The sequence below is a fragment of the Glaciimonas sp. GNP009 genome, from assembly GCF_054343755.1.
Genome location: NZ_JBTGUV010000004.1, coordinates 4,437,610 through 4,495,280, shown reverse-complemented (window position 1 = coordinate 4,495,280; position 57,671 = coordinate 4,437,610). Strand labels below are relative to the sequence as shown.

Below are 57,671 nucleotides of genomic sequence, written 5' to 3'. Positions count from 1 at the left end.
TCAGACCACCAGCTGCCGGGATGTTCGGTTGCGCCGCCCAGCCACTTTTCTGCGGCTATACCCGCTGTTGAATTGGTCCAATAACTACGCTTATTCTTAGACGGCGGATTAATCACTCCGGCGATATGCCCGGAAGCACCTAATACAAATCGGTTACGGCTACCGTGCTTAGGATTAAGGAGTGTGGTTGATGCATACGCAGAAGTCCAGGGAACAATATGATCTTCACGGGAGGCATAAATAAAGGTTGGTGCAGCAATCTTTCCCAAATCGAGCTTCTCACCCGCCACCGTAAGCTTACCCGGCTCTTTTAGCGAGTTATTCAAATACATATTACGAAGGTAATAGCAGAACATTGGACCCGGCAAATTCGTGCTATCCGCATTCCAATACAATAGATCAAAAGCCGTTGGCTCTTCACCTTTCAAATAATTCGATTCGACATAATTCCAGACTAAGTCATTTGGACGCAAGCTCGAAAATGCTGATGCAAAATCGCGCCCCGGCATTAAACCCCCAGCGCCAATTTCCTGCTCGCGCTTAGCAATTTGTCCTTCATCGATATAGACATCAAGAATGCCCGTATCAGTGAAGTCAAGCAATGACGTTAGCAAAGTCAGACTTGATACTGGCTTTTCACCCCGCGCATACATGACTGCTAATGCAGAAGACAAAATCGTACCGCCGACGCAAAAACCTAGCGCGTTGACCTGATCCTGACCAGAAATTTCTTGCGCCACATGTACGGCCTGAATGCCGCCATCTTCGACGTATTGATCCCACGTGGTTTTTGCAGTAGACGCATCGGCGTTACACCATGAAATCAAAAAAACAGTATGACCTTGTTCAACCGCATAACGCACAAGCGAATTTTGCGGCTGCAAATCCATGATGTAAAACTTGTTGATACAAGGCGGCATGATCAACAATGGACGCTCATGCACAGTCTTGGTCAACGGCTTATATTGTATTAACTGAAATAAAGCATTTTCAAAAACTACCGAACCTTCTGTGGTGGCAACATCTTTGCCGATTTCAAAAGCCCCCTCATCGGTCTGCGATATTTTGCCTTTTTGCATATCGGCGAGTAAGTGCGCCATTCCGCGGGTCAGACTCTCCCCTTTGGTCTCGACCAACAATTGCTGTGCTACCGGATTGGTTGCCAGAAAATTGCTGGGCGACATGGCATCAATCATCTGCTGAACAGCAAATCCAATTTTCCGCTTGGTTTTCAACGGCGCATCGACAGCGTCGACTAAAGCGGTCAAATAATGCGCATTCAGCAAGTAGACCGCAGCGTTGTACGCATGCAGCGGATTACTCTGCCACGCAGCACCATTAAAACGCTTGTCCGGGAGGGACGGTGTACGCGCCGCAACCGCATCCTGCCACAATGCAGTGAGTTGCTCCGTGTACGATTTTTGTAGTTTTTCGAGAGATTCTGGTGCTAGTTTGATCCCTAGGTCGCCAAGCGCCGTATCGGAAATCAGCGGTGGTGCCAACGAATGACCAGGCGCAGAACTGAACCACGATAGCCATTTGTTCGGATCTGCAATTTGCGAAATGCCTTCTGACATATTCGGCGACACATTTTTAGAGAATTGTTCCAGCATTTGTTGTGACGCTTGCGACAAAAATGCAGGATCGAAGGGAGGAAATTTTGGATTAGTCATGCGGGTACCGTTGATTTCGCGTATTGTGCGGGATTGTCCGTTAGCCTAATTTCATTCTATGTATATCGTCGCTATTGCTTGGATTTACGTTGTCTTCATGATGTCAATTACAGAACAAACTGCTACCGCCGCAGTAATGACTTTTCTGCTATACGGCGTAATTCCTTTGTCAATAGTTTTATACCTGATGGGCACACCCCAACGCAAGCGAAATCGACAAAGAGCCGAACAACGCAAGAGAATGCTTGTCGAGAAGGATGCTGCCTTGCAAGTAAACGCTGAATCAGACGAACCAAAGGCCGATTCAACACAACTAGCAACACCAAAATCCAGAGAAAATCCGACACAAAAACTATAGTAAAAAAGAAGATTGAAGCAATTATTACCGTTGTGGATATATAACCAAACGAAGGATCAACAAGAGAATTGCGTCTAGGTTGCTTAAATAGGTTATGACCTTCCCCTGAAATTTAGTTCTCCATAGGTGACGTAAAATAACGTTACATTTGGAAGAAATAGAAATGACTAAAATACCAAAACAGGCATATACAACCGAGTTCAAGGAACTTGCTGTTAAACGGGTGGCTGATGGACAAGCGGTTTCGGCGGTCGTCAAAGAATTAGGTTTGAGCGACCAGACGTTGCGTAACTGGATCAAAGCTTCTGCGACGGGTAAGCTGAAAGGTGCCGGTAGCAAAGTGATCACGCCAGAAGCCATGGAGTTGTCCCGTCTACGCGCAGAAGTCGCTCGTCTGAAGCGAGAGAACGAAATAATAAAAAAGGCAGCGGCGTACTTCGCGAGGGATGTTCTGTGAAGTATGCCTGGGTTAAGGCGCAAGGCAAAACGTTTGCGTTGGCTGAAATGTGCACGGCACTTGAGATCAGCATTAGTGGATTTCGGGCATGGCAGCGCGGTGGTAGTCCTGCTCGCAAACGTCTGTCGGATAGTCAGACACTGGCGGTGGTACGCGGCATCCATTCTGAACATAGGGGGGCATACGGCAGTCCTCGTATGGTCCGTGAATTGCGGCTGCGCGGTTTTACTGGAGGCAAAGAGCGTATTGAGCGGCTCATGCGCGAGAACGGTATCCGTGCTCGGCATAAACGGCGCTACAGAGTGACTACCGACTCGCAGCATGGTTTGCCAATAGCGGAGAACCTGCTGGCCCGCAAATTCATGCCGGATGCGCCAAACCAAGTGTGGACTTCGGACATTACCTATCTGTGGACCGATGAAGGCTGGTTGTATCTGGCTATTGTTCTTGATCTGTTCAATAGAGAGGTGATTGGCTGGTCGCTCAAGCCTCGGATGACGACCGATATCGTGATGGACGCATTGAAGATGGCATGGTTTCGCAAAAGACAGCCACCAGGCGTGATGCATCATTCGGATCGGGGCAGTCAGTACGCCAGTTATGCATTTCAAGCACAACTCAAGGTATTTGGCATGACGTGTTCGATGAGTCGCAAAGGAAATTGCTGGGACAACGCCCCTACGGAGAGCTGGTTTAACAGTTTCAAGAACGAACGGTATCATGGCCTGCGCTACCTGACTCACGCGGACATGAAGGCTGCAAGCTTTGAATACATTGAAGTTTTTTATAATCGTCAGCGGCTACATTCGACGCTCGGCTACCGATCACCAATTCAGTATTTGAAATGTTGGGCAAGTGAGCAGGAGAAGCAAAAAATAGCAGCATAAAATTCACCTCATGGCAGACGAAATATCGAGGGAAGCTCATTAAGCCACGCAAGTAGTACTGTAATTACTGTCCGAGCCGCGCTCAATCGGAGCGCCGCCATACGCCAGCATACGTTGATACGTTACGAAGGATGAGGGAGTCAGTCTTAATAGTCCCCGTAAAGCTTCTCCTGAGCCATAACTACAGCTAGAGCGCAATGCGCTTAGTAAAGTTTCGAGACAATCCTAAAAACACTATTTCAGCCAGATCAGCGAAGCGATGCGACCAGTAACTTGATCCCGGCGATAAGAATAAAACTGTCGGTCAGTAACGGTACAAGCACTGCCACCAGAAACACCGTGCACATCAACCTCACTCAATATAATGCGAGCAAGACTATAAATATTCGCCAGATATTTTCCTGGAGATTCAAAAATGGGTATGAAGGCGGAAGAAATCTGCTGCAAAGTTTCTGCCGATACTTTTCGCGCCTGAGCACTGTCTATAAATGCCGCGAGCACGTCCGCTCCAACCTCAAATTTTTGCGGCCCAATTGCGGGGCCAAGCCATGCGATGATTTCACCTGCGCCAGCATCCCGCATATGCGCTACGGTAAGTTCAAGGACGCCACCGACCAAGCCGCGCCACCCTGCATGTGCAGCGCCAACAACCCGACCTTCGACGTCACAGAATAATACAGGCAGACAATCAGCAGTCAGGATGGCGCATACTCTCCCCGACTTTGTCGCAATGACAGAATCCGCCTCCACACCGGCAACGGCCCTATTTGCATCAGCCACTTGAACGCCATGAACTTGGGTCATCCAAAGAGGTGAAGAAGGCAAAAATGGCATCAACAAAGCCCGATTCGCCTCAACATCGGCCAACAGATCACCGACATGCGAGCCTAAATTAAGCCCACCGCCACCACTTCCGTCATCGTAAGGGGCACGACTTACGCCGCCGTCACGGGACGTCACCAAAGCGCCAACATTCGGTGGCGCACCGATCCAATCGGGAATAATCACGTTCATAAAGTGCGTCTATAAAGTGTTAATACGGGGCTTGGTTGAAGGACGCAATGACCATTGCGCCATTGCGCCCTTCAACTATGACGATAAGCTTTTCTCAAAGACTTATTTGCACAGTGTCAATCAGGTGCCGCAATACTAGAGCGCTTGATTAAATCAGCAAAATCATCCGGCAGCGGCGTGAACCATTCACACTCTTCACCAGTCGAGGGATGATTCAAGCCAAGCCGCGTTGCCTGCAAAGCCTGTCGTGGAAACGCGGGCATTAAATGCTGCTTGCCATATAACGTATCGCCAACCAACGCAAAACCGATTGACAACATGTGCACGCGAATTTGATGAGTGCGGCCGGTTTCAAGCTGGCAGCGCATCAAACTGACTGGGCGCCCATCCAAAAGCCCACTTTGCAGCCTTTCGTAATGCGTCACTGCGGTTTTGGCGCTGAGGCTTTCAGACACCGCCATTTTGATACGGTCCCGAGGATGACGCGCCATTGCGGCATCAATGGTTCCGTTAAGTTGAGGCGTGCCCCATACCAACGCCAGGTATTGGCGTTTTACCGTCCGCGCGGCCAACTGGCGAACCAGATCGGTCTGCGACTCTAACGTCTTCGCCACCACCATCAATCCACTGGTATCTTTATCCAGCCGATGCACAATCCCGGCACGCGGCACGCCAGCTAATTCTGGCCAGCGATACAGCAAACCGTTCAATAGCGTTCCCGACCAATTGCCAGCGGCAGGATGCACCACTAGTCCCGCCGGTTTGTCGATCACGATAATATCGTCGTCTTCGTATATCACCGAAAGCGCCATTTCTTCTGGCGTATAAGCATGCTCATCCGGTGCCGGTTGCGGCTGCACGATTACGGTCTCGTCGCCGAAAGCAATCATTTTGGTCGTGGCAACCTTGCCATCGACACTAACATGACCTGCTTCCATCCATTGTTGGATCCGGCTACGGGAAAATTGGGGAATCTGACTTGAAATAACCTTATCAAGTCGGGTTCCACACACCTGAGGCGTCAATATCAAGACGATTGGCGCAGCGGTATTTACCGCTACCTCAATTTCTTCGCTATCATCGATATCGGCTTCAAATTCTATTTCCGTAGGGTTTTCAGCCAAATTTGGCTTTGTAAATGACGTCACTGCAAGTCCCATCGGCTATAATCTATCAATTGTTTACACGCATTCTTGCGAACCACCATGCAAAAAAAACTCTCCACACTAGCTGCTGTCGCATTCGCTCTCTCATTATCGGCATGTGGCCTATTGCCCGACAAGGTCGATGAAACCGCAAACTGGTCTGCTCCCAGATTATACTCGGAGGCAAAGGATGAAATGAGTAGTGGTGGTTACGATAAAGCAATTTCATACTTTGAAAAGCTGGAATCGCGCTACCCATTCGGCACCTACGCCCAACAAGCACAGATGGATATCGCTTATGCGCACTACCGGCAGGGTGAACAGCCAGAGGCGCTTGCGGCCATTGACCGCTTCATTAAATTGCATCCAAATCATCCAAACGTAGACTATATGTACTATTTACGTGGCCTGGTTAACTTTAATGACAAGGTCAGTATCTTTGATTTCTTGTCAAAAGAAGATGCCACCGAACGCGATCCTAAAGCAGCCCGCGACGCTTTTGATGCTTTTAAGCAAGTTGTCGAGCGCTTTCCAGATAGTACTTATGCGCCGGATTCGCTAACGCGCATGAAGTACCTGGTTAATGCGATGGCCCAATACGATGTCCACGTAGCAAACTATTACTTACGCCGCGGTGCTTATGTCGCAGCAGCGAACCGTGCCCAAAGTGCAGTACAAGAATATCGCGATGCCCCCGCCGTTCAGGAAGCCCTTTACATTATGGTACGGTCCTACGATGCGCTGGGAATGAAAGAATTGCGTGACGATGCTGCGCGCGTTCTGCAAAAAAACTACCCTGATAGCGTTTATTACAAGGGTGGCCCAGTCGCCGAGAAGAAACCTTGGTGGAAAATCTGGTAAGCGAATCGCTCATCGAGCCATAATTGACGATCAAATCAAAAAACCTCGCAATGCGAGGTTTTTTGTTGTGTAATCGTCTCTATCCTGTTTTGATCCCGAGAAAATTTGGCGCATTAAACTTCGAATCTTGCGTATTTTGCGTATTTTGCCATACTGACGGACGGTGCCAGATAAGAAAAAGTATTGATACACGTTATAAAATAAGTATAGCGATCAGGATATTATGGACATTTGCGCCCATTCCATCGTTTTAATAGCATCAACTCGATACAAACTTTGCAAAAACTGTTGTGTCGCCAATTCCCACGAATAGGTCAGCGCATGCTCGCGTACCTGATGTCGATCCAGCCGAAGCGCCTGAATACACGCACGCCTTAAGTCAAACTCCAGACTCCCCGATACACCGTCCCTCACCACATCGATCGGTCCACACACTGGATATGCTGCAATAGGGACACCGCAAGCCATTGCTTCCAGCATGACCAATCCAAACGTATCTGTTTCGCTTGGAAACACCAATACGTCGGCACAGTTGTAATAGGCGCTTAATTCCTGATGTAATTTACTACCCAAAAAGTGCGTATCCGGGTAGCGTAGCTGCAACTCTTCACGCATTGGACCATCGCCAATAATCCACTTACTGCCAGGTAAATCAGCATCTAAAAATGCTGCTATATTTTTTTCGATCGCCACTCTTCCAACATATAAATATAAAGGCCGTTGAATACACGATCGATCCTGCTCGATGCATTGGAATCGCTCTGTGTCAACTCCGCGTCCCCACAGCACCAAACGCCTAAATCCGCGCTTTTGCAGTGCGGCTATCATATGCGGGGTCGGTACCATCACCGCCTTGGACGGCCAGTGAAACCAGCGCAACCATCGATAGGTCACCGCCTTTGGCATCATCGCGCGCGCACTCAGATATTCAGGAAAGCGCGTGTGATATGCCGTGGTAAATCCTATTTTGTGACGCAAACAAAAACGTCTGGCCGCCAACCCCATCGGGCCTTCGGTCGAGATGTGTAGGCAATCGGGCTGAAAATCGCGCAACGAAGCAGCCACTCGCCGATAAGGCTTATAGGCTAATCGGATTTCTGGATAAGTAGGACAAGCGAACGTGGCAGCATCGTCGGGAGTGAGCAATAAGACCTCATGACCGATATTGCGCAAGCATCGACAGGTTTCTTGCAACGTATTGACGACACCATTAATTTGCGTAAGAGAAGCGTCCGCTATGATGGCAATTCGCATAGCTCTCCAACATTGGCGCTGGCTATTGCACTCTTCTGTCCCACGATTTCTTGCCACGACACTAAACGCAACGTACCGCTGGCGTCCTCTACCAATGCGGTTAAACTCTCCACCCAATCGCCGTCGTTGCAATAAGTGATCCCATTGATCTCACGCATTTCAGGCTTATGAATATGTCCACAAATGACGCCATCAAGGCCCTTTTTGGCTGCTTCTGCTGCTAAAGCATTTTCAAAAGAAGAAATATAATTCACTGCATTTTTTACTTTAAGCTTTAAATATTGGGATAGCGACCAATAAGGTAATCCCGCTCGAGCACGCCAGCCATTGAACCACTGGTTAAACTTGAGAATCACTGTGTACAAACTATCACCGACATACGCCAACCATTTAGCGCAGGAAATAACGCCATCAAAGCGATCTCCATGCAGCACCAGAAACCGCTTTCCTTTGGCGGTGGTATGTATCAACTCATCGCGTATTTTGATACCGCCAAAATCAAGATCGATGAATTGACGGATCGCTTCGTCGTGATTGCCAGGAACAAAAATAACTTCAGTCCCCTTTCGTGCTTTTTTTAATACCGTTTGAACGACGTTATTATGCGCTTGATCCCAATACCAGCGCCGCTTCAATTGCCAACCATCTATGATATCGCCAACCAGATAGAGCGTCTCCGATTCAGTCGCCCGTAAAAATTCCAGTAAGCGCTTCGCCTGACATCCGGTTGTCCCAAGATGCACATCAGAAATCCAGATCGCCCTGAAGCGAATTGGTTCGCGTTTGATATCCGTACCTGAACCAGAAAATCCGCTGCTCAGAAAGCGTTCGCTTGGTTTCATCCTGGACTCATTTCTTTGCGATAATGACGTGCATAACGACTATCAAGTCTGGCTAACGGCAATAACAGGAAAAAATCGGCAGAATGAAAGTCAGGGTCCCAGGCCGGTTCACCACAAACCCATGCACCACTGCGTAAATATCCCTTTAAAAGCGGTGGCATAATCGGCACATGCCCGGGTTCGCGTTCATAAACCGAGAACGGCGTAATTGGCGTAACCCGATACTCTGGAGGAGAGAAATTCTCGTCGGTCATAGAGTGATACAAAGCCACAGCATTATGGCCCCCGTCAGCAAGGCTAACGCTGACGCATCCCATCAAATAGTCGCAACGTTCACGCCGCATATACGCCGCTAATCCCGCCCACAAAAGCATGATGACACTGCCACTACGATAGTCGGGATGTATGCAAGCGCGCCCTGCTTCGGCAAGGTGATTGCGTAAATGGTCGAGCCGACCCAGATCGAATTCCTTTTCAGAGTAGTAAGAACCCATGCGACGCGACGCATGCGGACTCATCACGCGATAGGTGCCAACTACGCGCAAGGTTTTGTTGTCACGGACAATCAGGTGATCGCAGTAAGCGTCAAATTCATCGACATCAAGGCCGTCTACATTCACCAGCGCAGACAAACTAAATGCCTCAACAAAAACTTTATACCGCAAGCGTTGCACTTCCCGTATTTCTTCCTGTGTGGTGGCAATACTCACCGTTAGCTTGGGAAAAATCGGGTTTGCATCGCGGGGTATGGTCAATAAACGCATGCATTGTCCTTTTTAGATGTTGACAATGCCAGAGTAACGAGCGATTACTTCAGGAAAATGACACATTTATGTCTGTTTGATGACTTGGCAACAGTATTTAAAATGCTCCGTGAAGACGTGCTAAACGACTTTCTTTCGTCTTCAATATTCAATAATTCAGCCCCACAGATCACCAATTTACGGACGTCGGTCGATTTACCCGCTCCAGCCAGCAGCTCTTGTATTGATAGCCGACCTGACGTAAGCCATAACGACAAGATACTTCTTATCGCCACTGGTCAATTGATGGGTTAAGGCCCGACCGCCGCGACCGATGTAACCCCTTTAACGTAGAAAAAATTTGTTCATAATCTGCGTCAACGGATAAGTCACCATGGATTCAATCATCGGGGGCAAGTCCAATGGCCGGATAACCATCTTAATCGTCATATCGGCAGATAAATGGCGGCGGACCATCTCATTCATTTTTTTACTGATGTTTTTGATATATGCCGCATCGTTGGCGTGTGAGGGAGACTTGATTTGAACGACGTGCCTTAACGCGCAACTAGTATCCTGATTTTTTATTTCTAGCATCCGGTGACACAATGTCCACAATATCCGATGCCGACGCAATCCCTCCTCTTTCCGGAATCGGCGGAAATAGCGATAAAAATACTTATAGTGACTAACCTCGTCGCGCCCAATCAACGATGCCATTTCTTTTAATATCGGTTCAGTAGTGCAACGCGACAGAGCCCGATATAGCGCCGCGGTACTCGCCTCCACTGCACAATGCGCCACCATCTCCAGACCCTTGGTAGGTGCTAAAAGCTCTACCTTGCAATGATCAGAATACTCTTTAAAAAAATGTCGATAACCAGTTTCCCAGTCAAACTCTGGCCATACATAATTCACATATGCCCGCAAAGCTTGCCCGTGTTGAAGCTCTTCAACTTCCCATTGATTGCGCAACCAATCTTCAATTTCTGGTTCATCCCGGTAATATTCAACCAGATTCTGCGTATATAAACTTGATCCACTCTCGATAAATGATGCGCTAGTCACTAAATAGAAAAGGTTTTCATCTAGCGCTACCTGCGCAAGGTCAATCGTAGAAAAATCAAGATCAGCTATTTTCCAATGTGTACTTTCTATTCCACCATTATAATTTTTATTCAATCTTTTCAATTCCTTAATAATATAAATGGGAAGTATCTCCACGTGACTTTCAAATCACGACCGTAATGAAGCCTGCAACCGTTGTGCCATCAAATAATTTACCTGCGACGAAGTTAATCACCTGCTTGATTACAGGAGAAATGAGTGGTTGAATTACACCGGTGGACGATTATTTTTGTTGATCAAGACATGCTTGTTGTTCAGTTTCGATCCTCGTTTTATCTGCGTAAATATCAGAGATTAATATGTTGCACGATATTTTTTACCAGTTGAAAAAGTTTCAGCTCGTTAAAAAATGGCGTCGCCAAACGCAAGCATCGTAAGTAGCGATGAGGCGATAACAGTTTGTTTGAATTACAAATTTTGGCCTTCCATTACCTATGAGACGAAGTTACCTCAATGCCAAAAAGCAGTTATCGTCCCATCCAAAGATCATAGTTCTTAAGCAGATCCGTGGCAGGTAATTCGATTATTTTCATGAGTCATATTGCTAGCCACTTAGCCTAAAACAGAGCTTTGAATAGTGGCCCATGTGTCTTCCACATCTGGCAAGCCGAGAATCCAATTGTCTGCGCCTTTTTGGCATGCAACTATCTGTTCATCGGTCATTTTTTCGATCGAATTACCTAATCTTTTACGTATCTCATGGGCGTATTTTTTATCCGACTCGCCACTCTCATCGGGATAATTGGCGGCACGCATTAGCCAGACACATGCCGGAATCGGATCACGTTTTTTAGTCCACATTAGAAATGAATTTTTATTCAAAAAACCATTCTCTGTATATTCAGCAATCCTTAATAAGCTAACTCGTATACTGATTATTTTCATTAATCCATTGATCTCAGGCGTGATCTCGACACGCCTGTTAAGGGAGCGTCCCTGGAATATGACAGCACCCGCAGCGGCAAGCATTTTGATTGCCTTGCGCTCTCCTCTCTCGGCCCGCTCCAGCAATTGACCCACCGTTACATCCTGCATTACCGCAGCAGCTGAAGCGAAAGAAACAGGCATGAAAAGAACGAACATTAATAAGAAGTTATACAATTTATACCTGTAAAAAAAATGCCAAAATGCGGAAATGGCGCGAGGGCTTGAATGTAGTTTCACGCTTGCTAATCGATGGGTAATAAAATACCAATCGCATGTTGTGTTGCTGAACTAAAAGTCATTGGCAAGGAGAATATAGGTTTTTTGCGGAAATGTATCTAGGATCATTCTTATAATTCGCGTTTATTTTTTTTAGAAATTGGGAGAAATATAAACCAGCCAGACGTTGCATCTGGCGTTGCGTCGAACCGTTACACTGGCAATAGTTTCTTCGAAGGGGTCAAAGACTTAGCAATAAAACGCGCCTTCAAAAATATGGCTCACGTCCCATCAGGGCACCGACAAAAAAAGTTATTAATTTTCCGGAAAGTAAAATCAACTAAATTAGCAAAGATTCAAACGACGCATCACCACGCGCTGCAAACCATTACAAACCCATCAAGGCGCATCCGTGCCATTTTCGAACAAATCACCTTGTGCTCGCTGTGACGCTGTGCTCGCCACCCCTTTTCTCTCCAACGCACTGACGCGTACGCCAAGTAACCGCAGCTTTTGATGGAAAGAGACACGGCGGAGACATTCTCCTGCAGCACGCCGAATAGCGACCGCATCGTCGGTGCTTGAAGGAAGAGTGACGTCACGTGTCACCGCACTGAAATCAGTAAAGCGTAACTTGATACCTACCGTGCGCCCAACGTAGCCTTTGCGCTGTAGATCGCCAGCGAGGCGCTCACATAAACGTGTAAATATTTCTGTGAGTGTTGTGCGATCTGCCGTTGCATGAAGGTCGCGCTCGAAAGTAGTTTCGCGACTGATCGACTTGGGTTCGGAATGCGTCACAACGGACCGATCATCAATACCGTGTGCAACGCAATGCAGCCATGCGCCATAACTGCTACCGAAATTTTCCTGAAGCATGCCAGTGTCTGCGTGGGCCAGCTCCGCAATTGTACGAATACCTAACAAGGTTAATTTCTCGGCTGATTTTGGTCCGATACCATTAACCTTGCTTACCGAAAGCGGCCAGATACGGGTTGCTAAATCGGCTTGCGTCAGAATGGTCAATCCATTCGGTTTTTCCAGATCAGAACAGATTTTTGCGAGTAGTTTATTAGACGCAACGCCAATCGAGCAAGAAAGCCCGGTGGCATCATTTACCGCCTTTTTTATACGCGCTGCAAGAATAGCAATCGGTTCTGTTTGTTCGCTAAGATCAATGTAAATTTCATCTATACCACGGTCTTCAATGAGTGGCGTAATGCTCGCCACGGCAGCTTTAAATAATCTTGAATAATGTCGATACGCTTCAAAGTCGGTGGGCAATAAGACTGTATCCGGGGCCAGTTTTGCAGCCTTCATGATTCCCATTGCCGAAAAAATACCCAGCGCACGTGCTTCATAAGTAGATGTCGTGATTACACCGCGACCGACATAATGTCGGAGAGTTGCATAGCTGCGCGTCCCGTCCGCGTTTACGACCGGTTGATGGTCCGATCCACCACCAATGGCAACAGGGCGACCACGCAATTCCGGATAGCGTAATAGCTCTACCGAAGCATAGAAGGCATCCATATCGAGATGCGCAACATAGCGCGTTGGCAGTGACATATCGTTGGGAGTTTCGGACATTATCGACGTTGAATACTCTTAGTTGTTTTTAATAGTTCTGCGCCGCCAGACTAACACTCGGCGTGGCACTCTCATATTGCAGCAACTCACGACGCCAATTGCGCAAGCCAACAATCGCCAGAATAATAAACATTGCGTACAAGCCCGCAGTCAACTGTAAATCTTTGTAGACATACACGCCAATGTAAATGACGTCGACGGCTATCCATAGCCACCAGTTTGCAATGTATTTACGCGCCATCCAATATTGCGCCACCAGACTAAAACTGGTCAGAGCAGAATCAAGCCAGGGAATATGCGCATCCGTAAAGCGCGCCATCACGTAGCCCAGCAAGAGACTTCCCGCAGCGCCGATCATCAAACCAACCCAACAACCGGCGACTGACAATCGTCGGGGCATGATGTGTACTTTATCTTCATCTCGCGATGCATCCGGCAAGGTTTGGGAATGCGTGCGGTTGCGCGTCCAATGCCACCAGCCGTACAATTGCATGACAAAAAAAATCAGTTGCAGCAGCAAGTCAGAATACAATTTGGCATCAAAAAAGATCTGCGAATAAAACATCACCGATACACAACCAACCGGCCAGCACCATATGTTACGGCGTGCCGTGAGCCAGACCGCCAGCGCGCTGACAATGACCGCCACTATTTCCAAACCGGACATTTTTTTCTTTCAATTATGGACTGAGGAAGTTTATCTCTTCCAGGATTGTTCTCTTTTGAGATTGTCACTTCTTCGTACTGCGATCCCGCATATACGCTAACAATCGCCGTCCCGCATCGCTATTAAACCATTCTGCATGACCCAATAAATACGTATCATAAGCCACTGTTGCATTCTCCGCGGAGCCTTGAACGCCATAAAAATATGCCAGCTCGGAAAGCGCAAACTCCACGTGTGCAAGCGGCAGCAGAGCGGTCACGGCAGCCATATCGAACGCCGACAAAGGAACCACGGCTTCATAGCCATCCAGCAAAAGCGCCAATTGATCAAAGTGTACTAATTGATCGTCCTGTAACTGATTATCAGCGTCTAGCTGCGGAAGTTTCAGCCATTCGACAATATTCGTAACAATGGCGATAGCCAAATCGTAGACCGCGCAGGTTTGATCGCATAGGCCAAAGTCCAGTATTGTCGCTACTTTTGCCCCGCCAGCATCGTTCTGATCGTCTGATGCGCACCATAACAAATTGGAAGCATGCCAGTCGTTATGCGTCCATAAGGGCACCAGATTTTTTAGCAACGGTTGCAAGCATGCGTAAAAAGGCATCAATACACGCTCTACATCCTGACGCCAATCACGTTGTGCGACGTAGGTCGCCAAGCCTGGCCGGGCGTCGATGTAATGCGCCATCGCGGTGAGAGGATCATCGTCGCTAAATATTGAAAACCCCGACACCAGCAACATTGCCTTGCGTGCAGGAGCGTTATAACCGGCTGCACCCTGATGCATTTCCGCCAGGGCACGGCCGGCCGCATAGGCATGTCCGGGGTGCAAAAATGGTGTCCAGGAAAAGGCATCCCGATAGACGTCATTTCCCTTCGCCAGTCGATGCACTTCATAGGTCCAGTCGCCGTCGGCAATCGCTGTGGCACCATGCATATCAGCAAGAACTTCGCTGACGGCGGGTCCGTCAACCGACATATGCAATGCTAAATGTGCAATAAACCGATGCTCTTCCAAAAGATCAGCGGCACTGCGTATCGCCTTTATCAGACGCTTAACAAACAACATGCCTGACGTCGTCTCCACCACACAGGCGCTGGAAAACGGCCGTGGGCTAAACCATGTAAGGCGTATAACCTCACCGGTTTGTGGATACCGCCTCAACAAATCCTTTATTTCGGCCAGCTTCAGTGGCGGCCAGGCGGGTGGCACGTCATTCGCGTCCAGGCCATGACTGAGCAATGAAGTGTTATCGGTTTGGTGGCTCATCTTAAAATCAATTTCGACCTGCTTAAAAATCGTATTGGACGGACAAACGGGCGGTGCGCGGCGCGCCTAAATGCAAATAACCATCACCGAGGTATTCTCCAACGTCTTTCCAGTATTGCTTATTGAGCAGGTTATCGACGGCCAAACGAACGACTGCCTTGTGACCAGACAACACAGCGGCATAGCGCAAACCGGCATTAAATACATTAACGGACGGCACATCAACATCGCCTGAACGTGTCGCGGCCTTGCGCGCGCTATATTCCCAACCGCCCAGCAGATTCAGACCATCGATGCCCGGAACCGCATAGTCAGCGTAAATACTGCCTCGCAAACGTGGCACATTAATGGCTTGATGGCCATCGTATGCGGGTGTTCCCGTATTGGTAGCAATAGCCTGCGTTCCCGCAAAACTAGCGGTCAGTCGCAACCGTTTGGTGACTTGGCCAGCTGCGCTTAATTCAATGCCTTTATTAGTCTGTGTTCCTTCTTGCACATACTCAATATCGGCACCTTCCGGTTTCGGATATTCGTATGGCTTGGTCATCTGGAAAATGGCCGCGCTCAACATCAGTTGATTACTTACTTCAAATTTAATACCAGCTTCAATCTGGCGCGACACGGTCGGCGGCAAAAATGCCGAAGGGTTAATCGTCGCCCAAAACGGCGCCTGACCACCCATCGTCAGACCCTTGCTGTAGCTGGTATATAAAGTCATCGTTGCAAGCGGCTTATAGATCAATGCCAGTTGTGGTAACAGCATCGATTTGTCAGTTGTTCGCGTCGTCGCGCCGGTGTCATCGAATGCATTTTCACGCAACCAGACCTGACGTGCACCCGCCAGAATTTGCCAACGCTCGCTAAGTTGTATGCGATCCAATGCAAACAAACCCTGTTGCCGACTATCGAGACGGCGCGTGGAAGACGACGGTATATCAGTCGATGGCGCAAAAATTAACGGAGTCGCATTGTAGATATTGTCGCTGCCGACATACTGGTTGACGCCGTCGCTCAAACTCACCGTGCGACGGAAACTACTCGCACCGAACGTGAGGTCATGGCGTAATCCACCAAGCATTGTTTTGCCTTGCAAAATTGCCTGAACCTGATCGTTGCGTCGTGTGTCATTCGGGAAGCGATAATCGTAAACATCAACATCCCCGGTCGCGCTAAAGTATTGCGGCGGCGTGCCACCGGCCCCGCAACTACTCACATAAAAGCAGCCATAAGGAAATGTCGAATTATCATCAATAATCACCCTGCTCCGGCTAACTGCTAAAGAGCCATGCCAGTCCGGATTGATCGCTACGTCCAGACGCAAGTTGGTGTTCAACGAATCCATAGTGACAGGCTTGCCCCAAGGCTGCCCACCGAGCAAACGGTAAGGAGAAACACCGCTTGGGATAACAATGCCGCCAAGTAGTTGATAACCCGGCACAGAAAGCTGCTGGCTATGCTGATCTTCAATATTAAACTGCAGCGTCGCAGACGGTGAGAGAACCCAATCCGCCGCTACTGAGACAAAATTGCGATTACCGCTCACGCCATCGACGTAGGTATTTATTCCTTCATGCGCGGCGTTAACCCGTAAACCGAACTGTTTTTGATCGCCAAATAACGTCCCGACATCGGTCGCCAGATAGCGCGAACCGCGCGAGTCGGTTCCCAACGTCACAGACGCGACATCCGCCGGTCGCTTGCTAATATAGTTGATCAATCCGCCGGGTGCGGCAAGGCCGCCCTGCAAGCCAGCTAATCCCTTCAATACCTCTACCCGCTCTTTATTTTCCAGTGCCACATTTTGCTCACCCGAAATCGTCATGCCATCCAGTTGGTAGCTAGACGCCAAATCTAACGAAAATCCCCTGATGCTAAAATTTTCGTAATAGCCCAATGGCGTGTAATTATTATCAATCGAGGCATCGTTACGTACCACATCACTGAGTAACCGAGATTGCTGATCGTCCAGCTGACTGCGCGTAACCACCGAGATCGACGCTGGTGTGTCTAACAACGTCTCGCTGCCAAATGTACCGACTGTCGCTGATCTGGCACGATAGCTATCCTTTGCTTCACCTTCTGCCTTGACGGTAACCAGCGGTAATTCGTGTGTATTTGGAATCCTAACCGCTGTCGTGGCGCTCTGACTGGACGGCTGATCTACTTCAGTTTCTGCACAGCTAACGCCTGCGCCAACGGTAGTCGTTGCAGCAACCAACATTGTTAGCAGTTTTTTTGCAAAAGGAAAAGAAGAACTGATCAGGCTGCGAACTGGCAATTTTTTTATCGATGTCATGTAGGTAGTGCGTTAATTATTACACTTAAAAAGTGGGAGGAAAATTGCTTTATTAACAATTGTTACAATACTCAGATGAGTCAATTGTGATTTCAAATTTCAAGCGAAAAGCATTCCGACGTTGCGTTAGTTACTTTGAGCAGCATCATCTGATGTAGCAAAATTTATTCTGCGAAAGTGGAATCTCTGCCTCGGTTTCTATCCAGATCTCTGTCCTAATCTAAATCCTGATCTGTCCACTCAACCGAAAAACAACGCGCTAGATTATCCTTCGACAACACCAGTTCTGGCAATAAAGCTTGAAATCGATATAAATACGTCGTGTTTTACAACACTTATATTTAAAAACTCACTTCACAATTTGCACGACTGGTCATCACGATAATTTCCCAAAAGCATCTCTTTGAAGTCGATTGCGGTTAAGAACCTTACGGTAACTGTACGTCCTCGTTAAAATCCGATATTTATGAAAAATATAACCGCCACAAAACGTTAATTTTACCTAACGATACGGATCAAATTGCGATACAGTAACCATTATCCGTACCCTGGTACGGGCACCGCTCATCAATTACTTTTATTCAGCACCAGCAAAGGTTTATTTGTGAGCTTATTCAGTAAAACTAAAAAAAATGCAGGTTGGTTAGCGATTGGTTGTCATTTCGATGGTGTTTACGCCGCCCATTTAAAAAGGTTGCCGTCTAGCAAGCCTAGCGTGGAATTATTATCTTTTTACCCTTCAGAAAAAACTACAACAGCCGTTACGCTCAGTAAGCTTGCGCAAGATATCAACGTAAATCGTTATCAATGCTCCCACTTACTCAATATCGGTGAGTATCAACTACTCTCGATTGATCCGCTAAATGTGCCGCCAGATGAGCTTAAAAAAGCCGTACGCTGGCGCTTAAAGGATATGCTGGACTATCACGTTGACGACGCCACCATTGATGTTCTTGCTATCCCCATCGACAAAAATGGGCCATTACACAGCAACGCGCTGTTTGCAGTGGTGGTCCGCAATCAATTAATCGAACAGCGTCAAGCGTTATTCGAAGATGCCAATATTGCGTTACGCGTCATTGATGTTCCTGAAATGGCGCAGCGTAACATCGCTACATTACTAGAACCAGAAGGACATGCCGTCGCGTTGCTGTCCTTCAATTCGGAAGGTGGGCTCGTTACCATCACCTCCGCAGGTGAGCTCTATTTGTCACGCCGAATGGATACCACCATCACCCAACTACAAGCAGCCGACGCATCTCAAATCACAATCATTTACGAACGCATTACACTCGACCTCCAACGATCATTAGATCATTTTGATCGACAGTATCACGCGCTGTCATTGTCAAAATTAATACTCTCCCCGATGGGAGAAGAGGGAACAGCGCTGCAGGAATACCTTTCCGCCAATCTATACATTCCAATTGAAACCTTGAATTTAGAAACCATTCTAGATTTTTCCAAGGTGCCGGAACTCTACAAGATTGAGCAACAACAACGCTACTTCATCACGCTGGGTGCGGCGTTGCGCCTTGATGAGAAGAAGTTATGAGTCAGCAGATCAATCTTTTCAATCCCATATTTTTAAAGCAAAAGAAATATTTTTCTGCGGTAGCGATGCTTCAGGCGTTGGGATTAATAATCCTTGGTGCCGCATGTATTTCCGTTTATTCTGGCTATCAATTTTCTAGCGTCAGTAAAGACGAGGCCAGTACTTTTGCGCAGTTAATAGTGGTTCAGGCCGAGTTAAACAAAGTCACTACTGAATATGCACCGCATCCAAAAAGTCAATCTATCGAGGATAGCGTTACAAAGACAGACCTGGAAGTCAAATCCTTGCAACAGGTATTCGATAAACTGGAAAAAGGTGACATCGGCAATACCAGCGGCTATTCAGCTTATTTAGGCGCCTTTTCTCGTCAAATAGTGGATGGCTTGTGGTTAACCGGTTTCAGTATTATCGGCGCTGGCAACGAGATGGATTTGCGCGGCCGCGCATTGCGCCCTGAGCTAGTGCCCTATTATATTGGTCGTCTTAAAAATGAGACCGTCATGCAAGGAAAAACTTTTTCCAGACTTGATATCCACGTCCCGCAAATAGCAGCGAGCGGCAATGCGCATCAAGCTAATTCTCCGATCGCTGCGCCCTACGTGGAGTTTGATCTGCGATCATCAGGCATAGCGAAAGACAAGACGGCCTCTGACATCGCGTCATACACCGCGCCACCCTCCGCGATTCCTTCTATCATGCCAAATATTCCGGCAACGACCGCTGTACAAAACGCCAAACCCGTCAAGCAACCGGCAGAATTACGCGGAGAAAAAGGGTAATGAAACACAACCTCCAGCCAATCATTTCAAAAATTGATGCCATGAGTCTGCGTGAGCGCATCATGATCTTCATCGGTGCTGCACTGACGCTCATACTATTATTCAATACATTATTATTTAATCCACAATTTGACCGACAAAAACTAATGTCGCTCCACATTCAAAACAATCAATCAAAAATTGCTGTAATACAGACTGCGATTCAAGAACGCCTGAGATCAAGAGCCTTCGATCCGGATGTTATCAACAGTGATCGTTTAAAAATTTTGCAGGAGCAATCGCAACAACTCCATTCCAAGCTGTTGGGATTAAATAGCGTGCTCGTCAAGCCGGAGAACATGACATCGCTACTCGAAGATATCTTGAAACGTAACGGCGCGTTACGCTTAATTTCGCTCAACACACTTCCCGTCAGCACGCTAAACAATCCCAACCTCACACCCACTGACGAAAAAATTTCGCTAGAAAAGCCATCTGTAACGGGAGCACAGGCAGTGCGTGGCATCGAAAACGGCAGCGGCATTTACAAACATGGTGTCGAAATTGTTATTCAAGGAAGGTATCTCGACATGATGCATTACATGTCGGCACTGGAAGCAATGCCTTGGCAATTATTTTGGGGCAAAGCAACGATGCAGATAGACACTTATCCGGACGCCACCTTAAGTCTGACGCTGTTCACCTTAAGCCTGGATGAAAAATGGCTAAATCTATGAGCACATTTGCCAAATGGATCGCAACAGCAGCATATTGCTCCTTGCTGATAGCATCAACGGTCATGGCACAAACTACGCCTGACCCGACACGCCCACCAGATTCCATCGGTATCAGTACCGGACACGGCGAAGCGATCCCGGCAGCCAGTGGCCCGGTACTCCAATCCGTCATCATTTCAGAGCATAGCAAGATAGCGATTATCAGCGGGAAAACAGTCAAACTTCATCAAAAATTCGGTGAATTTCGTCTGGTAAAGGTGAGTGAAACCGAAGTCATTTTACAAAATGGAAAAGAACAACAAGTGTTGAAACTTTTTCCTGATATACAAAAAAAATCAGTCAACAAATCTACACCTTAAAATGTACATCAACAGGCTTTAGAAAAGAATGCAAAAGACTCTCATAGCTATTTTGATCGTAGGATTGACAGGATGCGCTTCACCGGCCTCTAAGCGTGAAACGTACGACCTTATCAATACCGAGATGAATAGCGCGGTAGAAAACAACGCGAAGCGCACCCAGCAGGAAGCCGTTTTTGCGTCGCTGTTGCCGCCGCTCAAAATTGAAATGCCAAAAACGCGGCAACCAATGGAAGAGCGATTTAATTTATCGTTCAATAATGTGCCAGCAAGTCAGTTTTTTATGGCGCTGGTTGCCGGTACGCGTTACAACATGCTGGTTCATCCTGACGTCACCGGCACTATTTCGGCCAATCTTAAAAACGTGACATTGTTTGAAGCACTGGACGCAATCCGAGAACTCTATGGCTATGAATACAAGGTTGAAGGCACGCGTATTTATGTTAAACCGTTAAGTTTGCAAACAAGTATTTTTCAGGTCAATTATCTCAGCGGCAGTCGCAAAGGATCATCTGATATCCGCGTTACTTCAGGTTCGGTGAGTGACGTTGTATCCAGTAATTCGGGTAGTAACAACACGCCCGGATATCAGTCGCAGTCCGGAACGACCTCGCGTGCAGTCGACAGCAGCAAAATTAGTACAACTTCAAACAACGACTTTTGGGGCGAACTGAAGGCCTCTTTAAACGCCATCATTGGCGACAAAGACGGACGTAGCGTCGTGATCAGCCCGCAATCGGGTGTCGTAGTGATTCGCGCCATGTCGGATGAATTGCGGAATGTCTCGACGTTTTTAAAGGCGACCCAATTATCGGTAGATCGCCAGGTGATTTTGGAAGCCAAAATCATTGAGGTCTCACTCAATGATAATTTTCAATCTGGCGTTAATTGGTCTGCCTTTGGCGGCAAAGGTAGCCGGACTTCGCTCGGCTATGTCGCACCTGGAACAACGCTTTCGTCAGTCGCTGGCACAACCTTGACCAACGGTGGTACTAACGCAATCAACGCCGTTGCTGGCAGCACCTTGGGCGCGGTCAACACGGCGGCTGGCTCGCTGTTCGGTTTGGCCTTTCAAAATAGCAATTTTGCAGCGCTGATTTCGTTTCTCGACTCTCAAGGAACGGTGCATGTCTTATCCAGTCCCCGCATCGCCACGATGAATAATCAAAAAGCGGTCTTGAAAGTCGGTACAGATGAGTTTTTTGTGACGAAATTGACGACCTCCCAAGGCGTAAGTTCCGGCAATACGACTACGCTACCGATCACTACCGTGGATGTGCAGCCCTTTTTCTCTGGTGTATCACTGGATGTGACGCCTCAAATTGATGCAATCGGCAATATCACCTTGCATATTCACCCGTCCGTGAGTCAAGTAACAACAGTCGACAAAGTGATCAATTTGGGAGCAAGTGGCGGCACATTGAGCTTGCCTTTAGCCTCCAGCGCAATCTCCGAGACCGATAGCGTGGTCCGCGGTCAGGATGGACGGATCATTGCCATTGGTGGTCTGATGCGCCAATCGTCCTCATCTGATCGCGCCCAAGTACCCGGGGCCGCTGATGTGCCAGTGCTCGGTAATCTATTCCGCAATAACAGCCGTGTGTCGCAAAAAAGCGAATTGGTCATCTTGCTCAAACCAACCATCGTTCAGGGCGAAGATAGCTGGGATCAGGACATGCTTGATAGTCAGCGCAGATTGCAAGGTTTGGTACCGCGCAATATGGGCGACGGAGACGCACAGGTCCAAGGACAGCGCTAACCATGTATAAAGCACATTTCTGTTTACGTGAATTACCATTTGGTATAACACCCGATACCAGCTTTTTTTTCGCATGCTCGAATTATCAGGCTGCCTTAAATACGCTGTTGATTGCGACCAATAATGGTGAAGGCTTCATCAAAATTACCGGTGAAGTTGGCACCGGAAAAACAATGTTATGTCGCAAGTTCATGTCAACCCTCGACGATAGCTTTGTGACAGCTTACATACCCAATCCATCGCTTGAACCGCGCCCGTTGATGCTGGCGGTAGCAGACGAATTGGAGATTGTGCTGGAGAAGGATGTCGACCAACATCATTTGATGAAATCAATCAATCTCCGTTTACTTAAACTGGCCGAACAAGGAAAAAAAGTCGTACTGTGCCTGGATGAAGCACAAGCGTTGCCGCTGGAAAGTCTGGAGGCGCTGCGTTTATTAACCAATCTGGAAACAGAAAAAAGAAAGTTATTGCAAATCGTCCTGTTTGGACAGCCTGAATTAAATCTGAAATTGCAAAACAATACGATTCGGCAATTGAAGCAGCGCATCACATTTGAATACGATATTGCGCCACTGACCAAAGATGACATGGCGTTTTATATTTCGCATCGTCTGAACGTTGCTGGATTCACTGGTAGCCGCTTGTTCACCCATGGCGCACTGCGACGCCTGTACAGAGCGAGCGGCGGAATTCCGCGATTGGTAAATATTTTAGCCCACAAATCCTTGATGGCTGCTTACGGCAAAGGCCGTCAGCAGGTTGGTCCGGCAAATGTCCGTGTGGCAGTGAAGGATACCTTTTCCTCAAAATCTCATTCATGGTTCTGGCGACTATTAGGCGGCTCGGCGTTCTTTTTTTTATTTATAGATATGGCTGTGGATTATTTTAAATGAGTCTTATCAATCAAATGCTGCAGGATCTCGACAAGCGTGGATCCACTGTTGGTGTAGTTATCGGACCGACCGGGACGGACGCCTTGTCGCAAAACCACATCCGGACAGTACCGAATGTAGACAATAAATCACGACGTATCTGGTGGGTGGCGGCGCTGTTGTTGTTGTTGATAGCCATAGTAATCGGTGCAGTGTGGGGATTGCGGTATTGGCAAAAAGCATCGCCTGCCGCAGCCATCGTTAAACCTGCGGCGTCAGGGCAAGCAATAAAAGCTACGCCTTTACCCGCTCCCGCATTAACAATATTACCCGCGACACCTGCGCTACCTGCGATACCAACCGCACCCGATGCCCTACCGACCGATGTATCCCCTGCAGGGACATCAGAAATAAAGCCAGCGTTGACTTCCCCCTCAGAAGTGCTTCCTGTTAAACCGCTGCCGGCGCCTATGAGCATTGGCAAAAGCACCGCGAATGATCCAACAAAGAATGATGAGACTAAGTCGATCACCAATAACAATACAGACATTGCTGGCAGGATTGCCAATACGCTGAATGCCGATGCAAATGCGTCAACAATCCTTAACGCCACGCCAGTCTTGCGCTCTACGCAAAATGACGTAAAAGCAATTCCCCGCAATAACACAAAAAAAAAAGGGAAGGCTGACTCAGAAAACGACGGCAAGATAGCGCCTCAAGCCAAAGAAGTGACCCCGCAACAAGCCATAGACAATCATTATCGCAAAGCCGTTACGCTGATCGATGTCGGGCAGATATCACAAGCTATCGATATGCTGCAGCAAGTTTTACAGCTTGATCCAAAACACGCGGCGGCCCGCCAAACCTTGGTTGGTTTGCTGCTCGACACAAAGCATCAGGATGATGCCATGCGCAAGTTGCAAGAGGGAATAGCCATTGATCCCGCTCAAACAGGCATGGCGATGATTTTGGCGCGTCTTCAGGTTGAGCGCGGCAACACACGGACAGCGCTGGAAACGTTGGAGCGATCGCTCTCGTATGCACTGGCTGATGCGGATTACCAAGCTTTTCTGGCGGCTTTATTGCAGCGTGAAAAACGACACAAAGAAGCCATTGATCATTATGCAATTGCGATCCGCAAGATGCCTGAAAACGGTCTTTGGTGGATGGGCTACGGTATTTCTTTGCAGGCTGAAAATCGCTTACCAGAAGCCAAGGACGCATTTACCCGCGCTAAATCGTCCTCGACATTATCGCCAGAATTACGGACTTTTGTCGATCAAAAATTGAGCCAGATGCCGCGCTAATAGCCATCCTATCTTAAATAAAATGTCCTTTAAAAAAACAATACAGCATTTGGCTTCGGCGCTTGGGCTACTTACTGCACCAATTACGCTTATTACCGCTATTGCCGCTATTGCGCTGAGTTACAGCGCCAGACTGCAATTCATTCTCCGAAGGCGTGCGACGCAGAGTCAAGAGCGCCTTTCTATCGCCGGAATGGTCAAAATATCGTCTTATCCAAAAGCATGGATCAATGCGCGTCCTAACTCAAATTTTATCCGTCACCAAACATCCTCTCTGCGTACTCACCTCCGGCGGTGGTTATTTTTACTAATCGTCCTACCGTTACTGTTACTGACAGCATTGCCGGCACAAGCTATCGACTACACTTTTCCAGGCTATCTTCCGGCCGGTTGCAGCGGCGGTAGCGGCTCCTACACATGTGGCACCTTGTCTCTCGCTGCTGGCGATACGATCAGTATTTACGCCCCAGCCACCGTCACCGTAAATGGCGCTTTTTCTGCGGGCGCCAGTTGCCAGATCAATAAAAGGGGTTCGGCCTCTAATCTGAACTTCAACGTAAGCGGCGCAATCGGATTCGGCGCCAGTTGCATTTCGAACGCTAACTTAACTTCTGGTGGGGCAATTGATATCGGCGCTAATAGCACGCTCAGCGGCAATATCACCACGAATATCGGGGCCGTCACGGTGGGTGCCGGTACTGACATAAACGGCACTATCAGCACCGTTCAAGGCGCAGTAACAGTCGGCGCGGGAAGCTCAGTCAGCAGCAGTCTTACCACCATCCAGACTGGTGCGATCACGATTGGCGCGACGGTTATGATTGGTGGCAGCATTAGTACTGCTACCGGCGGCATCGGTATCGGTGCAGGCACTAGCGTTGGTGGCTCCATTTCTAGTAGCGCTGTCGGTGCCATCACGTTAGGCGCATCAATAACAGTGAACGGAAACGTCGGTACCGCTTCCGGCAACATCGCTGTGGGAGCAAACACCACAGTCAGCGGTTTGATCTCAACGAATAGGCCCGACCCTATTACTCTCGGTAACATGGCCATTATCAACAGCGTGTGTTGCCTGGCAACTGGTGACAGTAGCTGCGTGACCAATAACACCAACTTACCCTCGCCGCTTGTATGTCCAGCCCCAGCAGGTGCTGGCGGTGCATCGCATGTCAGTACCTTTGACTGCCTGGAAAAGGATAGCAATACGCCATGGGTAGCAACGGCACGAAAACCGCTCTTTACTAAGCTGGTCAACGCTAACTTTACCTTCGACATCGCGGCGCTTAAATCCGATGGCGCACTGGCGACCGGTTACAGCGGCACTACCAGCATCCCCAAGTCGGTCAGAGTGGATTTATTCAACGATACAACCCCACCGACCAGTTGCACAGCCCTGGCTAGCCAAACCCCTGTGGCATCTCAAACAGTGAACTTCTCCGTAAGCGCTGCCGGGCGCACGTCGACCGGCAATTTCAACCTTGCAAATGCCGCCCCAATATTACGGTGTCGCGTCCGGGAATGCACCGATAGTAGCTGTGGAAGCTTCACCGCTTTGGCTCCGGCTTGCTCTTCCGATCAGTTCTCGGTGCGCCCTTCCACGGTCACGCTATCGACCTCAGCAACGGCGACAGCCCCCTCAACAACCGCACTCCCAATCATCAATGGAGGCAGTGGTTTCAGCCTGCTCGCTGCTACTCATGCCAATGATGGCTATGCGGGAGCCATGGCCCTCGACACCACAAAATTAACGGCTCAAACTACCACGCAAGCCGCAACGCAACAAAGCGGCGGCGTAGCCGGCATCCTGTCGCCCGCCACATTAGCCGTCAATACCAAAGCGATCAATGCGACTTATACCGAAGTGGGCTATCTTTATCTCGCCCCCGGTGCGTATCGCGACGACACGTTCACGGCCGTAGATAGCGCCAATGGGGATTGCATAACAAGTACCTCAGCTGATAGCAATCTCTCTGATACCTTAATCGGAGGAAAATATGGCTGCAGCATTGGCAATACCGGCACACTGTCATTCGGACGCTTCATACCGGATCACTTCGCCATAAGCCCTTCCCCGATCACCGCCGCGTGCGCCGCTTCCAGCACCCCTTTTAGTTATTTCGGACAAGACGGTTTCATTACTGCGTTTGGCTTGATGGCGCAAAACACGGCAAACGGTATCACCCAAAATTACACTGGCGTATTTGCCAAGTTAAATCTGACTAATTATGCTGGTTACCGTTTTAGTACGAGCGCATTGCCGACAGGATCAAACTTAACCAGCAGCGCCACCGGCGTGAGCGGCAACTGGACCAACGGCTCTGCCAGCGTATCAGCAGGCCAGCAAATCAGCCGACCAAATGTCGCAACAATAGAAACCTTCGTTACCGTACTTGCGGCGCCAAGTGATGGTGAAGTCACAGCAAGCACACCCACCGCGGTCGGCAGTGCCACCAGATTGCGCTACGGACGGCTCAAGATGCAGAACGCATACGGTTCAGAGTTATTGGCATTACCGATCCCGCTTGAGGCCCAATACTGGACGGGGTCCTACTATGTCACCAATATGGCTGACAGCTGCACTGTCATCCCTGCATCCAGCATCAAAATGAATAACTATCTTAAGCAACTCAGTGCGTGCAAAACCCAGCTGTCTCCCGCCGGCAGTACAACACTGATTGCAGGAAAACTACCAGCACCGGGATTAATCCTCACCAAACCCGGTGCAAAAAATGCTGGCAGTGTGGACCTAACTGTCAACATCAGTACCAGCGCAACGGATAACACTTGCGTAAGCACAACCGAGTCGGCAGCCACCAGCGCCAACATTCCCTGGTTTGGTATCAACCCTGCTTCTCGAGCGACTTTTGGGCTTTATAAATCATCGATTATTTATCAGCGAGAGATGTACTAATTGGAATTAATTGGTATTAGTAATTTTTTTGACTTTCAGCGTTAGAGGCGCGCCAGAGGCGCATCTGCGGCACAAAATACAAGCGTCGTTCATGAAGAAGAAGCGGTGAATTTATTAAAAAAATTCCATGCGGCAATATTATAAGCACGAGGCCTTTATTACTATTTCAATCTAATAAAATTGATTAATAAAATTAAATTTCTGTACAGAAATACTTCACGAGACCTCGCGCATTCATCACCGCAATTTAACGCGGATTAACCACATTTTATTATCAAATGTTAAATTTTTTAGTGCAAATCGTTATATATTCATTGCTGTAAATCAAAAGGCTTCTTCTTCCAATGTATTATTCAAATGTACTTTCTGAATAACGAATCAAGGGTGCATTTTTGGTTTTCCACGTGTAACTTTTGTTTGCATACTAAACAATTATTTCCGTAAAAGTAGTACAAGTCGTATCACTTCACACAGCCGACCAACGTTGATTCTCAGCATTGGTATTTTGTATTATTTAGCAACGGAGATATTTAATGAAAAAGCAGCAATCGGGTTTTACCCTCATCGAATTAGTCATGGTCATCGTTATTTTGGGAATATTGGCTGCGGTGGCCTTGCCTAAATTTGCCGATTTAAAATCCGACGCACAAGTTGCTGCGCTCGCAGGTGTTAAAGGATCAATTGAATCAGGTAGCGCAATTAACTATGCTGCCGTTATTGCCGGACATGGTACAACAACAATCGGCTTGAATTGCTCCACCGCTGCTTTAGCGGTGCTACAAGGCCCTCTGCCAGCAGGCTATTCATTGGACACAGGCGTTGCCATCGTATCTGGCGATAATGCATGCGTACTGACCGGCCTCGCACTACCTACATCGATTGCGCACATTGTCGGTATTTAATTCATAAAAGCGCACTGAACCAATTCTCCCGGGGACAACATGTTGCAGGACTCTGCAATCTTTCCCGGGTTTATTGCAATACACTTTTATGCCAAGTTGGTTTTGATAAAATCAAAGCCTTCCAGCTAGCAAAGGTATGACAATTTCAAAAAACAGTAATGGATTTACCTTGATCGAGCTGGTCATGGTGATCGTTATCACAGGCGTTATTGCCGTCGTCGCTATCCCGCGTTTCTCAGGACGCCAGACATTCCAAGCACGTGGCTTTTATGATCAAACTTTGTCAATGCTGCGTTACGCACAAAAAATCGCCATAGCACAACACACCCCAACGTTCGTCAATGTGAGCAGCGTAAACGGAACGATATGCCTTACCTATCTCTCCGATATCAATTGCATCAACAGCGATGCCAAACAAGTCGTGCTCGGTCCGTCTGACCAGCAAAAATTCAGTAAAGTCACACCAAACGGTATCACTATCGAATCAACAAACTCCTCGTTTTTTTTCTCAGCATTAGGGAAGCCATCGCCAGACGCGACCGTCCAGTTGTCCATCGTCGGCGATGGCATGAAAAGAATAATTACTGTTGAGCGAGAGACCGGATATGTCCACTAACACGTCTCTGAATCAGCAAAAAGGGATCTCGCTGATTGAACTCATTCTGTTCATCGTCATCGTTAGCGTGGGGATTGCAGGCATTCTATCGGTGATGAACATCACTACAAAAAATAGTGAAGATCCTGTGCAACGCAAGCAGGCGCTGGCAATAGCAGAATCAATGCTGGAGGAAATCAGCTTGCAACCCTTCACCTATTGCGCCCCATCCGACGCCAATGCGTTGACTGCTAACAGTGTCGGCGATTGTGCTGGCATCCCGGGAATAGCAAACGAAGACGATTTACCGTCGACGTCCCGCGTCAGCAACGTTGCGCAACGCGAAGCTGATAACGTGGCTGATTACAACAATTTTTCAATGAGTCCAATATTAGATATCTCAGGTACACCGATCACCGGACTCGCGTCCTACTCAGTATCGGTCGCCATCAAACAAGTTGGCGATACTTTAGCACCAGCAGCGGCCAAAAATGATGTTTTGCAAATTGACGTAAGAGCTGTATCAAGTTCTGCCGATATTACGGTCACGGGTTATCGTTTTCGTTATGCACCTAATGCCGTACCCTAATGCCATGTTAGCCACCTCAATCCGGCAGCGTGGTTTTACGCTGATCGAAGCGGTAATGGTCATCACCATCACCGGCATCATCGCCGCAGTGGTGGCGATCTTCATGCGTAGCCCGATTCAAGGCTATTTTGATCTGGAACGACGCGTGGAGGTCACCGACACAGCCGATACAGCACTGCGCCGAATTGGTCGCGACTTGCGCCTGGCGCTGCCAAATAGTGTGCGCAGCGTTGGCGCATCACCACTATGCCTGGAATACCTGCCAACAGCCAGCGGCGGACGCTATCGGGTTGATGCTCCCGGCGCAGCGCTCAATTTTACGGCCCCGACTACAACCTTCGACGTGCTATCAACCCTCAATCCAATACCCGCCAGCGGCGACCAATTGGTCGTCTATAATCTGGGAATACCTGGTGCGGATGCTTATTCCGGCGAGAATCGAGCAACTATTTCGACTGCCACCGCCAACAGTATTACACTGACTTCAGCAAAACAGTTTCCGTTTGCATCACCCGGCAATCGCTTTCAGATCATGCCAGCTGCGGAGCAAGCAGTGTTTTATGTTTGCACCAACAGCGGCACCGGGATTGATGCAGCCGGTAACGGAAACGGCAGCCTATATCGCTTATCGGGTTACGGAATTAACGCGGCCGCTCCCACCTCCTGCCCCGCAATACCAGCTAACGCGCCAGTGCTGGCACAAAATATCAGTCACTGCGAATTCACATATACGGTCGGCGTGACGCAACGCAACAGCTTGATTTCACTGCGTATCGCGATCACTAAAAACAATGAAACGGCCAGCCTCTACAATGCAGTTCATGTCAGTAACTCACCCTAAACGGGCCTTATCAAACGGAGGTTGCCGCTCCAGACCACATGCACAGCGCGGCTTTGCATTGATGACGGCTATTTTTTTATTGGTTGTATTAGCAGGGCTAGGCGCTGTCATGGTCACGCTTTCAACCGTGCAGCAAACAACTTCAGCGCAAGATTTACAGGGGTCGCGCGCGTATCAAGCTGCCCGGACCGGGATAGAATGGGGTGTGTATCAGGCCATGAAGCCCGAGCAGACCAATTTACCATCGGGCCAGACACCTTATGTTTGCCCCGCAAACCCGACAACCCTCAGTCACCTGGCTGGTGCTTTAACTGGTTTTAGTGTGCGGGTCGACTGTACATCGACGACTTACACGGAAGGACCAAATCAAATTGGTGCAATGCAGTTTATCGTCACGGCTAGTCTTGGGACACCCCGCAGCACCCAATACGTGGAGCGTCAGATGTCCGCAACGATCAGCACTTGCCGGACGGCTGGCGTGCCCTGCATTGAGTGAATCTTGGTATTTGGATATTGAATACTGAGCAAACAACGGGAACAGTTAGAAAGTGGGTCGTAGAGTAACCTGTCGAATGATGCATCATCTTGCCCTCTCCGGCGCTCTATCGTACGATCAAACTTATCGACTAATAGTAGGTAGCGAGATATCCGGCGCGTTCACTAATGCGCGTTTTATTTCGCCAGGAATCAAAGAGCACGAGCAATTGGTAGCAAATTAAACGTAAACATCCGCAACCCAGATCGTTTGCCTCACATATTAAATACGCACTGCACATGGTGCAATGTAAGAAGTTTCAAGGAGCACTCATGGCCAGACCGGAAAAAATTCGTTTAGGTGAAATTTTACTGCAGCAAAAATTGCTATCCCAAGAACAATTGCAATTGGGATTAAGCGAGCAGCAGCGAACAGGACGAAAGTTGGGGCGTATTTTTGTTGAAAATGGTTTTGCGACGGAAGACGCTATTTCTGCCGCTCTGGCCCGCCAACTCCGCATTCCTTACATCCACCTCAAGCAGTACCATATCAAATCGAACATAGTGCTTCTCCTGCCTGAAATACAGGCGCGCCGGTTTCGCGCCATTGTTATGGAAGAGCAGCCCGCCGGACTATTAATCGGAATGGCTGATCCGACCGATTTGTTTGCATACGATGAAATTGCCCGCCTACTTAAGCGCGACATTACGCTCGCCGTTGTCAATGAAAGTGAACTCCTTCAAACCATCGACAGACTGTACCGCCGGACCAATGAAATTACGGGTTTGGCTCGCGAGCTAGAGCAAGAGCTCGGTGATAATAGTATCGATTTCGGCACTTTAGGGGGCGGAACTGGTCTGGAGGACGCCCCCGTCGTCAAGCTTCTGCAATCGGTATTTGATGATGCAACGCAAGTCGGTGCCTCGGATATTCATATCGAGCCACAAGAAAAACGACTACATATCCGATTTCGTATCGATGGCGTTTTACATTTGCAGACCGAAGCCGATATCAAGATTGCACCGTCGCTGGCGCTGCGACTGAAACTGATGGCGGATCTTGATATTTCAGAAAAACGTCTGCCGCAAGACGGACGCTTTGCGATCAAAGTCAAGCAACAACAGATCGACGTGCGGATGTCGACGATGCCGACGCAATATGGAGAATCAGTCGTCATGCGCCTGCTCAATCAGAGCGGCGGCATACTCAATCTGGATGCTATCGGTATGCCAAAGGAAATGCTAAAACGGTTTCGTGCAATCGTGCAGCGCCCTAACGGACTGGTGCTGGTAACAGGGCCAACCGGTAGCGGCAAGACAACAACGTTATACGGCGCATTGTCTGAACTCAATACGCTCGAGAAAAAACTCATCACGGTAGAAGATCCCGTCGAGTATCGGTTACCCGGCATCAATCAGGTACAAGTTAACGACAAAATCGAACTAAGCTTTTCCAGAGTTCTTCGCTCCGCTTTACGCCAGGATCCAGACGTCGTGTTAGTCGGAGAAATGCGCGATCAGGAAACCGCACAGATCGGCATGCGCGCCGCAATGACAGGCCACATGGTATTGTCGACGTTACACACCAACGATGCTATCAGCACGCCGATACGTTTGCTCGACATGGGTGTGCCGGGTTATATGGTTGCCAGTTCCTTACAAGCAGTCGTCGCACAACGTTTACTGCGTTTAATTTGCGAAAGCTGCTCGGAAGACGCCACCTTACAAGTCAACGAAATTGAGTGGTTAAAGACTGAGCTTAAAGAGACCGTGAATACACACCAATACGCCCATGGTCGGGGCTGCACCCATTGCAACGGTACTGGTTATCGTGGTCGGGTCGGGGTCTATGAAATGCTTGAAATAACCAGAGAAGTGGCGGATGCAGCAAATGGCGATGATCCCGCCCTTTTTATGAAAGTAGCGCGAGCCCAGTTAGCCGGTGAAACCTTACGTCGTCATGCGGTGGCGTTGGTCCTGGAGCGACGAACGACGGTCAGCGAAGCAATGCGTATCAGTATTCAGCTTGAGGATTAAGCATGCCTTTCTTCGCATATAAAGCACGTAACGCCCGCGGTGAGCAAGTGCAAGGCGTCCTGGAAGGTAGCGATAGTAGCGGTATCGCCAGTCAGCTATTTAACGCCGGTATAACACCGATTGACATTACGCCGACCAGCGGCCCCATTAGCGGTACAAGTGCTGAAAATGACTGGTGGTCACGCCTCAACGAAGAAAAAGTCCGCTCCATCGACGTACAATTATTTAGTCGCCAACTTTATACTCTGCTAAAAGCCGGTATTCCTATCATGCGCGGCTTGGCTGGCTTACAAGAATCAGCAACCAACAAGTCATTTGCAAGAGTGCTAAAAGACATCAGGGAATCACTTGATGCTGGCCGAGAACTATCAGCGTCAATGCGGCGTCATCCACGCGTATTCTCCAATTTTTATCTGAATATGGTACGCGTCGGAGAAATGACCGGGCGTCTTGAGGAGGTTTTTCTACGGCTGTTCGGGCATCTCGAATTCGAGCGAGAAATGGGCGAAAGAGTACGGACCGCGATGCGCTACCCTTCTTTTGTAGTGGTGGCCATGCTGGCAGCCATGGTCGTCATCAATATCTTTGTCATTCCGTCCTTCGCCAATGTTTACGCTGGATTTCATGCCCAGTTACCCTTGCCAACACGGTTCTTAATGGCGACCTCTGCATTCACCGTCCATTATTGGCCCTTGCTGCTGGCGATCATTGCCGCCGCTGCGTTTGCATTCAAAACCTATCTCGCCACCGTCGATGGTTTGTACAAATGGGATAAACTTAAATTGCGCTTTCCTATTGTCGGCAAAATCATCTTAAAAGCGACGTTAGCCCGATTCGCGCGCAGCTTTGCGCTATCAAGTAAAAGCGGCGTACCAATCGTGATGGGACTTACCGTGGTCGCTCAAACAGTCGACAACAGTTATATCGCTAGTCGTATCGAACAAATGCGTGATGGCGTCGAACGTGGTGAAAGTATTTTACGTACAGCTTCAGTTACCGGTGTGTTTACACCGGTCGTTTTACAAATGATCGCGGTCGGCGAAGAAACTGGCGAGCTTGATGATTTGATGGACGAGATAGCAAGAATGTACGAGCATGAAGTCGATTACGAACTAAAGACGTTGTCTTCGCAAATAGAACCGATTTTGATCGGCGTGCTGGGCATCATCGTCCTGATCCTGGCGCTGGGCATCTTTTTGCCAATGTGGGACCTTGGTAAGGTCGCCATTAAAAATTAGCTTATTCGATGCTGATATTCTGCCATTTCAAAACTATTTGATGCAACCAAATTCAAAAGTTACAAATCCGCAATGTGAGAATACAGTTTGTATATTTCACTGAGTTTGAATGCGTTTGAAGCGAGCAACTCAACGAAAGTGCTATCCGTGATAGTGAATGAAATGCATTTGTGCATCTTACTCAGGGCGCAAAACCACAATGGTTTTCAGCTCGATCCAGCGGCCAACCGTCGCTATAAATTCATTGGCGGTACAAGGTTTAGTAAGATAGTCATCCATTCCTGCGGCGAGACAACGCTCGCGGTCACCCTTGATCGCACTGGCGGTGAGACCAATAATCGGCATTCTCGGGGCGCCGGTTGCGGCCTCTTTTTCTCTAAGAAGTCTGGTTGCCTCATAACCGTCCATTACCGGCATCATACAATCCATGAGAACCAAGTCAAAATGCCGCAGAGCAAGTGCATCGAGTGCTAACTCACCGTTTTCAACCTCTTCAACCACGCATCCCCTTTTTGTCAGCAGGATACGCACCAGTTGCCGGTTGATTTCTGTGTCCTCAATAACCAGTACGCGTGGTGCGTACGTTTGCAATACTGGCGTTAATGGCAATGGTGCGAGGTTCGCTGGCGGAATACTTTCAATCGATGAGAGATCGACAGGTTCCTTCTCTGAAATGCGAGAGCGAATCCGGAACGTGAAACTCGATCCCAAACCTAAGCTGCTGACGCAACTGATTTGACCATGCATCAGCTCGACCAGGCGCTTGCATATGGCTAGGCCCAAGCCAGTACCGCCGTATTTCCGACTCGTCGTATTGTCTGCCTGTATAAACGGTTCAAATAAATTGATTTGCGCTTCCTCGCTGATCCCAATACCACTATCAAGAACCGAATACCGCAAATGCACCATATCCAGATTAGCAACATCAGCATGCGCGCTGAAGTAAATGGTTATCTTGCCCGATGGTGTGAATTTGATCGCATTGACGATCAGATTACCCAAAATCTGTCTTATCCGTATGGGATCTCCATCTACCCACTTTGGAGCCGTTAAGCTGATAGAGGTATCAATCACCAGGTTTTTTTGCTCGGCATTGGCTTTATGCAGATCAATGACATCGAATATCAGGTGGACCGGATCGAAGGAGATCATTTCGAACTCCATATGACCAGCTTCGATTTTTGAAAAATCCAAAATCTCGTTGAGAATTCGCATAAGTCCGCGCGCACCGCTCCGCACGTTACTGGCATATGCCAGCTGGACGCTATCGAGTTTAGTCTCCAACATCAATTCCGACATCCCAATAATGCCATGCATCGGAGTACGGATTTCATGACTCATCATCGCCAGAAAGCGTGATTTTGATTCGTTGGCGGAGTCGGCTTGGGTCTTCAGTAAAAAGGCTTCTTTTGCGTCCTGCTCCCGCCGCTTCAGGACAATCGCGATCAGTACAAACGCAATCGATAACGCAAGCAAGCTTACCAACGCAATACCACCCAACAATTGTACGGTTCCACGCCAACCACCGAGGAACAAATCTTCAGTGATGGTGACATTCACAATCAGCGGATAACCTCTGACTAACCGGATCGCACTCATCCGATACACACTCTTGAAGTCATCTGCCGCCCGTGGACTTCTGGACAGAATAACGTCGTGGTTTTTATTTTCCTCAATTACGGCAAAGGTTGGACCTGCAAGGAATTTTTTTCCTAGCAGGGCGTTCGTAGGCGGCCAACGCGCAACTAATGTGTAATCTCGGAGATACAGCGACACGGCAGATTGATTACCAAGGCTAACATTTTTGTAAAAATCGCCAAAAAAATCGCTCGCCAGTCCTAACAGAACCACGCCAAGAAAATGCCCATTGGCATCCTCGATACGCCGGCTAATGTAGAAAAGCCATTTACCGTTAACTTTGTTTTGCACCGGTTGGCTGATAAATATACCGGGATCAGCGTTGTGGCTATGATATTTAAAATAGTCGCGATCACTCAGATTCAGTACCGGCACAGGAAACGAACGGGTAATATTTATTACTTCGCCATCTACGCCAATAATAGTAGCTACATTGATTTGTGGCAGTCCACTGATTTTGTCATGCATCATCTGATGAGTCGAAGAGGTTCTGAAGGCCTTTATTAACCCCGCTTGATCATGCACATTGGCAGACTCGACGTTCTCGATCAAACTATCCAGCACCAGCGAAGCCGACGTCATCGTCTGTGAAGTATTTTCCGCCAACACGAGAGACAAGTTACCAAGTTCCGTGCGCCACGCCTCTATCGTCCGATCATGCAATATCTTGGTTGACACGACGATTAATAATGCGAGCAACGTGATTACCACGATACCAATAACGGCCGTGGCCCTCCTCGCACTAAGGCGCCATCGTGCGTTCCCGAAATATAGCGTTCGCTTATCTGTCGATCGTGTCATTTGCATCGCATGCGATTTCCAGAACTTTTAAATAAACTGCGAACTAAACAATATCTTCACCACCGACGCATGCGGAAACAAGGCGTCGGTGGTAAGGCTTACCCTGCTAATTTTCACCACATTCGGGGTATCCCCGAAAATGCACAATACTATCTCGTACATCTTGCATCACCAACGAGAACAAGCGCCATAACTCGGGAAGATGGTGATCTAGACGGCATGTCTGATCACCTAGCAACAAACTTTCCAACTCCACCAGTTTGGTCGTCAGTTCCACCGCGCCAACCAGCGATGTTGTACCTTTAAGTGAATGAATTTCATGCGACATCGCCTTAAACTCACCGACTAAAATCGCCGCTTTCAAACGTTCAAACATCGGTGTCGCGATCACAATAAACGTATGAGACAGCGCACGAAACGAATCAAGATCTTCGCCTGTTGCGTTGAACAGCACGCTTGGATCGATATACAGGTATGGGTTATGCCGCTTCATGGTACGTTGTGCACTAACTAATTATCCAGAAAACGCTAATACCCGGCTGTTAAGCAGGACGTTGAAGCAGGACGTTGAAAAATATTGCTCTTATCGTTGTATTTAGGTAAATTCCACCGCAATCGCTTTCACTACAGATATTTCACGCATCATTAATGACACCAACCTTGTATATTTCACTGCTAGTGCGAACTGTTCTGCAATTATTTGAATGACAATTAAAGCATTATCTAACTGCAACCAAAGTACAAAGTACCATGGATTCTTTGCGAATCATCAGCAATTGGTATCAAAAATACACACCTGAGCGATCATTATTTGTACGAAAAGAATCCTATACTCCTAATTGGTCACGCTTCTGACGACGTTTTGTGCGCAGCATGCACGTAAGTAGCCACGTAATTCGTCGTAGTTCATTGGTTTACTAAAAAAAACAACGCCTTCCGGAACACCACCACGCAAGTTAAGCTCCTCGGGCGTGAGGCTTGAAAGGATTGCAATGTTCATGTGTGCCAATTCCGGATATCGTAATATGGTATTGATAACTTCGTAACCATCGATCCCATCCATCACGATATCTGCCAGCAAAATACTCGGCCTGTGTGTCGCTATCTCAACCAGAGCCTGATAGCCATTCTCACAAAATCTCAGGTCGGCCGACAGGTTCCAGGATGAAATCTGTTTTTCATAGATTCCACGCTGGAGCGCATTATCCTCAACTACCAGGATTGATGCCTTTTTACCGGACGATGCCTCGCTCGCATTAACCTTTAACGCCGTCGTCAACGATGCTTTATAAGCTTGGACGGCAGCCATAGGAATACGACGGTGCCCTCCCCCGGTTTTCCAAGCTTCAATTACTCCAGCCTCAACTAATTGTTGAACCGACGTAACCGAAATTCCAAGTATTTGAGCGACCTTCTGTGTTGTACATATTTCAGAATAAGGCATTTATCTTCTTATATTCTCTAAAGTCTTATTTTAACCAAATTAAATAAATTTCCCAATAATTGGTTCGTTTCTAAAAGAGATGTTTTTAATCTCTATTTTTATCGCCATTCACTCTTCTTGACGGAGACATACACAATGCATGTTTCGCATAATCTAATATGCAATAAGAAACTCGGGAAACCTCATACCAACCAATTCAATTTGCAAAAAACGCTTTGTAAAAGCGATTAATTTCAGATTAAAGATGTCACCTTTTCCAAGACTCAATCAGCGTGAAAAAATCGCGAATATTTAACCAATACAAACGATCAAAACACACCAAAGCATCCAACCCATCCTGACAGTCACCCTTACAACGTTAAACCAAGACTCACAACATAGTCTTCATTAGTTTCATCATTCCCTAACAGTTCACGCATTTCTGAAAAAGCAATGCCAAACGTCTCATGAATCCGAATCATCACATCGCCACTAATCCTAATCTTGCCATGGCGAACCTTACTGATTAAAGGAGGTGCAAGTTTCAATAGCCGACATAATGCTGCATCGTTTTTTAACGCTTTACGATGAAGCAGTTCGTCAAGCAACCGACTCTGATCATATCCTTGAGTTTTCTCGATATTTTCATTATTTTGATTATTTTCTAATGTCATTTTATGCTCCCTTTGAAGTGCTATATGATAAAAATTTAAATTCACAGACGCGCATTATTTTCGCCCCACACATGCTTCCTTGGCTGCGCAAGCCAAGGAAGCAAATCGTCGCCATTCATCGGCTTACCAAAGTAATATCCCTGCCCAGCATCACAGCCCAGTGCCTGAATAAAATCTGCATCGCTTCTTGACTCTATTCCCTCGGCAACTGTCGAGAGATTGAGATTTTTTGCCAAGTCAAATATCGACTGTAGTATTGCCACCGATCGTTGAGCACCTTGGGCACCAACTATAAAAGAGCGATCTACTTTAATTTCAGAAAATGGCATACGACTCAACTGTTGGAGAGAAGAATAGCCAGTCCCAAAATCGTCTAGCGACAAGTTAAATCCATGCATGCGCAAACGGGTAACGGTTTCTAGTAAACCATCATAGTCCGTTGCAAGCGCCGTTTCCGTTACCTCAACAGTGATTAATTCCGGCTCGATAGAATGTTCGTTTGCAATAGCACGCCAACGATTGGGAATGGCAACTTTCTGCAAAGTCGAGCGCGAAGCATTCAGTGCAATACCCATTTGTGGTGCGATATCACGCCATTTTTTCATTGCCTCAAGTGCTTTATGCAGCAACTGTTCGGTCAACTGATCAATAACTCCGCTCGCCTCCATCAATGGAACAAATTGCGATGGCGGGATTTCACCAAACGCCGGATGACACCAACGCGCCAGAATCTCAACCCCAACCGGATCCTGCCCAAATTGCACCTTAGGCTGGAAATAAGGAACAAATTGCTGGCACTCAAGCGCGACGATAAGATCATTTTTTGTCCACAACCTTGATGACGATTTCTCATCAATAACTGGCGCTGTTTCCAGCACCTCGACATCCAACATCATGATTTTTTTTAAATATAAAAAATCAATCGGCTTGATTAAACTACCGGCAATCCGGGCGCCACTATCCCGCGCCACTTTCTCTGCCGACCGCAATAAATCCTCAGTCACGGCTGAAACGAGTATGACTGATCCAATACGCTGGCCGGCCGCATAATGAAGAAATTCGATGCCGTCCATGACATCCATTCGCAAATCGCAAATCGTAAAATCGAATACAACGTTATTTATTTCCAGCAGTTCTAGTGCCTCGCGACCGTTGGCTGCCTCAGCAACGTAACCAATCCCCATTCCTTTCAATCTACCGACCAGCAACTTACGCTGAAATTCGTCGTCCTCCAGCACCAGTACTTTCTGATCAATAAAAAATTCAGATGGCTGTGCCAGTCTATTATTTGCCTTCGCATTTTCCACGTTCGTCGCTATATTTTTTGCCATATCAATCGGCGCGCGCTTCAACCATTTATTCACACATGCCCCTGATAACAATCTGACCCGTCTAAATCCTTAAGAAAAAATTCGGACACAACTTGACGCGACATTGTCGGCACCGTCGACAATGTATTTCTAACGATCAGATTGCTTTCTACCTCTTGCATTACCAGAAGAAGCATCGTCTTGATTTCGGAAAATTCAGCATCGCTGTATTTGAATAATTTTTGTCTGGCGTCAGTTTCAATATCCTGCATTTTTTCGCCGATACACGTCGCCCCAACGATGAACAGACAATTCGCCAGAGAATGCGCCTGATGGGCTATCTCCTTCAGATTTCCGATAGCTACAAACTCATCCAGGCGCTCAATCATTTCCGGATAAATCCTAAGAAAAACGCGTGACATAGCATCAAATGCATCCTCGTCATGCTCCACTGCGCGCATCAATATCGAAGGATCAGTGAGTTTGATATCGGCGCTCAAATCACTCCTTATTCCGCGGCGCTAAAAGCGTCTGTAGAAGTTGTACTTGTGTGGAAAATAGCGTTATCAAAGGTGTCGTTCAATAAGCACGCATCAATTTTTCGCAGCAGCGTTGCTCTATCGACTGGCTTGCTGAGTAATCCTGTCGCGTTGTATTTTTTTGCATCGTCGAACACTTCCTGCACGGTCATACCCGTATGGACGATGACCGGTATCGCGCCCAACGAGTCAGAATTTTTTATTTGTGTCAGAATTGAAATCCCATCAATGTGGGGCATAACGATATCAAGCAAAATCAGTGATGGTGTGCAGTTTCGCAATATTGATAGCGCTTGCAATCCATCTCTCGCTGCAATCACTTCATAGCCACCAGCGTACAGAGCATGTTGCAACATGTCGCTGTAGGTTACGTCATCATCAATAACAAGAATTAACTTCGATGTTGATAGCGGCATCCCCAATGAGACTAGGGAAAATTCTCGCGCTGCAATGACAGACTGTCTTCTATGGAATCCCTGATCCACTGCCGACTTCAACATGATCGGGTCCAACAATGGACGCCCCGGCAGAAGGGCATCAAATGGACCGGTAGGGTACAGCGCAGTTGCCATTGTCAGCTGATCATCTCCGCAGAGCAATAATATCTGACATGAAATATCTAAAAAATGATCACATTCACGACTTAACATAATAATAAAATGTTCAGCTTCATGAATATTTGAAAAGGATAAAATCAGTACATCTGGATGCACTTCTCCGAACAGCTCAATTCCCTGCGGCGCATAGTATGTCGACCAGACCCCCGACGCTTCATGGACGACAGTCTCGTGCAAGGTAAGCGCTTCAGCCATACTGTCTGTAACGATTAAAACTTTAGGATTCATTCATTTTCCACCATGGAGTGACGAGTGGCAGCACGGCATTCACCGCTTCCTCAATTTCAATGAACGTCCGATTCATCTCCTTCATCAGGATTTGTCTTGGATCATTTTCCGGGTCGTCCTTAACGTCATTTTGGATCAAGGCTATTTTTTCCATCGATCCGCACATCGTCGCAAATTTAAAAGCGCCAATTGCCAATGCCGATGTCTTCAATGTATGCGCAAGTGCAGAGATATCACGCCATTGCTTCAAGATAATCATGCTTCGCATTTTTTCCATACCAATACGAAGCGCCTCAAAAAACCGACCAAGAAAATGCCTGATAACTTCAATATCGTCGCCCACAAACTCGCGCAAAATATCTATATCTATTGCCCGCCCATCTTTTTTATCGAGACTGGCAAGATTCATTCGTCATCTTTCGGAATCCATTGGCTCAAGATTCTTTGGATGGTCGCAATTTGGGTAGGTTTCGATAAATAATCATCCATACCTGATTCAAAACAACGCGCTCTATCATCATCCATTGCACTCGCAGTAATCGCAATAATGCTGAGATGTCGACCCGTCATTTTTTCTTCCTGTCTAATTCTTTTGGTCATCTCATATCCATCCATCTTCGGCATCTGGCAGTCGGCAAGAACTATCAGGCATTCATTCTTTGATAGCCAGTCAATGGCATCCTCGCCATTCTGCAACACAACCACTTCATCGAACCCAATGCGTTTCAACTGAAACCTTAACAACTGTTGGTTCATCTCGTTATCTTCAACAACGACAATCGGTAGTCTGTTTTTTATCATTACGCGAGATAACTTTTTGTCGTCAATCGATCTATCCGATTCGATCTGACACGCATGTGTTTTAACGGAACCGTAAACGCAACGGTTGTCCCCACGCCAGGCGTCGATAGCAATATGATGATCCCACCCATTAATTCGACCAACTGACTGACAATGGCAAGACCCAAACCACTCCCCTCATGCGCGGCACGTTCGATTCCATTCACTTGAAAGAATTTTTCAAATATCGCACCTTGGTATTCAATCGGAATACCCGCCCCGGTATCGGTCATTGAAAACTTAATGCACTGTCTTTCAGCAGTTACTTTCAAACCTATTTCTCCGCTATCGGTGAACTTGATCGCGTTATGAAAAAGATTGTTTAACACCTGTACCACCCTCATATGATCGCACTGAATTTTCTCTGGAACATTGGGCGCGATGGATAACGAAATGGTAATATTTTTTGCAGTAGCGCTGCCGATATGTGCATTAACTGCACGCGCTAATAGCGCGCGCAAATTCTCGTCTTTCATATTAAGGTCAACCTCACCCGCCTCAATCTTTCCGAGAAAAAGCAATGAGTTAACCAACAAGAGTAAATGCATGCCACTTTCATGAACGTACTGCGCAAATGACCGCTGCTGTGCATCAACCAGGTCTTCCTTGAGTAACTCCGCATAACCTAAAATGCCATTCAGCGGAGTGCGTAATTCGTGCGACATATTTGACAAAAAAAGCGTCTTTGCGCGATTTGCCGACTCTGCCTCTACTTCATGTAACGTCAGATGTCGTATAAGGAAAATGATCAAACCCGTCACGATCAAAATTACCAATGTAAACAGTGCGGCTAACGTAATGACTTGCCGGTAGGTACTATTAAAGGGTATCAATTCATCTTCTACGCTAATACCCACCACCACCAGTAATGGATACTTCCCCAATTTACGGTAGGAAAATATGCGATCACGACCATCAACTTCGCTCTTGGCGCGGAAATTACCAATTTTCTGCTGCACCATCTGCTTAAAGAGCGGCAAGTTTGCTAGCTTTTTCCCCACCACTTCGCTTTCGGCCGACCGCCATGCCAATACCATGCCATCTGTATCGGTGAGTGCGATAGAGCCGTGCTCACCCAGATTCACCGCACTGAAGAGTCGGGTAAAGTAAAGTGGGTCCATCGATGCCACCACCTCACCATTAAACGTTCCATCCGATTTATTAACCCGGCGTGTTAAAAAAATTTCTGATTTACCGGGAACGAGGGACTGAACCGGCTCGCTCAACAATAAATTTTCGGCGTCGCCCTTACCGTGTAGACGAATGGACTCAAGGTTAGGTCGCTTAACGTCGCCTGGAGGGTGACTCGATAAGACTACGTTTGATCGCTCGTCAATCACACTCAGGAAATTAAATATTCTTCTCAAAATATGGCTAGATAAAAACTGTCCAATATCAAGTTGTTTACCGGACGTCTCATACTCATATTTAAGAAACTGCACAGCCTGATCGGCCACTTCAATCGTGCTGATCGTATGCGCCTCGAATGCCTGGGCAAAGCTGTCGGCATTTTTGGTAGTGGCAATCAGATATTTTTCTTTAGATTGACTCAGCTGATGAAGCGTTACTGTCCAAAGAATAACAATCAACACCACGGCAAAGGCAGACGGCAAAATAATTTGCCAATACTTACTTCGCCGACAGTGATAAAGCATAAATTAGCTCTCTTCTCACAGATTCTTAATAATGATTTTTCTACGCCTGCACTTACTCACCAGCACTTACTCAGTATTTACTCCGTAGTTACTCAAACATCACCAACACCAGCACCACCACCAACATTTGAAAATCTCGCTATCAGCAGCGCGTTATTATGCTAATTTTTACTTATAAAATCCATTTATATGCGGCATTATCATTTAAATTGAATTTTTTATATTTATTGATTTTAACAAATTTATTAAAATTGTCAAATATGTTAAAATTAGCCAACAGTATCATCGCAATACGTATTTATTTATCAATAAATAACGACATCCTGTGCATCAACGGGCTGCTCACCTGCAACGGAAATGATACGAAATGATCACATGCACACAAAAGCGATCGATACCTCTTTGCCCTGTACCGTTTTAATCGTAGAGGACAATCCTCTGCTAATTGGTCTATACAAGAACGCTTTAGCGGACATAAAAGACATCCGTTTCGTCATCGCCGCTAATGGGTTCCAGGGATTGATACAAACTTGTGAGTGCAGTCCTGACATCATCATTGCTGACCTTGATATGCCGGATCTTGACGGCTTCAAAATGCTCAATATTTTGCGAGTCGATCCAGCTTATCGTCATGTTCCGCTCATCATCATTTCGGGACTTAAAGAAGCAGATATTTTGGATAATGGGGGATTACCACCCGATGTTTCTTTTATTAAGAAAAAAGATTTTTCGCCAATCGCGCTACGTGCCCTCGTGACGCAAGGACTAAAGAGAACCAACAACAAGCCTGCGCCTCTTTAAGAAACAAAAAATTAACCCAAAATATGAGCGACAGCACAGCCCGTTCGCTACGTCAATGGCTCATAAAAACTGTGCAGTGGATTTAGTCATCATGCTTCGATCTAGTGATAGATTCCTCCAGCTCACAGCCATAATGGTCAAAGGGAGTGTTCCGCAAAACCACAGATTCAATCTGACACTCATTAACGCTGACAGGCTAGCCCCGCCATACGTAATCTGGCTGCCGATTTATTTAATGGCGCACGTTGCTCAAACGACAAATATACATATTAATGTATTATCATTATGCCCAAAATATCATAACTGACGACATCCAACATTTTCTGATATTTCATTATCAAAGACCTCGCACCAATTACACACTGCACAAAAATGGATGGCTTCAAATGGACATGCCGACTAAAGACAACACTTCAAAGATGATTCGGATTGTTGTAGTAGAAGACGACGATGCCTTCCGCGAAATCGTTGTACTCAGTCTTATCAATCGCGGTTATCAGGCCACCGGCGTTCACAATAGCGCGGCCTTGTATCGAGAATTAATCGAGAGACCGGCCGATATCGTGGTTTTGGATGTCGAGTTATCTGGGGATAACGGCTTCACCATCGCCAATCAACTCCGGGCAATGCAACGGACGCGCCTTCTTGGGATTATTATGCTCACGTCGCATAGTGATCTCCAGACGCGGGTGGATGGGCTGGAGAGTGGTGCAGATATGTTCCTTACCAAGCCAGCCAACCCCCGAGAGATCACCGCGAGCATAGATAGTCTTTACCGGCGCTTAAATCTGAATGCAGAAGCGCAAGGTAGCAGACCTTGGCGGTTTGTCAGAACCGAATGGAAGCTCATCGCTCCGTCAGGCGCTGAAATTATGCTGACGCATCTTGAAACGCTATTGGTCGACATCCTGGTTGAAGGTCGAGGACGCCCGGTAAGCAGGCGGACAATTATCTCCACCGCGTTGCAACAAGATCCGCTGGCCTATGACGAGCGCAGACTCGAAGCGGTGATCAGCCGACTACGCAGAAAAATTGCCAAAACTTACGGTTCATCGCAGCCGATCAAAGTTGCCCATTCAGTCGGTTATATATTTGCTGATCCAATTGAGCGCGAATAATTGTTACGAACAACATGATGCCTATGAACTGCAGCGGTTCATAGATAAGCATTTCGACTGAATCCAGCATTAAATCCGTAATGCCTCATGCAACTGCCAATGCAATACCGGGAAGTTGATTCTCAGAACAAGTCTGCGCTACTGCAGAATACCAACCGTATTTTTCTTTTCAGCTTACTCCAGCGACGTTATAGCGTTCCGCTTTAGCCTTCATCCGAGTTTTAATTCTTGTCATGCCAAAAATCGCTCATGACACGACGGTCTTCAACAGTTTTCATATTCTCGGCCGTCCCAGATACCCACCTTAATACACTTATTAACAGCATATCCAACAACGCTGTTTGTAATCCAAAATTTCTGCACACCCGGCTTTAATAGAAGAAGTCCGTAGCGCCCCCTCCAAATTGCTATTTAGTCACATAAATGTCAGCAAACGTAAGTATTCGTAGAGTTGCTGACACTTTCTACGCCTCAGAATCAGAGCCAGATAATTCGAGGTTGTCTCACTCCACATTGCTAAATCGATCGCACCCCAAGCAAGATCGGCAGCGCAGTGTTTTAGCAGCCTCCAAATAGAAACCAAACACGAAAAAAAACGTCAGTTACTGGGCAGCCAACACAGGATCGGGCGATAACAAGGAAATGAAATCAAATGCCAAAATCCAACGGGCTCATTTTCAAACATCCCTTCGAACTTGAGCTAATAAAGCGATTAGCTGATGTCGTCGTTTTAGCTGCTGCGGCACCACTTGCCAGCTATTGGCGTTTCGGCGTCTCTCTGAATGCCACTTCCCCGATTCACACCATTATGCTTTGTCTTTGCTGCGCACTCGTGCTGTTTGGATTTCCGCAATCCGGGATGACAGTAGCCTGGCGCGGGCGCCTCATGCCGCATATGTTTGTGCGGCTGATGACGTCATGGGCAATGGTTTTATTAGTGGGACTACTAGTCAGCTTTCTGATTCACCGTGTTGGTGAACTTTCGCGGCTCTGGCTTTTTTATTGGTATCTGACGGGCATCGCCTTTTTATCACTTTATCGCGTCGCTATACATGGCGTTCTTAGTATCGTCCGCAGTCGCGGTTTCAACACCAAACGCGTCATGATTGTTGGATATGGTCACACTGGTCAAGAGATGCACCAAAGAGCGCGGCAACAAAATGGTTATGGCTATGATGTCGTGGCGATATATGCAGACGACCAGGACGCCATCAATCTCCAGTCCACCCCCATCACCCTTATCAAGACGCTTGATGGGATAAATGATTACTTGCAGGAAAACAAGATCCATGAAATCTGGATTACGTTACCGATTAGTGCTTCAGCGCAATTGCTGGACATTCAATACATGCTAAGAAATGCGTTGGTGAATGTTCGTTGGGTACCCGATATGTTGGGCCTACAAATGATCAACAATAAAATGGTCGATTTTCTAGGGCTTGCCACAGTAGATTTAAACCGCCCTGTTTCCCATGGCCTACGCGGGCACGTCAAACATTTTTTCGATAAAATATTTTCCGCAATAGTCTTGACCATCTTACTGCCTTTGTTTGCTGCGATTGCAGTAGGGATTAAATGCTCTTCATCTGGTCCTATATTCTTTAAACAAGCGCGGCTCGGCATCAACGGCAAGAAATTTATGGTCTACAAATTTCGCTCGATGACGATGCATCAGGAATATGACGAGATTTCACAAGCGACACAAAACGACGCGCGTATCACACCATTTGGACAACTACTCAGACGCACCAGCCTTGATGAACTTCCCCAGTTTATTAACGTACTCATCGGCGATATGTCAGTAGTGGGACCAAGACCGCACGCGCTCCAACACAATGCGAAATACGAAGAAATCCTAGAGTTATATATGGCACGCCATCGTGTCAGGCCCGGCATTACAGGCTGGGCACAAATCCACGGCCTACGTGGAGAAACAGACACCGTCGACAAGATGGAAAAGCGCGTACAGTTTGATATGCATTACATCCAGAACTGGTCACTCCTGATGGATTTGCGCATCGTCATCTGGACAGCATTCAAGGGTTGGACAGGGGAAAACGCATATTAGTCCGCCCTACTACGACCACCGCACTGGGCATATTGCCGGCTAATCAATTTTCTAAAAATAGACGCAAATAGTGAGATCACGCACGGCCTCTCTGAGATTTGATTAAGACGTCAAACAGGCTTGTTTCGACACTATTGTCGGCCCAGCGAAGGCATGAAGTTAATGAGCTCTTCCGCCTTCAGGCGAAGCGGAAATCTCTATCACCAACATCTCCACATCTTTTCAGAATCGAACCACATGGCTCTTACTCTTATCCCAGTCATTCTTTGCGGCGGCTCTGGCACGCGACTCTGGCCATTGTCACGTGATACATATCCAAAACAATTTTTGCGTTTGCTAGGTGGAGAAAGCCTATTGCAGCAAACCATGCAACGACTAAAAAAGATTGACGCGATGGGTGCGCCGCTATTGGTCTGCAATGAATCATCACGCTTTATTGCCGCAGAACAACTGCGCGAGATTGGAATCGTCGATGCAGAGATCCTTCTCGAGCCTATGCGACGTAACACGGCCCCTGCGATTGCCGTCGCTGCACTACATGCACTCGCTCAAGGGAATGATGCGATTTTGATGGTATTGCCGTCCGACCATGTCATCAAAAATCAGGTAACGTTTAGCGCCGCTATTCAGATAGCATTAAGAGCGGCTGAAGATGGCAAGTTGGTGACGTTCGGCATTAACCCGCTTGGACCCGAAACTGGCTATGGCTATATCCGCGCCGGCACGGCATCTCACGGACAAGCACAACCCGTCTTGCAGTTTGTCGAAAAACCGGATCGCGACACTGCAGAAAAGTACCTCGCCAGCGGTAACTATTTTTGGAATAGCGGCATGTTCGTATTTCGTGCCAGCCGTTATATTGAAGAGCTGACACACTACCAACCAGAAATCGTAGCCGCCTGTCGCAATGCTTTAGAGTTGGCACAAAAAGATCTGGACTTCGTGCGACTAGATAATCAAGCCTACGCCAGCAGTCCTGATAAAGCGATTGACTATGCGGTAATGGAACGCACCGAGCATGCTTGCGTCGTTCCATTGGAAGCAGGCTGGAGTGACATTGGTTCGTGGGCTTCAGTCTGGGAAGCCTCCGACAAAGATGCCGATAGTAACGCCACCCATGGCGATGTCATGCTGCAAGACTGCCACGACTGTCTGGTGCACGGCACCACACGCCTGATCACAGCCATTGGCCTGCGCGATACAGTCATTGTAGAAACCGCCGATGCCATCCTCGTCATGAATAAAGAGCATGCGCAAAATACCAAAAATATAGTCGAAAAGCTGACCAAAATTAACCGCTCAGAGGCATCCCAGCATCGCGAAGTATCCCGCCCATGGGGATCTTATGACTCCATAGGAAACGGCAAACGTTTTCAGGTTAAACGTATTACGGTCAAACCCGGCGCCAAGCTATCACTACAAATGCATCACCATCGTGCAGAGCATTGGGTCGTGGTTACGGGTACCGCAAAAATTACCAATGGCGACCAGGAATATTTGCTCACTGAAAATCAGTCCACGTTTATCCCGGTAGGCGTCGTCCACTCACTGGAAAATCCAGGAAAAATACCGCTTGAACTAATCGAAATACAGTCCGGCACGTATTTGGGAGAAGACGACATCGTGCGACTGGAAGATCGATACGGTCGCGTCTAAAAAGGATTGGAAGGATATCAACCAACACAACGCTTCACTAATAGCGCTGTAGGTTAGTTGTTTTCTGGTTAGTTGTTTTTTGATCCGGGCGCACACTCGGGACAAGTTTTTATCCGTATGGGACTACACACCTCATTAAAATTTATATGCGACACCCACGTCAGCCAGCCCTTGTGTGACTGATGTGGCAAATACAAATGCCGAACATCTGACCGATCCCAACAAAAATCCTTCATGCACAAGACAATCACCAAAGCTATATTTCCCGTTGCCGGATTGGGTACCCGCTTTCTTCCTGCAACCAAAGCCAGCCCGAAAGAAATGCTACCGATTGTTGACAAACCCCTGATCCAGTACGCAGTCGAGGAAGCAGCAGCGGCAGGTATTACGCAAATGATTTTTGTGACCGGTCGCAACAAACGCGCAATCGAAGATCACTTCGACAAAGCCTATGAACTTGAAGCCGAACTAACCGCTAAAAACAAGCAAGAGTTACTAGACTTGCTGCGCGACATCAAACCCAAAAATGTGCAATGCATTTACGTCAGGCAGGCCGAAGCGCTAGGCTTGGGGCACGCAGTGCTCTGCGCCGAAAAGTTAGTGCACGGTGAGCCTTTCGCCGTCATCCTGGCCGATGACCTGTTGGACGGCAAGATACCAGTCATGCGGCAAATGACGGAACTCTATGCAGAACATGGCAGCAGCATTATCGGTGTACAAGCCATTACCCTCGCACAAAGCAGATCTTATGGCGTGGTCGCAGGTACCAGAATGGATGACAAGTTACTGACACTGCACGGTATTGTAGAAAAACCAGCGCCAGAAAATGCCCCCTCCAATTTGGGTGTAGTTGGGCGCTACGTCTTGAATCCTTCGATTTTTCAATACCTGCACAACCTCCAACCCGGTGCTGGCGGCGAACTACAATTGACCGATGGCATTGCAGCGATGCTGGCCCATGAGCGAGTCCTTGCTTATCAATTTAAAGGTACCCGCTACGACTGCGGAAGCAAACAAGGCTATTTGCGGGCAACAGTCGAATTTGCGCTCAAACATCCAGAGGTAAGCGAAGAATTTCGGCACTTCCTGCGCAACCTCCCTTCAACGACATCCTCAGTAAATGAATTTGCGTCGGATGATAAACAAAGCGCACTCGCTACATCAACGTCTGTAGAAATCCCGTGAATCCACAAACAATTATGAAACCTCTTTTACAGCGCACGTGAGGCGACTGTTTTATTTGGTTAGTAGGATGATCAAATGACGTTAGTAACAAGTGGCGCAAGCATCCTGGCCAATTTTCGCGCACCACTATCACGCGCCTCATTGATTTCCTTTCAATTTTGATCCTTTACAACATGATTACTCTCTCCCCTACATTATTTAAAGCGTATGACATCCGCGGCATCGTCGGTCAAACACTGGATGCATCGATCGCCTACGATATTGGTCGGGCATTTGGGGCAGCCGTCCTGGCACAGGGCGAACATGCGGCAATCGTCGGCCGTGATGGCCGCCTCTCAGGGCCAGAGCTATCGACCGCACTGGTAAATGGCTTGCAATCAACCGGCGTGACCGTAATCGATCTCGGCGTTGTCACTACGCCGATGGTGTATTACGCCACCAACGTACTAAGCACTACTTCTGGCATTATGGTCACCGGCAGCCACAATCCTGCGGATCACAACGGATTTAAAATGGTACTGGGTGGCGAAGCGATATATGGCGACACTATTCAATTGCTATACCAGGCGATATGCGATCAAGCAATCGTCAAATCGACAGCGCAACCAAAAGAACCGAAAGAACCTGGCCAATATCGTCCGCACGACATCAAAGATTACTATCTCAAACGCATCACCAGCAACGTAAAACTGCAACGTCCAATGAAGATTGCCATTGACTGTGGTAACGGCGTAGCGGGCGCATTTGCCGCCGAGTTATATCGTGCAATGGGCTGTGAAGTCATTGAACTATTTTGCGAAGTCGACGGCAGATTCCCCAACCATCACCCCGATCCGGCCGATCCAAAAAATTTGCAGGACTTAATTCGCTGTCTAAGTGAGACTGACGCTGAGATTGGATTGGCCTTCGATGGCGACGGAGACCGTTTGGGCGTGGTGACCAAAGATGGTCAGATCATTTATCCAGATCGCCAGTTAATGCTATTTGCCAAAGATGTCCTGACACGTCATCCTGGCACTGAAATTTTATATGACGTCAAATGTACGCGACACCTCGCTCCCTGGATTATTGAACATGGCGGTAAGCCATTGATGTGCAAGACAGGTCATTCACTGGTCAAGGCAAAAATGCGGGAAACCCGTGCGCCACTCGGCGGGGAAATGAGTGGACATGTATTCTTTAAAGACCGCTGGTACGGCTTTGATGACGGCATGTACGCGGGAGCGCGTCTGCTGGAACTGCTTAGCCACGAAACCGATCCTTCGGCGATCCTTAATGGACTGCCACAATCGATCAGCACGCCAGAGTTACATATCAGACTTAATGAGGGCGAAAGTGTTCCACTGATCGCACACTTGCTGAGCCACGCCACATTCCCCGGCGCAGTTGAAGTGATAAAAATTGACGGCTTGCGCGTCGAATACCCCGATGGTTTTGGACTAGCCCGCGCATCCAACACGACCTCTGTCATTGTCATGCGTTTTGAAGCTGAATCAGTGGAAGCGTTAGGCCGTATACAAAATGCCTTTAAACGGGTGATCTTGGACGCCAGGCCGGATGCAGCCTTGCCTTATTAATGCAATCACATTGCCTTAATAAGGCAGGAGGGTGAGCTGCCACTCCGGTCGACGCAAGTGGCAGAACTAAAGGTGCGACACCTAAGCATATCGGGTACAAATCGTAGCCCTATGATGCCGGACAACCTTTATTCACCCTCTGGAAAAACGCGACTATTAAGTCTATTAAGCCCATCAATTCGCAACGCAGCAGCTTCCGCCAGCATCTGAGATGACGTTCCCGCCAGCCGCAGCAAACGCTCCGTATCTCTAATATTCAGTAACGGCCTCGCATTACCGCTGTCTCTATCCATCATGCTGAAATGGACCAGCTCAATGCATGTTTGTATTCCCAGACAAACATCTTTAGCCAACGCATAAAATTCTGCAGTTGGTTCATTTCTGTGGTGGGTGGGTAGCCATGAAAATGCCTGGTGAAGTGACTCTGGCTCTGTTGAGGACGATGGCGGTGTCGTGTTCGGTTTGCTCATGATTGCGTTTCCGAACTGTCATGTTGGGATAGGTGATTAAACCGTGCAGATTGATTCAGGTCAGGCGAGACGGCATTCAGCATTGTTTGGTCCTCTTTTGCGGTTAAACCGCGCCCCGTTATCAAGCGGGGTGGGCGGCAAATGGCAGGGTTGATAAACTGGCGCAAAAAAGAAAACCAGCAAGCCCTAAGGCTTCCCTGCCACCGCCGCCCGTTGAGGACGTACGAAGACAGACACACGTAAAAAAACGGCATTGCGCCGTTTGTGCGCTTTTTTGCATTCAGGTTATCAAGCCTGTTCCCTTTTTTTTCAGGGACGAAAGGAGTATAAAGCATCACCGCGACTTCTGGGAAGTGTAGATTTTCAGTCGGTAAACAATTGCCGTGCAATATTTAACCCTCTTGCTCGCCGACATCAATTAAAACGGTATACTTACGCACCGGATGAGGCAGTTCAAGTGATTCATCAACGCGTAAATTTTACTGACCAGATCGCGGTGACTAACGCTGCGCCTATTTATGTTTCCATGGATGAGCATTACCAGACTTGCCGATACCACAGTGATGCTTCCGCTTGCAGCGGCGTGCACAGTTTGGTTAGCGTGCGGGCGCGCCTGGCGCATGGCTTTCTGGTGGTGCCTGCTATTCGCCCTGGGCTTGACACTCGTTGCAGCAACAAAAATCGCTTTTATCGGATGGGGTATCGGCATTCAGGCACTCGATTTCACTGGGTTCAGTGGACATGCCATGCGAACTACCGCGGTCATGCCAGTACTGTTTTATTTATTGTTGCAAAAATCATCTCCCACTGTACGAACTCTTGGCGTGCTGCTCGGAATCGCTTTAGGCGTGTTAATCGGCATATCACGGCTGGCTGTGCAGGTGCATTCTGTCTCAGAGGTTGTCAGCGGCTGTATTCTGGGCGCATTCGTCAGTGTCGGCTTTATTTGGATTTCAAGCACTCTACCTAAACCAATCTTGCATCGTTGGTTAATTGCACTGAGTCTGATTATTTTGATTCCCGCGCCGATGGCAAAGCCAGCACCGACAGATCGATGGCTGAATGCCATTTCCTTATCCATCTCAGGACACGAAAAACCGTTCGAACGTGGATACTCTGGGAAAAGTCACTGCTGCGTGTCAGAACCGGATTAATGATTCTCCACTAGCAATTAGTTTGAATATAGAACCGCAGCGCGCAAGGTTGCCGCGCTGCCTTAATGACCTCTACGTTCGGGAGGCTGCCGACCACACCACAAATAAAAGCTTCATGTAACACGGGCAAGCGATGCTTCCAAGGCAATAGAATCCGGTCAATCCCAAAGCAAGATTATTGACTCTTACTTTTGGGCAATCGAATGCCAGACGCTATGCTCTCAAAATCTCTCTTCGGCACAGTGTCACTCACTGGCAAATACCGTTCAAGTAATATCTCGTACTGCATCAAAACGTCCGGCCAGGTAAATGCCTCTTGAAAACGACGTTGACCGTGTTGTCGCAGTTTTGCTAGCTTCGCTGGATTAACAAGCAACTCATCCATCGCACGCGCAAAGTCAGCTGCTCCATTAAAATATACCGCGCCCTCGCCCGCCACCCAACGATTAAAACGATTGTCATGCGCAATCACTGGATTGCCTGCACCCATCGCCTCGACCAATGAAGGGTTAGTTCCACCTACTTGATGTCCGTGCACGTACGCGGCGCTATGCAAACGTAAAGCCTGAACCACCGCCTTATCGTATATCGCACCAACAAAACGCACTTCGTCGCTAGCGGCTTCCAGCACAGAGCGATGATATGCATTATTTTGCTGGTAATTACCTAGCACGACCAATTGATAACCGCGTGGTCTTGCAGAGAAACCCTGCACCACTTCCAAAATAGAATTTTCAGGCTCGGCTCGCGCAATGACAGTCAAATATCGGCCTGCCTCCAACCCCAATGCATGGACCGGCTCAAGCGGTGCGGTGGTCACGCTATCCGCCCCGTAAGGTATGGTGGTGATCTTATTGGCCGACACGCGCGATTGTAAATGCGCCTTGATTTGCGGGTGATCTGCCACCAGATGATTACCTAGCCAGCAGCCAGCCCAGTCATTTAGCCAAAACCATAATTTGGCGCACTTGCCCCACTTAACGCGCGACCATTCGATACCGTCCATGTTGATCAGGTTCGGAACTTCTTTGATCCGCAACAGCGCACAAAATATTGCCGTATTATAGCCAAGCGTCAGACATAAATCGCCAAACTTAGCTGCATGCACCGTGGCCTTCCAGTCAAAAAGCATCGTGCCCTTAGATCCGGTTTGTGACACAGGAATACGAACACGCTCGACACCCCGCCAGGTATCTTCGAATAGTGTGCCAGCACCATCCTCTTGACAATACACGATGACCCGCCAACCTCGCGCCACCAAGTAAAGTGCTAAGTGTTCAGCAAATGTTTCAAAGCCGCCGTGCGCAGCAGGTATCCCGCGCGTGCCAAGGATACGTAAGGTTCGAACCAAACTACTCACAATTGTTTCCTCCCAAAGTTTTTTTATTGCTTTAAATATGCTTGCTCGATGCTTTACGCATCACTTCATTCAATTGCGTCGCATAGCCTGTTAAACAGAACAGTGCTGCAGAGGGTTATGAGAATGTGCAAGTACCTAATATTTTTTTAAAATTATTTTTATCCAATACCTATGATGTTGAGCAGTTTTTTATCAACCCATCTACGAATTATGCGAGCCGTATAAATTCGGAAGAATAAAAAACATTTATTTTCAAGGCTTGGCTCGACCAAAAACATCCTGCACTTGCTCAAGATAACTAAAGCCCATTTTTTTTGTTGGCTCAATATAAGACCCCTCTCCAAACTCATTCCAGCAACAGATCACACCCATGCGACGTGTGAGCGCGACGTGACTGTCCATGAAACTTTTGGCGACCTCTAAGTGCTTCCTAAACTCCTGCGGTGTTGAAATAGATTTATCATGCTCAGCATCGCTGCTACCGCCCCAAGGCCGCTTATCCCAACCCGAGGTCATGGGCACAATCAATGGAAGATTTCCTTTTTCAGAAAAGCGCTGCCAGTGCTCCCTATATCCGCGATCAAGCTCGGTATAACTGTGCGACTGAGCAGGAGTATCCGGACCTTGGTGGTAGTTGTATGCTGAAAAAGCAGCATATCCCGACGTTTTTGCATAGGAACTGATCATTGGTACATTTGCCCCTGAGCCAGCGACAAAATCGATTCCAGGCCATCCATTTTCTCGAGCAATTGTCTGCGCACTTTCGAGTAACTCCTTCGTAGTACTTCCAAAAGATTCAGCTTGCTTTTTTAGCTCATCAGCAGAAAATATATAGACTACCGGCCTGCCATCAATTCGCATAAATTCTGGACGGGGAAAATAATACTTTACCCAATACCGGACCATTACTAGCCAATCGTCATGACTCTTCGGCATACCGTCGTGGTTTGCCCAAAGGATTGAAAATTTTAATTTGTCGCGGTTGGGTGCACGCATAAATGCAGCCAATGCATGCTCCAGATAGACGTGTTGACCAATACCAAAATACCAGTCAAAAACCACAAAATTAATGCCATATTTATTCATCCAGTCGATTTGCTGGTGCATGACATTGTCAGCACCTTCATCATACCAACCCAGTGCTGGCTCTTTATCGGGAAAAGCCTTCAAACGGTCCCATGGATTATCTGCAGGGGCATGAGGCTGATGATTTTTCCAACCAGGAAAATAGAACACGCCGACTTGATAGTCCTGCCTTGTTGCAGGCGTCGCGGTCGTGCTCAGTCCCAGTATACAAATACTCAGAACCAGCCTTGTAATCATTACTAACATTCGCATATGTCAAAACCTTTGAAATCTCTAATGGTTGCTAAGTAACAAGCGCGTACTTGACATGCTGGCCCATCCCACGTGAACGACAACGCACGTTCACGACCAACAGCAGAAAGTCGACCACGCTCTAGAGGATTATCGAGAAGCCGCTGTATCGCCGCCGCCAATGCATCGACGTCATCCGGTGCTACTAGCAGTCCTGCATCTCCGACAACCTCAGGAATTGCCGTCGTATTACTCGCGATGACTGGCACTCCAGCGGCCATTGCCTCCAGCGGAGGCATGCCGAATCCTTCTGCAAAGGCAGGATATACAAACAAACAGGCGTGTCGATATAGGACCGGGAGTTCAACATCGGACACATTTTCAAGAACGTGTACGCGTTCACAAAGGTCTAATCGCGTAATCGTCGTAAAAACGTCATCGAATCGAAAATCTCGTTGTCCGATTAGTACCAGGTCGGGGACCTCTCCCTTTAACAACGCGTAAGCTTCAATCAAACTACGGTGGTTTTTGCGCGGCTCCAGACGGCCAACAGAAAGAATATAGCCTCTTGAAACTAGTTTCCACTGCTCCAGCAAGTGCCCACCCTCTTTGCCCGGTGTAAACCGCGTGAGATCAGCACCATTCAGCGCCACCGAAATACGACTTTCAGGAACGCCATAAAGCCTTGTAATCTCAGATCGGGAAAATTCACTTACCGCAAATACGTGCGCCGCATTCTTAGCTGCCAAGCGCATAAGCACCCGAGAGCGCAGCACGAATATTGGCTCAAAATACTCAGGATGCGTCTCAAACAATACGTCATGAATCGTCACCATTCCCTTGCAGGGCAATGGCCACGGCAGAATATATTGGGTGTGAACAATGTCAAGTTTGTACTTACGAGAAAGCCGTGGAAGCTGCCAGTAAAGCCGCTTTAACGGATTGGCGTGCGGCATCTTTATGCTGTGCACG

The 57,671-nt window shown here is 47.7% G+C and carries 51 protein-coding genes (2 of these 51 only partly in view); 25 read left to right on the top strand and 26 right to left on the bottom strand.

Features of this window, described 5'->3' with window-relative positions:
* Positions 1-1,613, bottom strand: the 5' portion of a protein-coding gene (gene phaC / locus ACXX82_RS20715; RefSeq protein WP_458564035.1) for a class I poly(R)-hydroxyalkanoic acid synthase. It extends 124 nt beyond the left edge of the window; only the first 1,613 of its 1,737 coding nucleotides appear in the window; its start codon is at positions 1,611-1,613; the stop codon falls past the left edge of the window.
* A 118-nt stretch (positions 1,614-1,731) separates the two neighbouring features.
* Here phaC and ACXX82_RS20710 point away from each other — a divergent pair, with 118 nt between their 5' ends.
* Both ACXX82_RS20710 and ACXX82_RS20705 read left to right on the top strand, forming a co-directional pair.
* Positions 1,732-2,031 carry a 6TM ABC transporter family protein gene (locus ACXX82_RS20710; RefSeq protein ID WP_322238007.1) on the top strand — a complete coding sequence of 100 codons (300 nt, stop codon included), beginning with the start codon at positions 1,732-1,734 and terminating at the stop codon, positions 2,029-2,031.
* Between the two features lie 163 nt (positions 2,032-2,194).
* Positions 2,195-3,375 (top strand): IS3 family transposase gene (locus ACXX82_RS20705; RefSeq protein ID WP_458563393.1). Its coding sequence is split into 2 segments (ribosomal slippage): positions 2,195-2,447 and positions 2,447-3,375, totalling 1,182 coding nucleotides; the frame shifts between segments, so codons are not numbered across the junction.
* Between the two features lie 234 nt (positions 3,376-3,609).
* On the opposite strand, the gene pgeF is transcribed toward ACXX82_RS20705, so the two are convergent.
* Complete coding sequence (gene pgeF, locus ACXX82_RS20700; protein WP_322238005.1) at positions 3,610-4,389, bottom strand: peptidoglycan editing factor PgeF; 780 nt, start codon at positions 4,387-4,389, stop codon at positions 3,610-3,612.
* Positions 4,390-4,505: 116 nt separating this feature from the next.
* Positions 4,506-5,549 (bottom strand): RluA family pseudouridine synthase, encoded by a 1,044-nt coding sequence (locus tag ACXX82_RS20695; protein ID WP_322238003.1) that lies wholly within the window; start codon positions 5,547-5,549, stop codon positions 4,506-4,508.
* Between the two features lie 45 nt (positions 5,550-5,594).
* Here ACXX82_RS20695 and ACXX82_RS20690 point away from each other — a divergent pair, with 45 nt between their 5' ends.
* The gene (locus ACXX82_RS20690) at positions 5,595-6,395 is read left to right on the top strand and encodes an outer membrane protein assembly factor BamD (protein WP_322238001.1); all 801 of its coding nucleotides are present in this window, start codon (positions 5,595-5,597) and stop codon (positions 6,393-6,395) included.
* A gap of 213 nt (positions 6,396-6,608) precedes the next feature.
* Here the strand turns inward: ACXX82_RS20690 and ACXX82_RS20685 are convergent, their stop codons facing one another.
* From ACXX82_RS20685 to ACXX82_RS20645, 9 genes are all read right to left on the bottom strand, one after another.
* Entirely contained in the window at positions 6,609-7,649 is a 1,041-nt protein-coding gene (locus tag ACXX82_RS20685; protein WP_322237999.1) for a glycosyltransferase family 4 protein, read from the bottom strand.
* Complete coding sequence (locus ACXX82_RS20680; RefSeq protein WP_322237997.1) at positions 7,631-8,491, bottom strand: UDP-2,3-diacylglucosamine diphosphatase; 861 nt, start codon at positions 8,489-8,491, stop codon at positions 7,631-7,633. The genes ACXX82_RS20685 and ACXX82_RS20680 overlap by 19 nt, the downstream gene beginning before the upstream one ends.
* Entirely contained in the window at positions 8,488-9,255 is a 768-nt protein-coding gene (locus ACXX82_RS20675) for a GNAT family N-acetyltransferase (protein WP_322237996.1), read from the bottom strand. The genes ACXX82_RS20680 and ACXX82_RS20675 overlap by 4 nt, the downstream gene beginning before the upstream one ends.
* Positions 9,256-9,579: 324 nt before the next feature.
* Positions 9,580-10,416, bottom strand: coding sequence for a ferritin-like domain-containing protein (locus tag ACXX82_RS20670; RefSeq protein ID WP_416186825.1), 837 nt, complete (start codon positions 10,414-10,416; stop codon positions 9,580-9,582).
* 498 nt (positions 10,417-10,914) lie between these two features.
* Positions 10,915-11,526 (bottom strand): hypothetical protein, encoded by a 612-nt coding sequence (locus ACXX82_RS20665; RefSeq protein WP_458563619.1) that lies wholly within the window; start codon positions 11,524-11,526, stop codon positions 10,915-10,917.
* Positions 11,527-11,904: 378 nt separating this feature from the next.
* On the bottom strand, positions 11,905-13,074 hold the full coding sequence (dinB, locus tag ACXX82_RS20660) for a DNA polymerase IV (protein ID WP_458564034.1): 1,170 nt from the start codon (positions 13,072-13,074) through the stop codon (positions 11,905-11,907).
* 49 nt (positions 13,075-13,123) lie between these two features.
* A complete protein-coding gene (gene pnuC, locus ACXX82_RS20655) occupies positions 13,124-13,762 on the bottom strand; it encodes a nicotinamide riboside transporter PnuC (RefSeq protein WP_323506338.1) in 639 nt (212 codons plus the stop codon).
* A gap of 64 nt (positions 13,763-13,826) precedes the next feature.
* Positions 13,827-15,035, bottom strand: a complete 1,209-nt coding sequence (locus ACXX82_RS20650) for a phosphotransferase enzyme family protein (RefSeq protein ID WP_322237991.1) — start codon at positions 15,033-15,035, stop codon at positions 13,827-13,829.
* A 22-nt stretch (positions 15,036-15,057) separates the two neighbouring features.
* Positions 15,058-17,331 carry a TonB-dependent siderophore receptor gene (locus ACXX82_RS20645; RefSeq protein ID WP_322237989.1) on the bottom strand — a complete coding sequence of 758 codons (2,274 nt, stop codon included), beginning with the start codon at positions 17,329-17,331 and terminating at the stop codon, positions 15,058-15,060.
* 715 nt (positions 17,332-18,046) lie between these two features.
* Between ACXX82_RS20645 and ACXX82_RS20640 the strand changes: the two genes are divergently transcribed.
* From ACXX82_RS20640 to ACXX82_RS20570, 15 genes are all read left to right on the top strand, one after another.
* Positions 18,047-18,886: an agglutinin biogenesis protein MshI gene (locus tag ACXX82_RS20640; protein WP_322237987.1), complete on the top strand. Its 840-nt coding sequence runs from the start codon at positions 18,047-18,049 to the stop codon at positions 18,884-18,886.
* Positions 18,883-19,665, top strand: coding sequence for a PilN family protein (locus tag ACXX82_RS20635; protein WP_322237985.1), 783 nt, complete (start codon positions 18,883-18,885; stop codon positions 19,663-19,665). The genes ACXX82_RS20640 and ACXX82_RS20635 overlap by 4 nt, the downstream gene beginning before the upstream one ends.
* Entirely contained in the window at positions 19,665-20,381 is a 717-nt protein-coding gene (locus ACXX82_RS20630) for an MSHA biogenesis protein MshJ (RefSeq protein WP_458563618.1), read from the top strand. Before ACXX82_RS20635 ends, ACXX82_RS20630 begins: the two co-directional genes overlap by 1 nt.
* On the top strand, positions 20,378-20,740 hold the full coding sequence (locus ACXX82_RS20625) for an MSHA biogenesis protein MshK (RefSeq protein ID WP_458563617.1): 363 nt from the start codon (positions 20,378-20,380) through the stop codon (positions 20,738-20,740). The genes ACXX82_RS20630 and ACXX82_RS20625 overlap by 4 nt, the downstream gene beginning before the upstream one ends.
* A 28-nt stretch (positions 20,741-20,768) precedes the next feature.
* The gene (locus ACXX82_RS20620; protein ID WP_322237979.1) at positions 20,769-22,499 is read left to right on the top strand and encodes a secretin GspD/PilQ domain-containing protein; all 1,731 of its coding nucleotides are present in this window, start codon (positions 20,769-20,771) and stop codon (positions 22,497-22,499) included.
* 2 nt (positions 22,500-22,501) lie between these two features.
* Complete coding sequence (locus ACXX82_RS20615; RefSeq protein ID WP_458563616.1) at positions 22,502-23,395, top strand: ExeA family protein; 894 nt, start codon at positions 22,502-22,504, stop codon at positions 23,393-23,395.
* The gene (locus ACXX82_RS20610; protein ID WP_458563615.1) at positions 23,392-24,681 is read left to right on the top strand and encodes a tetratricopeptide repeat protein; all 1,290 of its coding nucleotides are present in this window, start codon (positions 23,392-23,394) and stop codon (positions 24,679-24,681) included. Before ACXX82_RS20615 ends, ACXX82_RS20610 begins: the two co-directional genes overlap by 4 nt.
* Positions 24,682-24,703: 22 nt before the next feature.
* Complete coding sequence (locus ACXX82_RS20605) at positions 24,704-27,592, top strand: DUF6701 domain-containing protein (protein WP_458563614.1); 2,889 nt, start codon at positions 24,704-24,706, stop codon at positions 27,590-27,592.
* Between the two features lie 533 nt (positions 27,593-28,125).
* Positions 28,126-28,494, top strand: a complete 369-nt coding sequence (locus ACXX82_RS20600; protein ID WP_322237971.1) for a pilin — start codon at positions 28,126-28,128, stop codon at positions 28,492-28,494.
* Positions 28,495-28,630: 136 nt separating this feature from the next.
* Positions 28,631-29,110, top strand: coding sequence for a GspH/FimT family pseudopilin (locus tag ACXX82_RS20595; protein WP_322237969.1), 480 nt, complete (start codon positions 28,631-28,633; stop codon positions 29,108-29,110).
* Positions 29,100-29,678 carry a prepilin-type N-terminal cleavage/methylation domain-containing protein gene (locus ACXX82_RS20590; protein WP_322237967.1) on the top strand — a complete coding sequence of 193 codons (579 nt, stop codon included), beginning with the start codon at positions 29,100-29,102 and terminating at the stop codon, positions 29,676-29,678. Before ACXX82_RS20595 ends, ACXX82_RS20590 begins: the two co-directional genes overlap by 11 nt.
* A gap of 4 nt (positions 29,679-29,682) precedes the next feature.
* The gene (locus ACXX82_RS20585; protein WP_458563613.1) at positions 29,683-30,519 is read left to right on the top strand and encodes a prepilin-type N-terminal cleavage/methylation domain-containing protein; all 837 of its coding nucleotides are present in this window, start codon (positions 29,683-29,685) and stop codon (positions 30,517-30,519) included.
* Positions 30,500-31,015, top strand: a complete 516-nt coding sequence (locus ACXX82_RS20580; RefSeq protein WP_322237963.1) for a hypothetical protein — start codon at positions 30,500-30,502, stop codon at positions 31,013-31,015. The genes ACXX82_RS20585 and ACXX82_RS20580 overlap by 20 nt, the downstream gene beginning before the upstream one ends.
* 311 nt (positions 31,016-31,326) lie before the next feature.
* On the top strand, positions 31,327-33,030 hold the full coding sequence (locus ACXX82_RS20575) for a GspE/PulE family protein (protein WP_322237961.1): 1,704 nt from the start codon (positions 31,327-31,329) through the stop codon (positions 33,028-33,030).
* A 2-nt stretch (positions 33,031-33,032) separates the two neighbouring features.
* Positions 33,033-34,268 carry a type II secretion system F family protein gene (locus ACXX82_RS20570; protein ID WP_322237959.1) on the top strand — a complete coding sequence of 412 codons (1,236 nt, stop codon included), beginning with the start codon at positions 33,033-33,035 and terminating at the stop codon, positions 34,266-34,268.
* A gap of 177 nt (positions 34,269-34,445) precedes the next feature.
* On the opposite strand, the gene ACXX82_RS20565 is transcribed toward ACXX82_RS20570, so the two are convergent.
* From ACXX82_RS20565 to ACXX82_RS20520, 10 genes are all read right to left on the bottom strand, one after another.
* Positions 34,446-36,707 (bottom strand): hybrid sensor histidine kinase/response regulator, encoded by a 2,262-nt coding sequence (locus tag ACXX82_RS20565; protein WP_458563612.1) that lies wholly within the window; start codon positions 36,705-36,707, stop codon positions 34,446-34,448.
* Between the two features lie 106 nt (positions 36,708-36,813).
* Positions 36,814-37,200: an Hpt domain-containing protein gene (locus ACXX82_RS20560; RefSeq protein ID WP_458563611.1), complete on the bottom strand. Its 387-nt coding sequence runs from the start codon at positions 37,198-37,200 to the stop codon at positions 36,814-36,816.
* Between the two features lie 342 nt (positions 37,201-37,542).
* On the bottom strand, positions 37,543-38,151 hold the full coding sequence (locus ACXX82_RS20555; protein WP_322237952.1) for a response regulator: 609 nt from the start codon (positions 38,149-38,151) through the stop codon (positions 37,543-37,545).
* Positions 38,152-38,501: 350 nt separating this feature from the next.
* Positions 38,502-38,804, bottom strand: coding sequence for a hypothetical protein (locus ACXX82_RS20550; protein ID WP_323506351.1), 303 nt, complete (start codon positions 38,802-38,804; stop codon positions 38,502-38,504).
* Between the two features lie 41 nt (positions 38,805-38,845).
* The gene (locus tag ACXX82_RS20545) at positions 38,846-40,168 is read right to left on the bottom strand and encodes an EAL domain-containing response regulator (RefSeq protein WP_323506352.1); all 1,323 of its coding nucleotides are present in this window, start codon (positions 40,166-40,168) and stop codon (positions 38,846-38,848) included.
* Positions 40,165-40,614: an Hpt domain-containing protein gene (locus ACXX82_RS20540; RefSeq protein ID WP_323506353.1), complete on the bottom strand. Its 450-nt coding sequence runs from the start codon at positions 40,612-40,614 to the stop codon at positions 40,165-40,167. Before ACXX82_RS20540 ends, ACXX82_RS20545 begins: the two co-directional genes overlap by 4 nt.
* An 8-nt stretch (positions 40,615-40,622) precedes the next feature.
* Positions 40,623-41,498, bottom strand: coding sequence for a response regulator (locus ACXX82_RS20535; RefSeq protein WP_458563610.1), 876 nt, complete (start codon positions 41,496-41,498; stop codon positions 40,623-40,625).
* Positions 41,488-41,907 (bottom strand): Hpt domain-containing protein, encoded by a 420-nt coding sequence (locus ACXX82_RS20530; RefSeq protein ID WP_458563609.1) that lies wholly within the window; start codon positions 41,905-41,907, stop codon positions 41,488-41,490. Before ACXX82_RS20530 ends, ACXX82_RS20535 begins: the two co-directional genes overlap by 11 nt.
* Entirely contained in the window at positions 41,904-42,299 is a 396-nt protein-coding gene (locus ACXX82_RS20525; RefSeq protein ID WP_322237938.1) for a response regulator, read from the bottom strand. Before ACXX82_RS20525 ends, ACXX82_RS20530 begins: the two co-directional genes overlap by 4 nt.
* Entirely contained in the window at positions 42,299-43,993 is a 1,695-nt protein-coding gene (locus ACXX82_RS20520) for a sensor histidine kinase (RefSeq protein ID WP_458563608.1), read from the bottom strand. The genes ACXX82_RS20525 and ACXX82_RS20520 overlap by 1 nt, the downstream gene beginning before the upstream one ends.
* Positions 43,994-44,368: 375 nt before the next feature.
* Here ACXX82_RS20520 and ACXX82_RS20515 point away from each other — a divergent pair, with 375 nt between their 5' ends.
* From ACXX82_RS20515 to ACXX82_RS20490, 6 genes are all read left to right on the top strand, one after another.
* Entirely contained in the window at positions 44,369-44,794 is a 426-nt protein-coding gene (locus tag ACXX82_RS20515; protein WP_323506356.1) for a response regulator, read from the top strand.
* Positions 44,795-45,180: 386 nt separating this feature from the next.
* A complete protein-coding gene (locus tag ACXX82_RS20510) occupies positions 45,181-45,912 on the top strand; it encodes a response regulator transcription factor (RefSeq protein WP_322237932.1) in 732 nt (243 codons plus the stop codon).
* 652 nt (positions 45,913-46,564) lie between these two features.
* The gene (locus tag ACXX82_RS20505) at positions 46,565-47,980 is read left to right on the top strand and encodes an undecaprenyl-phosphate glucose phosphotransferase (RefSeq protein ID WP_322237930.1); all 1,416 of its coding nucleotides are present in this window, start codon (positions 46,565-46,567) and stop codon (positions 47,978-47,980) included.
* Between the two features lie 237 nt (positions 47,981-48,217).
* Positions 48,218-49,636 carry a mannose-1-phosphate guanylyltransferase/mannose-6-phosphate isomerase gene (locus ACXX82_RS20500; protein WP_458563607.1) on the top strand — a complete coding sequence of 473 codons (1,419 nt, stop codon included), beginning with the start codon at positions 48,218-48,220 and terminating at the stop codon, positions 49,634-49,636.
* Positions 49,637-49,870: 234 nt separating this feature from the next.
* Positions 49,871-50,821 carry a UTP--glucose-1-phosphate uridylyltransferase GalU gene (galU, locus tag ACXX82_RS20495; protein ID WP_458563606.1) on the top strand — a complete coding sequence of 317 codons (951 nt, stop codon included), beginning with the start codon at positions 49,871-49,873 and terminating at the stop codon, positions 50,819-50,821.
* A 173-nt stretch (positions 50,822-50,994) separates the two neighbouring features.
* The gene (locus tag ACXX82_RS20490; protein ID WP_458563605.1) at positions 50,995-52,398 is read left to right on the top strand and encodes a phosphomannomutase/phosphoglucomutase; all 1,404 of its coding nucleotides are present in this window, start codon (positions 50,995-50,997) and stop codon (positions 52,396-52,398) included.
* Positions 52,399-52,526: 128 nt separating this feature from the next.
* On the opposite strand, the gene ACXX82_RS20485 is transcribed toward ACXX82_RS20490, so the two are convergent.
* Positions 52,527-52,868: a hypothetical protein gene (locus tag ACXX82_RS20485; RefSeq protein ID WP_458563604.1), complete on the bottom strand. Its 342-nt coding sequence runs from the start codon at positions 52,866-52,868 to the stop codon at positions 52,527-52,529.
* A gap of 530 nt (positions 52,869-53,398) precedes the next feature.
* Between ACXX82_RS20485 and ACXX82_RS20480 the strand changes: the two genes are divergently transcribed.
* On the top strand, positions 53,399-54,022 hold the full coding sequence (locus ACXX82_RS20480) for a phosphatase PAP2 family protein (RefSeq protein ID WP_458563603.1): 624 nt from the start codon (positions 53,399-53,401) through the stop codon (positions 54,020-54,022).
* A gap of 175 nt (positions 54,023-54,197) precedes the next feature.
* Here the strand turns inward: ACXX82_RS20480 and ACXX82_RS20475 are convergent, their stop codons facing one another.
* The 3 genes from ACXX82_RS20475 to ACXX82_RS20465 all read right to left on the bottom strand — a co-directional run.
* Positions 54,198-55,382, bottom strand: coding sequence for a DUF1972 domain-containing protein (locus ACXX82_RS20475; RefSeq protein ID WP_323506360.1), 1,185 nt, complete (start codon positions 55,380-55,382; stop codon positions 54,198-54,200).
* 252 nt (positions 55,383-55,634) lie between these two features.
* Positions 55,635-56,720: a glycoside hydrolase family 99-like domain-containing protein gene (locus tag ACXX82_RS20470; RefSeq protein ID WP_323506361.1), complete on the bottom strand. Its 1,086-nt coding sequence runs from the start codon at positions 56,718-56,720 to the stop codon at positions 55,635-55,637.
* On the bottom strand, positions 56,708-57,671 hold the 3' portion of the coding sequence (locus ACXX82_RS20465; protein WP_458563602.1) for a glycosyltransferase family 4 protein. It continues 179 nt past the right edge of the window; only the last 964 of its 1,143 coding nucleotides appear in the window; the start codon falls outside the window, past its right edge — the gene reads right to left on this strand; the stop codon is at positions 56,708-56,710. The genes ACXX82_RS20470 and ACXX82_RS20465 overlap by 13 nt, the downstream gene beginning before the upstream one ends.

Bases quoted from the DNA above. Each gene is read 5' to 3' on its own strand.
- ACXX82_RS20610 (WP_458563615.1), top strand. From the start codon at position 23,392: ATGAGTCTTATCAATCAAATGCTGCAGGATCTCGACAAGCGTGGATCC.
- ACXX82_RS20510 (WP_322237932.1), top strand. From the start codon at position 45,181: ATGGACATGCCGACTAAAGACAACACTTCAAAGATGATTCGGATTGTT.
- ACXX82_RS20470 (WP_323506361.1), bottom strand. From the start codon at position 56,720: ATGCGAATGTTAGTAATGATTACAAGGCTGGTTCTGAGTATTTGTATA.
- ACXX82_RS20480 (WP_458563603.1), top strand. From the start codon at position 53,399: ATGAGCATTACCAGACTTGCCGATACCACAGTGATGCTTCCGCTTGCA.
- ACXX82_RS20595 (WP_322237969.1), top strand. From the start codon at position 28,631: ATGACAATTTCAAAAAACAGTAATGGATTTACCTTGATCGAGCTGGTC.
- ACXX82_RS20525 (WP_322237938.1), bottom strand. From the start codon at position 42,299: ATGATAAAAAACAGACTACCGATTGTCGTTGTTGAAGATAACGAGATG.
- ACXX82_RS20710 (WP_322238007.1), top strand. From the start codon at position 1,732: ATGTATATCGTCGCTATTGCTTGGATTTACGTTGTCTTCATGATGTCA.
- ACXX82_RS20615 (WP_458563616.1), top strand. From the start codon at position 22,502: ATGTATAAAGCACATTTCTGTTTACGTGAATTACCATTTGGTATAACA.
- ACXX82_RS20565 (WP_458563612.1), bottom strand. From the start codon at position 36,707: ATGACACGATCGACAGATAAGCGAACGCTATATTTCGGGAACGCACGA.
- ACXX82_RS20555 (WP_322237952.1), bottom strand. From the start codon at position 38,151: ATGCCTTATTCTGAAATATGTACAACACAGAAGGTCGCTCAAATACTT.
- ACXX82_RS20500 (WP_458563607.1), top strand. From the start codon at position 48,218: ATGGCTCTTACTCTTATCCCAGTCATTCTTTGCGGCGGCTCTGGCACG.
- ACXX82_RS20675 (WP_322237996.1), bottom strand. From the start codon at position 9,255: ATGCGTTTATTGACCATACCCCGCGATGCAAACCCGATTTTTCCCAAG.
- ACXX82_RS20695 (WP_322238003.1), bottom strand. From the start codon at position 5,549: ATGGGACTTGCAGTGACGTCATTTACAAAGCCAAATTTGGCTGAAAAC.
- ACXX82_RS20590 (WP_322237967.1), top strand. From the start codon at position 29,100: ATGTCCACTAACACGTCTCTGAATCAGCAAAAAGGGATCTCGCTGATT.
- ACXX82_RS20580 (WP_322237963.1), top strand. From the start codon at position 30,500: ATGTCAGTAACTCACCCTAAACGGGCCTTATCAAACGGAGGTTGCCGC.
- ACXX82_RS20625 (WP_458563617.1), top strand. From the start codon at position 20,378: ATGAGCACATTTGCCAAATGGATCGCAACAGCAGCATATTGCTCCTTG.
- ACXX82_RS20570 (WP_322237959.1), top strand. From the start codon at position 33,033: ATGCCTTTCTTCGCATATAAAGCACGTAACGCCCGCGGTGAGCAAGTG.
- ACXX82_RS20630 (WP_458563618.1), top strand. From the start codon at position 19,665: ATGAAACACAACCTCCAGCCAATCATTTCAAAAATTGATGCCATGAGT.
- ACXX82_RS20600 (WP_322237971.1), top strand. From the start codon at position 28,126: ATGAAAAAGCAGCAATCGGGTTTTACCCTCATCGAATTAGTCATGGTC.
- ACXX82_RS20550 (WP_323506351.1), bottom strand. From the start codon at position 38,804: ATGACATTAGAAAATAATCAAAATAATGAAAATATCGAGAAAACTCAA.
- ACXX82_RS20620 (WP_322237979.1), top strand. From the start codon at position 20,769: ATGCAAAAGACTCTCATAGCTATTTTGATCGTAGGATTGACAGGATGC.
- ACXX82_RS20635 (WP_322237985.1), top strand. From the start codon at position 18,883: ATGAGTCAGCAGATCAATCTTTTCAATCCCATATTTTTAAAGCAAAAG.
- ACXX82_RS20535 (WP_458563610.1), bottom strand. From the start codon at position 41,498: ATGAATCCTAAAGTTTTAATCGTTACAGACAGTATGGCTGAAGCGCTT.
- ACXX82_RS20650 (WP_322237991.1), bottom strand. From the start codon at position 15,035: ATGAGCCACCAAACCGATAACACTTCATTGCTCAGTCATGGCCTGGAC.
- pgeF (WP_322238005.1), bottom strand. From the start codon at position 4,389: ATGAACGTGATTATTCCCGATTGGATCGGTGCGCCACCGAATGTTGGC.
- ACXX82_RS20530 (WP_458563609.1), bottom strand. From the start codon at position 41,907: ATGAATCTTGCCAGTCTCGATAAAAAAGATGGGCGGGCAATAGATATA.
- pnuC (WP_323506338.1), bottom strand. From the start codon at position 13,762: ATGTCCGGTTTGGAAATAGTGGCGGTCATTGTCAGCGCGCTGGCGGTC.
- dinB (WP_458564034.1), bottom strand. From the start codon at position 13,074: ATGTCACTGCCAACGCGCTATGTTGCGCATCTCGATATGGATGCCTTC.
- ACXX82_RS20585 (WP_458563613.1), top strand. From the start codon at position 29,683: ATGTTAGCCACCTCAATCCGGCAGCGTGGTTTTACGCTGATCGAAGCG.
- ACXX82_RS20605 (WP_458563614.1), top strand. From the start codon at position 24,704: ATGTCCTTTAAAAAAACAATACAGCATTTGGCTTCGGCGCTTGGGCTA.
- ACXX82_RS20690 (WP_322238001.1), top strand. From the start codon at position 5,595: ATGCAAAAAAAACTCTCCACACTAGCTGCTGTCGCATTCGCTCTCTCA.
- ACXX82_RS20520 (WP_458563608.1), bottom strand. From the start codon at position 43,993: ATGCTTTATCACTGTCGGCGAAGTAAGTATTGGCAAATTATTTTGCCG.
- ACXX82_RS20515 (WP_323506356.1), top strand. From the start codon at position 44,369: ATGCACACAAAAGCGATCGATACCTCTTTGCCCTGTACCGTTTTAATC.
- ACXX82_RS20575 (WP_322237961.1), top strand. From the start codon at position 31,327: ATGGCCAGACCGGAAAAAATTCGTTTAGGTGAAATTTTACTGCAGCAA.
- ACXX82_RS20645 (WP_322237989.1), bottom strand. From the start codon at position 17,331: ATGACATCGATAAAAAAATTGCCAGTTCGCAGCCTGATCAGTTCTTCT.
- ACXX82_RS20485 (WP_458563604.1), bottom strand. From the start codon at position 52,868: ATGAGCAAACCGAACACGACACCGCCATCGTCCTCAACAGAGCCAGAG.
- ACXX82_RS20505 (WP_322237930.1), top strand. From the start codon at position 46,565: ATGCCAAAATCCAACGGGCTCATTTTCAAACATCCCTTCGAACTTGAG.
- ACXX82_RS20685 (WP_322237999.1), bottom strand. From the start codon at position 7,649: ATGCGAATTGCCATCATAGCGGACGCTTCTCTTACGCAAATTAATGGT.
- ACXX82_RS20490 (WP_458563605.1), top strand. From the start codon at position 50,995: ATGATTACTCTCTCCCCTACATTATTTAAAGCGTATGACATCCGCGGC.
- galU (WP_458563606.1), top strand. From the start codon at position 49,871: ATGCACAAGACAATCACCAAAGCTATATTTCCCGTTGCCGGATTGGGT.
- ACXX82_RS20680 (WP_322237997.1), bottom strand. From the start codon at position 8,491: ATGAAACCAAGCGAACGCTTTCTGAGCAGCGGATTTTCTGGTTCAGGT.
- ACXX82_RS20560 (WP_458563611.1), bottom strand. From the start codon at position 37,200: ATGAAGCGGCATAACCCATACCTGTATATCGATCCAAGCGTGCTGTTC.